The organism is Pseudomonas sp. LBUM1672 (genome assembly GCF_059695655.1).
Window position 1 is genome coordinate 339,560 of record NZ_CP166781.1, and the last position, 57,671, is coordinate 397,230.

Consider the following 57,671-nt stretch of genomic DNA (forward strand, 5'->3'; position numbering starts at 1 on the left):
ACGGTGTTCGACAGGTTCAGGCTGCGGCAGCCTTCACGCATCGGCAAGCGCAGGCGTTGTTCGCCGGGCAGTGCATCGAGCACTTCGGCCGGCAAACCACGGCTTTCCGGGCCGAACAGGAACGCGTCGCCCTCGGCAAAACTGGCATCGTGGAACGGCCGTGAGCCCTTGGTGGTGAAGGCGAACAGCCGAGGATGACCGAGGCTTTCCAGGCAGCTGGCGAGGTCCGCGTGGCGTTGCAGGGTGGCATACTCGTGGTAGTCGAGGCCGGCCCGGCGCAGGCGCTTGTCGTCCATCTCGAAGCCCAGCGGTTCGATCAAATGCAGGTGGCAGCCACTGTTGGCGCACAGCCTGATAACGTTGCCGGTATTCGGCGGAATTTCTGGTTGGAAAAGGATGACGTGAAACATGCACGGCTCCGAAGGTAAAGATGAGCGGCATTCTACGCCGCCCGTTGATCCGCGTTCGAAACTATTACCGCGGGTGATGGGTTCTCTGGCGATTGTCGGACTGATGGTGGGGCTGATGATCGGTCGCCTGACCACGCCTGACCCCAGCGAATTGCAACAGGTCGAGGTAACGGACGATGGGCTGGTGGTGTGGTTCAACAACGAACCCAAGTCCCACGGCGAGTTCGTCGACGGCAGCCTCGCGCTCTTGTTCGAGGCGCAAGGCAAGGCGCAGAAAGGTCAGCTCAAGCTCAACGACAAGGTCGTGAACTGGCGGACGCGCTTGAGTGATGGAGGGTTGTTGCTGACGGTAGTGGCGGCCCGGCCACTGCAGGGCGAGTGGACCGGTAGCGAGGTCGATGACCGCTGGCGGCTGGAGATCCATCTCCGGGAGCAATAAAAGAGGGAATCCCCGGCCTGCCTGTACCAAGGTCCCCAAAACGGCAGGGCTCGCGCATGGCGTCGAGCCCGGTGTAAAGAAGGAACCCCTGACCTGCCTGTATCAAGGGCCCCAAAACTGGGGGCTCGTCGCTTATGCGGTGTGAGCCCGATGTAAAGAGGGGAATCCCCGGCCTGCCTGTACCAAGGTCCCCGAAACCGGGTAGTGAACTGAATCACTGAATGGACTATTGCAGGGGGCGTGCCAGGTTTTAACAAGTTGAAACAGAAAGCTGCTTTGGAATGCTGAAAGCCCCGGGATTCGGGGCTTTCGTGTTTTTTCGGTAGAGGTTCGATTGCGAAAAATGGCGGGCTTCGAGATCAGTGTTTGTGCGCGATTGCGGTTCACGGTGCATTCAGTCGGTGCACGGAACCCTGAAATGTAGGGCGAGCCTGCTCGCGAAAGCGGTGGTTCAGCCAGCATCAACGTTGGATGTAATGGCCCCATCGCGAGCAGGCTCGCTCCCACAGGGTTCATTGGTGTTCACACGATGGTGAAAACACTGAAAATCCACTGTGGGAGCGAGCCTGCTCGCGATGGCAATGTAACTGTTAGTTAAAGAACTAAAGGCTGCTTAGCCCTCTTCCCCCTCGTCATCATCCCCACCATCAACCTTCATCCCCAATTCCTTGATCTTGCGCGTCAGGGTATTACGCCCCCAACCCAGCAAAACCGCAGCATCCCGACGCCGTCCGGCGGTGTGTTTGAGTGCGGTCTCGATCATGATCCGTTCGAACGCCGGCACGGCGCTGTCGAGCAGGCTCGACTGGCCGCGAGCCAACGCCTGGTCAGCCCACTGACGCAGCGCCTGCTCCCAGTTGGTCACCGGCGCCGAATCCTGCGGCAGGCTCAACAGCTCCGGCGGCAGGTCGCTGATGTGCACTTCGCGACCCGAAGCCATCACCGTGATCCAGCGGCAGGTGTTCTCCAACTGACGCACGTTGCCGCCCCACGGCAGGTTCTTCAGGTATTCCTCGGTTTCGCTTTTCAGCAGCTTCGGCTCCACCGCCAGTTCTTGCGCAGCGCGGCTGAGGAAGTGCTTGGCCAGGGTCGGGATGTCTTCGCGACGGTCCGACAGCCGTGGGATGTGGATGCGGATCACGTTGAGGCGGTGGAACAAGTCTTCACGGAATTTCCCGGCATGCACCAGGGTTTCCAGGTTCTGGTGAGTCGCGGCGATGATCCGTACATCGACCTTCACCGGCGTATGACCGCCGACGCGGTAGAACTCGCCGTCGGCCAGTACGCGCAGCAAACGCGTCTGGGTGTCCGCCGGCATGTCGCCGATTTCGTCGAGGAACAGCGTGCCGCCGTCCGCCTGCTCAAAGCGCCCGCGACGCAGGTTGGCCGCGCCGGTGAATGCACCTTTCTCATGGCCGAACAGCTCGGATTCCATCAGGTCTTTCGGGATCGCCGCCATGTTCAGCGCGATGAACGGCGACGCCGCCCGTGGACTGTGACGGTGCAGGGCGTGGGCTACCAATTCTTTACCGGTACCGGATTCGCCGTTGATCAGCACGGTGATGTTGGAGTGGCTCAAGCGCCCGATAGCGCGAAACACTTCCTGCATCGCTGGCGCTTCGCCGATGATTTCCGGGGTGCGGGTCAGGGCGACCGGGACTTCCAGGCCTTGTTGTTCCTGAGCATGCTGGTTCGCACGTTTGACCAGCGACACCGCTTCGTCAACGTCAAACGGTTTTGGCAGGTACTCAAACGCGCCGCCCTGATAGGACGCGACAGCGCTGTCCAGATCGGAGTGCGCAGTCATGATGATCACTGGCAACCGTGGGTGTTGCTCGCGAATCCGCGCCAGAAGGTCCAGGCCACTGGCACCCGGCATGCGGATGTCGGAGATGATCACGTCCGGCTGTTGGCGCGCCAGGCGGCTCATCACGCCATCGGCGCTGTCGAAGCTTTGCGTGGTCATGCCTTCCTGCTGCAAGGCTTTTTCCAGGACCCAACGGATAGAACGGTCGTCATCGACGATCCACACGGTTTCACTACGGCTCATGTCGATGTGGCTCCTTGTTCCAGTGGCAGAAAGATCGAGAAGGTGGTGTGGCCTGGATGGCTGTCACATTCGATCAGGCCCTGGTGCTGGCTGATGATGTTCTGGGTAATGGCCAGGCCCAGTCCGGTACCGTCCGGACGACCGCTGACCATGGGGAAGAAGATGGTTTCCTGCAGGTCTGCGGGAATGCCGGGACCGTTGTCGATGATTTCGATCTTGGTCACCAGGCGATGGCGCACGTGGCCGATGGTGAACTGGCGCATGGCGCGGGTGCGCAAACTGATGCGGCCCAGACGCAGTTCGTTCTGGCTGCTGATGGCCTGCATCGCGTTGCGCACGATGTTCAGTACGGCCTGAATCATTTGTTCGCGGTCGATCAACACGTCCGGGATGCTTGGATCGTAGTCGCGCACCAAAGTGATGCAGCCCTGACTTTCGGCCTCCACCAGATGACAGACGCGTTCGAGCACTTCATGGATGTTGCACATCGCCAGCGACGGCAGTTTGTTAGAGCCGAGCATGCGGTCGACGAGGTTTCGCAGACGGTCGGCTTCTTCAATGATGACGTTGGTGTAGTCGCGCAGGCTTTCTTCCGGCAGTTCGCGGGCGAGCAATTGTGCGGCGCCGCGAATCCCGCCCAGCGGATTCTTGATTTCGTGAGCGAGGCCGCGCACCAGCATCTTGCTGGTCTCTTGCTTCGACAACTGCGCCTCTTCCTTGGTGATCCGCAGCAAGCGGTCGCGAGGATGGACTTCCAGCAGCAGCATTGTGGCGCCGTTGGCCAGGATCGGTGTTACCGCGTAATCGACGGTCAGCGTCTGGCCGGTGAGGGCGGTAAGCATGGCTTCGCGCTTGGTGAACGGGTGTGCCTGCTCAACCGCCTGGCGCAGGGAATTCAGCGCTTCGGTGGATTCGGTGAACAACTCACTGATGAACTGCCCATGGCTGCGCTGACCGCTGATGGCCAAGAGCATCTCCGCCGCTGGGTTCATGTACTCGAGGCGCAGTTCGGCGTCGAGCAGGATGGTGGCGGTGGTCAGGTTGTCGAGAAGCAGACGATGCAGTGCGTCACTGATGGTCATTTAGGACCTCTTTTGGAGCAGGGCATGCGCGTGAATAACGCGCCGATACTAGGAAAATGCAAAAACCAAACCAAGGCTCCGAAAAGAAGCGTTTAAAGCCTGAAACGGGCGTTTGACGCTCGTTTGCGTGGCGTTCTGCCAGCTTTCGCGGGTACTTTCGAACCAAAATGGGTTGAGATGTGGGAACGGTGCAACCTATTGCACCAATATAGTGCGCAAAGCTGAACGAAGTTAGAAGAAACGCAGGAAGGGATTTTTTTCTTCTTCGGGTTTGTCTTTGAGCGGACATTCCGGCCGTTGGCCGTAATCGGCGAGGACGCAGGGCTTGACCTTGCGTTTCTGTGCGAGGGAGATGCGCAGCATCTGAAAGGGTTGATTGGCTGTTCGTTCGACCGTGCGGCCTTGTGCGTCGAGGATTTCCACGGACAGGTTGTGGCTGCCGCGGTCGATGTTGCTCAGGGCAAACACCGGGCTGAGGCCGGGCTCGGCGGTGGGTTGGCCGTCGAGCAGCAATCGGTAGCGATGGCCCCGTTGCAGGCCGGGTTCATTGGTGACACTGACGATCAATTCGCCGGCATTGCTACGGACCGTAGCGTCGGGTTCCGGGACCAGCACGCGAAGCATGTCGTAGTGGAACAGCGGCAATTCTCCGTTCTTTTTTGCAGCAACCACGGGGCTCGCGCCAGTCGGGTTGGCAGACATGCGATTGCTCGTCGCCAGCGGCACGCGCTTGGCATTGCCTGAGCCTGGCTGGTCGGTGTAGACCCGGTTGCCGTGAGCGTCGATGTAGGTGAAGACCTCGGCTGTAGCCGGCAGCGCGATCAGGCAGACGATCATCAGCCACACCCTCATGGCTTGTGCACCCGTTGCACGGTGAAGGTCACCACCGGGCTTTGCTGGACGATGTTCTCGCCGTTGATCACCTGCACCGCCAGGCTGTGTTCGCCACGGTCAATGTTGACCAGTTGCAGGATCGGCACGTTGCTCGATTGCCCGTAGGGTTGATCGTCCAGCAGCAACCTGAACAGGTGCGGCGCTTGAAGGCGCGGTTTGATCATGACGCTGACCGTGAACGTGCCGTTGTTGGCGCGCAGGGCTTCGTCGGTCGGCAGACCGGTCAACTCCAGCACCTCGTAGGCGCTGCGCGGCTGTTCGCGATTGCTGGCTTCGGCAGCCGGGACAGGAGGCGCCTGACGCTCAACGCTGTTGAGCGGTGGCAACTCGACCGGCTGCGCCTTGACGCCGTCGGGCGGTTGATTGCTGTAGGCGGTGTTGCCGGAGGCGTCGGTGTACTTATAGATCTGCGCTGCGGCGGGCAGGGCGATCAGCAGCAACATCAAAAGAAAACCACGACCCATAAAATCGACCAGAAACGAAAGCGTTGGGGTGCAGCATAGGTCAGGGGGTGGTGATTGACCCAGCTCGTTAACATTTGGGCATGAATTGCCAAAATCCCTCAAACACCACAACCCCCTCCCTGTGGGAGCGGGCTTGCTCGCGAAAGCGGAGTGTCAGTCACCATCAATGCAAGCTGACACACTGCATTCGCGAGCAAGCCCGGTCCCACATTGGTACTGAGTTGGTTTCTAAATCGCGGGCACAAAAAAGACCTCCCGAAGGAGGCCTCTTTTTTGTCACGCCGCTTGCGCAGGCGCTACCGGATCAGCAGCTGTAGTACAGCTCATATTCCAGTGGGTGTACGAAGGTGCGAACCTTGATTTCTTCTTCGCTTTTCAGAGCGATGTAAGCGTCGATGAAGTCATCGGAGAACACGCCGCCTTTGGTCAGGAACGCACGACCTTTGTCCAGCTCTTCCAGGGCTTCTTTCAGGCTGCCGCAAACTTGTGGGATCTCTTTCGCCTCTTCAGGCGGCAGGTCGTACAGGTTTTTGTCGGCGGCGTCGCCTGGGTGGATCTTGTTCTGGATGCCGTCCAGGCCAGCCATCAACAGGGCAGCGAAGCCCAGGTACGGGTTGGCTGCTGGATCCGGGAAGCGGGCTTCGATACGGCGAGCGCGAGGGCTGGACACGTAAGGAATACGGATCGAAGCGGAACGGTTGCGAGCCGAGTAGGCCAGCATTACCGGAGCTTCGAAACCTGGGACCAGACGCTTGTAGGAGTTGGTCGACGGGTTGGTGAAGCCGTTCAGGGCCTTACCGTGCTTGATGATGCCGCCGATGAAGTACAGGGCGGTATCGGACAGGCCGGCATAACCTTCGCCAGCGAAGGTGTTCTTGCCATCTTTGGCGATGGACAGGTGAACGTGCATACCCGAACCGTTATCGCCGTACAGCGGCTTAGGCATGAAGGTCGCGGTGCGGCCGTATGCATCAGCAACGTTGTGTACGCAGTACTTCAGGGTCTGAACTTCGTCAGCCTTGGCTACCAGGGTGTTGAACTTCACACCGATTTCGTTCTGGCCGGCAGTGGCCACTTCGTGGTGGTGAACTTCGATGACCAGGCCCATTTCTTCCATGGCGTTGCACATGGAGGTACGGATTTCGTGGTCGTGGTCGAACGGCGGAACCGGGAAGTAGCCGCCTTTGACGCCTGGACGGTGGCCTTTGTTGCCGCCTTCCACGTCCTGGTCGGACATCCACGAACCTTGTTCGGAGTAGATCTTGAACATCGAGCCGGAGATGTCGGACTTGAACTTCACTTCGTCGAAGATGAAGAACTCTGGCTCTGGACCTACGAATACGGTGTCACCGATACCGGTCGACTTCAGGTATTCCTCGGCACGCTTGGCGATCGCACGTGGGTCACGGTCGTAGCCTTGCATGGTCGAAGGCTCGATCACGTCGCAAACCAGGATCAGGGTTGGCTCTTCGGTGAACGGGTCGAGGACAGCGGTGCTGTCGTCCGGCATCAGGATCATGTCGGAAGCTTCGATGCCTTTCCAGCCAGCGATGGAGGAACCGTCGAACATTTTGCCTTCTTCGAAGAAAGCTTCATCCAGCGCGTCGCGAGCCGGCATGGTCACGTGGTGCTGAGTGCCTTTGGTGTCCGTGAAGCGCAGATCAATCCACTTGACGTCATGATCTTTGATGAGTTGAACCGACTTCGACATAGTGTCCTCCGGGTGGCTTCGGGCTTAGTAGTGGATGCCCTTAGAATGTGGGTGATGCCGGCGCGAATACTCTGCCAAGGCAACCTGCCTCACAAGGGAGCAAATTGCATGCCAGTGCCCCAGCATGGGTTTTTTGCCCCAATATCACGCTTATAAAGGTACAAAGCGTCTGTAAGCGGAAAATCTCGCCCTACAATGTAGCGTTAAAATCACTAAATGACCCGTTTTGGTGCGCGCAAAACCTTCTGCACATTAACTGGTTAAACCTTGAGCAATTTCCGCTATAATCCGCGCCCCCCTTTTTCGGCTGGGCCTGCGCGCGCTGTTTTCATGAAATTAATCGTAAAAGTCTTCCCCGAGATCACCATCAAGAGCCGCCCGGTACGGATGCGTTTCATCCGCCAGTTGGCCAAAAACATCCGTACCGTTCTCCGCGACCTGGACCCGGCTGTGGTGGTGAACGGTGTGTGGGACAATCTCGAGCTGGAAACCCGCGTCAGCGAGCCCAAGGCCCTGAAGGAGATGACCGAGCGCCTAAGCTGCATGCCGGGCATCGCGCATTTCCTGCAAGTCGACGAATACCCGCTGGGCGATTTCGACGACATCGTTGCCAAGTGCAAACAGCACTTCGGCGAGGCGTTGGCCGGGAAGATCTTTTCGGTGCGCTGCAAGCGTGCCGGCAAGCATGAATTCAGTTCGATGGACGTCGAGAAATACGTCGGCAGCCAACTGCGTCGTCAGTGCGGCGCTGCCGGAATCTCGCTGAAAGAGCCGGAAATCGAAGTTCGCATCGAAATTCGCGACAAACGGTTGTTCGTGATCCACAGCCAGCACAACAGCATCGGCGGATATCCGCTGGGTGCCCTGGAACAGACGCTTGTGCTGATGTCCGGCGGCTTCGATTCGACCGTTGCCTCTTACCAGATCATGCGCCGCGGCTTGATGAGCCATTTCTGCTTCTTCAATCTGGGCGGGCGGGCCCATGAACTGGGCGTCATGGAAGTCGCGCACTTCATCTGGAAGAAGTACGGCAGCTCCCAACGCGTGTTATTTGTGAGTGTGCCATTCGAGGAAGTACTGGGAGAAATTCTCGGGAAAGTCGATAACAGTCATATGGGTGTAGTTTTGAAGCGTATGATGTTGCGCGCTGCTTCCCGTATTGCCGATCGGCTGGACATCGAAGCGCTGGTTACTGGCGAGGCGATTTCCCAGGTGTCGAGCCAGACACTGCCGAACCTGTCCGTGATCGACTGCGTGACCGACAAGCTGGTCTTGCGTCCGCTGATCGCCAGTCACAAGCAGGACATCATCGACCTGGCCAACGAAATCGGCACTGCCGACTTCGCCAAGCACATGCCGGAATACTGCGGGGTCATCTCGGTGAACCCCAAGACCCACGCCAAGCGTCCGCGCGTGGAATACGAAGAACAACAGTTCGACATGGCAGTCCTTGAGCGTGCGCTCGAGAACGCCAAACTGGTGCCGATCGATCGTGTGATCGACGAATTGGGCCAGGACTTGCAGATCGAAGAAGTCAGCGAAGCGCTGGCTGGTCAGATCGTCATCGACATCCGTCATCCGGATGCCGCTGAAGACGACCCGCTGGGCCTCGATGGCATTGAGGTACAAACGATGCCGTTTTATGCATTGAACGCTCGTTTCAAGGAACTGGACCCTACTCGCCAGTACCTGCTGTATTGCGACAAAGGCGTGATGAGTCGCCTGCATGCCCACCATTTGCTCAGTGAGGGGCATGCCAATGTGCGCGTTTATCGACCGAGCTAAGAGCCCGGGGCTGTATGCCTGTGGCCTGCGTCACCGGCCCCCCGACTCTGCCGTCAAGCTGTAACGGCAAGGCCTGACTCTACTGTAAATCGCTGCCAAGACTTGTCAGCACACCGAATCCTCTGATCGAGATACACAAGTGATCGAAAATCTACGCAACATCGCCATCATTGCTCACGTTGACCATGGTAAAACCACCCTGGTAGACAAACTCTTGCGTCAATCCGGCACCCTGGAGCGCAACGAGCTCAACGACGAGCGCGTGATGGACTCCAACGACCAGGAGAAAGAGCGCGGTATTACCATTCTGGCGAAAAACACCGCCATCAACTGGAACGGCTACCACATCAACATCGTGGACACCCCGGGCCACGCCGACTTCGGCGGCGAAGTTGAACGCGTAATGTCGATGGTTGACTCCGTTCTGCTGCTGGTTGACGCTCAAGACGGCCCTATGCCGCAAACCCGTTTCGTGACCAAGAAGGCTTTCGAAGCCGGCCTGCGTCCAATCGTGGTCATCAACAAGGTTGACCGTCCAGGCGCGCGTCCGGACTGGGTTCTGGACCAGATCTTCGACCTGTTCGACAACCTCGGTGCTACCGAAGAACAGCTGGACTTCAAAGTCGTCTACGCCTCGGCCCTGAACGGCATTGCCGGTCTGGAACACACCGACATGGCTGAAGACATGACCCCGCTGTACCAGTCGATCGTCGACAACGTACCTGCGCCGAAAGTCGACCGTGAAGGTCCGTTCCAGATGCAGATCTCCGCTCTGGACTACAACAGCTTCCTGGGTGTTATCGGCGTTGGCCGTATCGCTCGTGGCCGCATCAAGCCGAACACTCCGGTTGTCGCTATCGACGCCGACGGCAAGAAGCGTAACGGTCGTATCCTGAAGCTGATGGGTCACCACGGCCTGCACCGCATCGACGTTGAAGAAGCAGCTGCCGGCGACATCGTCTGCATCAGCGGCTTCGACCAGCTGTTCATCTCCGACACTCTGTGCGACCCACTGAACGTCGAAGCGATGAAGCCGCTGACCGTTGACGAACCAACCGTTTCCATGACCTTCCAGGTAAACGACTCGCCTTTCTGCGGTAAAGAAGGCAAGTTCGTGACGTCCCGTAACATCAAGGAACGTCTGGACAAAGAACTGCTCTACAACGTTGCCCTGCGCGTTGAAGAAGGCGACACCGCCGACAAGTTCAAAGTCTCCGGCCGTGGTGAGCTGCACCTCTCGGTACTGATCGAAACCATGCGTCGCGAAGGCTTCGAAATGGGTGTTGGTCGTCCGGAAGTGATCATCCGTATGGTTGACGGCGTGAAGCACGAACCGTACGAAAACGTGACCATCGACCTGCCAGAAGAATCGCAAGGTTCGATCATGGAACAGATCGGTATCCGTAAAGGCGACCTGACCAACATGGTTCCGGATGGCAAGGGCCGTGTGCGCCTTGAGTACAACATCCCGGCACGTGGCTTGATCGGTTTCCGTAACGAGTTCCTGACCCTGACCTCCGGTGCAGGCATCCTGACCTCGATCTTCGACCGTTACGACGTGATGAAGTCCGGCGACATGTCCGGCCGTCAGAACGGCGTGCTGGTTTCGGTAGCTACCGGTAAGGCTCTGACTTACTCGCTGGAAACCCTGCAAGCTCGCGGCAAACTGTTCCTGGGTCACGGTGAAGACGTGTACGAAGGTCAAATCGTCGGCATCAACAGCCGCGACAACGACCTGGGCGTCAACCCAACCAAAGGCAAGAAGCTCGACAACATGCGTGCCTCGGGTAAAGACGAAACCATCGCTCTGGTTCCGCCTATCCGTTTCACCCTGGAACAAGCTCTGGAATTCGTTCAAGAAGACGAATTGTGCGAAGTCACTCCTAAGTCCATCCGTCTTCGCAAGAAGATCCTGGGCGAAAGCGAGCGTACCCGCGCTGCCAAGAAAGCCGGTAACTGAGTCTCGACTTAGTTAGCGCTTAAAAAAACGCCCCCGACCGCAAGGTCGGGGGCGTTTTTGTTTGTCTGGGGGGGCAATAACTGTGGCGAGCGAGCTTGCTCGCGCTGGGCTGCGCAGCGGCCCCAGAATTTTGCAGCTAATGCAGATTTTGTGAGTGCTACGCACTCAAGCGGGAGCAAGCTCCCTCGCCACAGTTCACAGGCTGAGGATCAGAACTTCTCAAGGGTCCGGCGGCTCTCGCTGGTCTCGCGCGCCACTTCTTTAGGCTTGTAAGCGCAATATCCCGGCCGTGGCCCGATTTTCGGGTGATTGCGGCAGGTGTCCGGGCGCTTTTCATAAATAGTGCACAGACGGCTCTTGCGATCCAGGTACAGGCAATCGTTATTGCTCATGCGCTGGAGGGTGAAGATCTCGGTTTTCTGGCTGTAGCGCTCGACGATCCCTTCCTTCTGCAAACGCTTGGCGATGTTCTTCGCCGGCTCGCCGCGCTCGAATTCGTCGACGATGCCGATACGGATCAGATCCTTGATCTTGACCTCGACCGGCAGGGTGCAGCAACTGGATACACACGAGCCGCACATCGGCGCAGAATATTTGGCCCAGGTATCGAGGCGATCGATCTCTGCGGCAGCGATCAGGTTGGACTTCATCATCGGTTGTTACCAGCGTGTGCATCAGGGCGCGCGATCATACCGGGACTGGTGGATTTTTGAACAACCTTTCGCCAGATTTTTTCTCATTCGCCCAAATAACACCGTTAATCCGGCACGGGCCCTGCATTCATTCAGGCACATGACAATGTAATGCCGGCCTATCTCGCACTATCAGGAAAAACTGCCGAACCAGAGTCCCCGCGGCCTGTCAGACCGTCTAGGCTCAACAACTCCACGCTCGCTCGAGGTCCTATCGATGACTCAAGAACCACTTGTTCGCGAAGCAGAGGTGGCCGCATTTCGCGATGCCGTCTTGACCAAACTCACCTACGCGGTGGGCAAAGACCCGGATCACGCCTTCGACCACGACTGGTTCGAAGCCATTGCCCTGGCAGCGCGCGATCACATGGTCGAACACTGGATGGATCACACCCGGCAGATCTACCGCAAAGGTCAGAAGCGGGTTTACTACCTCTCCCTCGAATTTCTCATCGGCCGGCTGCTCTACGACAGCCTGAGCAACCTCGGCCTGCTCGACGTCGCTCGCGAAGCCCTGACCGAACTCGGCGTCGACCTGGAACGCATTCGCCTGCTGGAGCCCGACGCGGCCCTGGGCAACGGCGGCCTCGGTCGTCTGGCGGCGTGCTTCATGGAAAGCATGTCGACCCTCGGCATCGCTGGCCACGGCTACGGCATTCGTTATGAACACGGCTTGTTCCGTCAGGCCATCGTCGACGGCTGGCAGCAGGAACAGACCGAACACTGGCTGGATTTCGGCAACCCGTGGGAATTTGAACGGCCAGAAGTCGTGTACCCGATCGGCTTCGGCGGCAGTGTCGAGACCGTGACCGATGAAGCCGGCAAGTCCAAGCAAGTCTGGTCCCCGGCGGAAACCGTGCGGGCCATTGCTTACGACACACCGGTGGTCGGCTGGCGCGGGGCGAGCGTCAATACGCTGCGCCTGTGGCGTGCCCGCGCCATGGAAGATTTGCACCTGGAACGCTTCAACGCCGGCGACCACTTGGGCGCTGTGGCCGAAGTCGCCCGGGCCGAAAGTATCTCCCGCGTGCTCTACCCGGCGGACAGCACCGAAGCCGGCCAGGAACTGCGCCTGCGCCAGGAATACTTCTTCGTCGCCGCGTCCTTGCAGGATTTGCTGCGCCGCCACCGCAACATGCATACCTCGGTCCTGACCCTGGGCGACCACGCGGCGATCCAGCTCAACGACACGCACCCGTCGATTGCCGTGGCCGAACTGATGCGTCAGCTCGTCGACGTCTACGACGTGGCGTGGGACGCCGCGTGGCAGGTCACCGTCGACACGCTCTCGTACACCAACCACACGCTGTTGCCGGAAGCGCTGGAAACCTGGCCGGTCGGTTTGATGGAGCGGATGCTGCCGCGGCACATGCAGATCATTTATCAGATCAACGCCCAGCATATCGATTCGCTGCGTGCCAAAGGCATTCACGACTTCGACGTGCTGCGTGCGGTGTCGCTGATCGAAGAAGACAACGGCCGCCGCGTGCGCATGGGCAACCTGGCGTTCCTCGGTTCCCACAGCGTCAACGGCGTGTCCGCGCTGCACACGCAGCTGATGCGCAAAACCGTGTTCTCCGAACTGCACAAACTCTATCCAGAGCGGATCAACAACAAGACCAACGGCATCACCTTCCGCCGCTGGCTCTACCAGGCCAACCCCGAGCTGACGTCGATGATGGTCGACGCCCTCGGCCCGGACCTGTTGGACAACGCTGAAGCACGCCTGAAGGAACTGGAGCCGTTTGCCGAGAAAGCTGCGTTCCGCAAAGCCTTCGCCGAACAGCGCCTGCACAGTAAAAAAGCCTTGGCGTACCTGATTCATGAACGGCTGGGAATCGCGGTCAACCCGGCGGCGATGTTCGACGTGCAGGTCAAACGGATCCACGAATACAAGCGCCAGTTGCTCAACCTGATGCACACCGTGGCGCTGTACCAAGCGATTCGCGCCGAGCCGGAAATCGACTGGGTGCCGCGGGTGAAGATCTTCGCCGGCAAGGCGGCGGCCAGTTATCACCAGGCCAAGCTGATCATCAAGTTGACCAACGACATCGCCCGCGTAGTGAACAACGACCCGACGGTGCGCGGTCTGCTCAAAGTGGTGTTCCTGCCCAACTACAACGTCAGCCTGGCGGAGAGCATCATTCCGGCGGCGGATTTGTCGGAGCAGATTTCCACCGCAGGCTTCGAAGCCTCGGGCACCAGCAACATGAAGTTCGGCCTCAACGGCGCGCTGACCATCGGCACCCTCGATGGCGCCAACGTCGAAATGTGCGAATTCATCGGCGCCGAGCACATGTTCATCTTTGGCCTCAGCGCCCAGCAGGTTGAAGCGCGCAAACAGAACCATGAGTTCAATGCGACGCCGGACATTGCCGCATCACACCGTTTGAATGACGTGCTGCAAGCGATCCGCGGCGGGGTGTTCTCACCGGATGATCCGTCCCGCTACGCAGGCTTGATCGATTCGCTGATCGACTACGACCGCTTCCTGGTCTGCGCCGATTTCGATTCCTACTGGGACGCGCAGATGCGCGTGGAAGCCCATTGGCACGATTCGCAAGCTTGGTGGCGTTCGGCGGTGTTGAACACTTCCCGGATGGGCTGGTTCTCGTCCGACCGGACCATTCGCGAGTACGCCACGGATATTTGGAAGGCATTGGAGTAACTTTTAGCAATAATTGCGAGCAAGGCCCGACGGTTGTTGGGCCTGACCGATATACTAAGCCCCAGTTTTGCCGGATGTTTCAGTGAGCACTGCGCTGACGTCTTCGCGGGCAAGCCTCGCTCCTACAGGTTATGTACCGTTCTTGCGGACTGTGCAAATCCTGTAGGAGCGAGGCTTGCCCGCGAAAGTGTCAGCGCATATGCACGAAGCTTCGGGATTCGCCCGGCAATGGGCCGCTTAGGGATATCGACCATGCAATGGATGTTCATGCTGATTGGGCTGGTGCTGGGCTGGATACTCGATGAGTCGTTCAGCGATGCGCTATTGGGTGCGCTGCTCGGGCTGGGTATTGGCCAGGCCATTCGCATCGGCCGTATGGATTCACAAGTGGCCGAGCAGCGTCGGCTGCTGGAACAGGCGCAGGTGGCGCTCAATGGGATGCAGCAACGCCTGACATTGTTGGAAGTGTCTGGCGTCACGGCGCCTGAAACCAGCGAGCCGGTTATCAGCGAAGCCATTCCGTCGCCTGAATTCACCCTCGATGAAATTCCTGTCGAAACCCCGCAGATGATCTGGGAGCTCCCGCCCGAACTTGAACCGATGGCCGCAACGGCAGCGCAAACCAGCCGTCCGCTGCCCGACGATGTCTGGAAACCCGAGCCGGTCACCCGCGAACCGCAACAACCCGCCGTCCCGCGCGGCCCGAATTTCATCGAGCGGGCCATCAGCGGCGCGCGCAACTGGCTGTTCGGTGGCAACACCGTGCTGCGGGTCGGCGTGGTCTTGTTGTTCCTCGGTCTGGCGTTCTTGCTGCGGTATGCCACCGAAGGCATGGTGGTGCCGATCGAACTGCGTTACGCCGGGGTTGCAGCCGCTGCGTTGGGCTTGCTCGGCCTAGGGTGGTGGCTCAGAACACGCAACAGCAATTACGCACTGATGCTGCAAGGCACCGGGATCGCCGTGTTGTACCTGACGGTGTTCGCCGCGATGCGCCTGCACCCGCTGCTCGATCCAAGCGCCGCGCTGGGCCTGCTGGTCGCGGTGACGGTGTTCTCGGCGATTCTCGCTATCACTCAGGATGCGTTGGGCCTGGCCGCGGCCGCTGCGCTCGGCGGCTTCGCGGCGCCGATCCTGACCTCCACAGGCGCCGGCAACCACGTCGCGCTGTTCAGCTACTTCGCGTTGCTCAACGCCGGCATCCTCGCCATCGCCTGGTTCAAGGCCTGGCGCCTGCTGAACCTGATCGGTTTCGTCGGCACCTTCGGCATCGGTTTCGCCTGGGGCCTGCGCTCCTACACGCCGGAATTGCTGTGGAGCACCGAGCCGTTCCTGATTCTGTTCTTCCTGATGTACTTGGCCATCGGTCTGCTGTTCGCCCGGCGCAAGCTGCTGGAGATGAGCGACGCACCCGAGGACGACAGCCGCGAGGCGTTGCTGCGTTGGTCGGCGCGCAAGGGCGATTACGTCGACGGCACGATGCTGTTCGGTCCACCGCTGGTGGGCTTCGGATTACAGTTCGCGCTGGTCCAGCATCTCGAGTTTGCCGCGGCGTTCAGTGCCTTGGCGTTGGGCATGATCTACATGGGCCTGGCGCGTTTCCTGATGGGCGGCCGTGCATTGCTGCTCGCGGAAACCTGCCTGGCGCTGGGCGTGATCTTCGCCAGCCTGGCGATTCCGCTGGGGCTCGACGCGCGCTGGACGGCTGCCGCTTGGGCCGTCGAAGGCGCCGGCATCTTCTGGCTCGGCCTGCGTCAGCAACGGCCACTGGCTCGCGCGTTTGCCTTGCTGCTGCAACTGGGCTCGGCTCTGGCGTTTGTCAGCGAACTGCGGATCGGCGACGGCAGCTTGCTCGACGGCGCTCCACTGGGCGCGTTGATGCTCGGCGCAGCGTTGTTGTTCAGCTTCTATCAATTGCGCAAAGCCTTGCCCGAACAAACGTCGGACTGGGAGCGCAAAGGGCTGCCGGTATTGGCCTGCCTCGGCCTGACCTTCTTCTATCTGCTGGCGCCGTTGTTCTTCCTGACCCACGGCACCGCAATCAGTTGGGCGCTGGCGGGGTTGGCGACGTTGTTTGTCGGCTTGCGCCTGCAATCGCGCACGTTCCTGTTCACCGCGTTCGCAGTGCAGTTGCTCGGCGGTGCGTTGTTCCTGCTGCGCTTGCAAGGTTCTGGCGGTGAGTCGGCTGCGGTATTCAGCGCTGGCTGGAGTGGTTTGCTCAGCGCGTCCCTGATCGGCCTGGCGTTGATCGCCGGTATGTTGCTCGCCGCCCGTGATGAGATGGTGCGCAGCGATGTTCGGCTGTTGCGCGGCTTGTCGGTGGTGTTGCTGGCCGGTCTGGTGCTGATGAATCTGGCGGTGCTGTTCGTGCTGCCATGGCAGACCGCGAGTGCGGTGTGGGCGGCCAGTGGCTTGTTCATCATTTGGCTGAGTCTGTACCTCAAGCAGCGCGTGAGTTTTGTCTTCGGTTTGCTGTTGCAGTTGATTGGCGGCGCGGCGTTCCTGTTCGCCGGTCCGGACCTGCTCGGGCCGCTGGCCAGCGAAGGTTTGAAGCCGCTTGCGCACAGCGGTTTCTGGACGCCATTGGTGTTGGGCCTGGCCGCGATGGTCGGCGCCTGGCGCTTGCAACTCGGCAACCATGCCTCGGCGTTCGATGTGCTGAGCTTGCAACGTTTGTCCGAAGTGCTGTTGGTGTGGGGCGCGGGATGGTGGGCGCTGGCGTGGATCAGTGAAGTGCTGCGTTTCGCACCAATGAATCTGCAAGCGACCTTGTTGCTGGCGGTTGCAGCCGTGAGCGTGGCGCTGTGGGCGGTGTTGGCGCTGCGGCTGAAATGGTCGTCGCTCGGCCTGCTCTGCACCTTGCTGATTCCCGCTGCCGGTCTGGTGCTGCTCGCCGCGTGGCATTCGCGTTATCACCCGATAGCGAACTTCGGTTGGCTGGTGTGGGCGGCCGTGTTCTTCGTGCATTTCATCTCCCTGCAACGTCTGGCGCCGATGTTGCCGGCGCGTGCCTTGAGCACCGCCCATGTGCTCGGCTGCTGGCTGCTGATCGGCGTGCTGGCGCTGGAGCTGCGCTACGGTTTGCTGCTGTTGTCCGAGCAGTACAACGCCTGGCGCTGGCTGGGGTGGGCGATCCTGCCGAGTCTTTATCTGGTGTTGATGGCGGCGCCGCGCACCTGGCCTTGGCCTGTTTCGGCTTATCCACGCGAATACCGTTTCTACGCGGCGGCACCGTTGGCCGTGCTGATGCTCGGCTGGTTCTGGCTGGCGAACATTGTCAGCGACGGCACCGCCGAACCTCTGCCCTATGTGCCGCTGATCAATCCGTTGGAGCTGGGGCTGCTGTTTGCGCTGTTCGGCGTCTACGTCTGGTCCCGCAGCGCTGTGACGCAACTGGCCATTCGCAAGGACTACGTTGCCCACGCCACGCAACTGATCGCCGGAGTTTCGCTGTTCGCCTTCTTCACCGCGCTGGTGATGCGCACCGCGCACCATTGGGGCGGCGTGCCGTTCGAGCTGGATGCCTTGCTTGAATCGATGCTGGTGCAGGCCGGTCTGTCCATCGTCTGGACCTTGATGGCGCTGAGTCTGATGATCGGCGGCCATCTGCGTCATCGCCGTGAGGTGTGGCTGATCGGCGCTGCGCTGATCGGCGTGGTGGTGGCCAAACTGTTCTTTGTCGAATTGAGTAACCGCGGCGGCCTTGCGCGGATCGTGTCGTTTATCGGCGTTGGCGTGTTGCTGCTGGTGGTGGGCTATTTCGCGCCGCTGCCGCCCAAGCGTGCCGAGGCTGCGCCGGATATTGAAAGGCCGGCCCCTGAAACCGAAGGAGTGTCGTCTTGAGTCAGAAGTTGAACCTGGGTTGGTTGGGCGCTGTTGCGCTGGGTGTGGCGCTGTCCGCCAGCGCTCAGGAAAAACCGGCGGACTTCGCCACGCAGGTGCCGTTGTCGGTGAGCGGCGAGGGACCTTGGTATCGCCTCGATTTACCCTTGAGCGTGCAGCTTAATGCCCGGCAAACGGACCTCAGCGATGTCCGCGTGTTCAACGCTGCCGGCGAGGCCCAGGCCTACGCCTTGGCACGCGAGGCGGCGTCAACCCGGGAAAATCGCACGTTGACCGATGTGAAGTGGTTCCCGCTGTACACCTCGGCGGACTCCACGGAGCGCGCGCCGGGCATACGCGTGCAATCCAGCGCGAACGGCACCTTGGTCGAAGTGCAACCGTCCAGTCAGCTGGAGGCGGGCGAAGAAGTGCTGCGTGGCTGGTTGCTCGACGCCAGCGGCATAAAGGCGCCGTTGCAACAGTTGATCCTCGACTGGACCAGCGAGCGCGATGGCTTTCAGCGTTTCACCATTGAGGCCAGCGACGACTTGCAGCATTGGCAGTCGTGGGGCGAGGGCCAAGTGGCACGACTGACGTTTGCCGACGAGCGGGTCGAGCAGCATGAAGTCGGCTTGCCGGGGCAATCGGCGCGTTATCTGCGCTTGTTGTGGAACTCACCGCAATCGGCGCCGGCGCTGACGTCCGCACAGCTGCAAAGCGCGAATACCCGCAGCCTGCCGCTGCCGTTGGTCTGGTCGCAACCGCTGGCGGGCAGCAGCGTGAAGTCAGGTGAGTACACATGGCAATTGCCGAAGGGGCTGAATGTCGAACGGGTGCAGGTCGAGCTGAGTCAGCCCAACAGCCTGGCGCCGGTGACATTGTCCGGTCGTCGTGAAAGCAGCCTGCCATGGCAGCCGCTGACCAGCGGTTTGCTCTTTCGCCTGACCCAGAATGGCCAGGACGTGGTGCAGAACGAATTGCAGCTGTCGGGGCAAACCGTGCAGCAGTTGAAACTTGTCGTGGATGAGCGCGGCGGCGGCTTGGGCGCTGAAGCGCCGACGGTGAAATTTGCTGTGCGCTCGACGCAACTGGTATTCCTGGCGCGCGGGGCGGGGCCTTATACGCTGGCGCTGGGGAATGCGACGGTGAAGGCAGCGAACCTGTCGTTGTCGACGCTGATCCCGGATTACAGCGCGGCGAAGTGGGCGGCGTTGGGCAAGGCTTCGGTGGAAGGTGCGGCGGTGGTGAGCAACACCTCCACGGTAACCTCAGCCGCGACAACGGACACGAACTGGAAGAAGTTCGGGTTGTGGGGGGTGTTGTTACTGAGTGTGCTGTTTCTGGCGGCGATGGCGTTCAGTTTGCTGCGCAAGCCCCCGGTAAAACCTTGAAGTCGGGTGTTTCGCACCCGATCGCCAGCAGGCTGGCTCCCACAGTTAATCGCATTCCCCTGTGGGAGCCAGCCTGCTGGCGAATGCGGTTTATCGGACGGTAAAAATGCCGGTTTAGAACTACGCTCAACCCGGCGCATGAACTCTATTGGGCGTATCACGTCTGATAGGAGGAAATGCGCCTCGACTCGCGTTAAACTGCGCGGGTTTTTAGCCCCCAATTCCACCGGAGCCTTCCATGTCCCGCGTTACCCTGAGTCGCTATTTGATTGAGCAGACCCGTAGCAACAACACCCCTGCCGATCTGCGTTTCCTGATCGAAGTGGTGGCGCGTGCTTGCAAGGAAATCAGCCACGCCGTATCCAAGGGCGCCCTCGGCGGCGTTCTGGGCAGCATGGGCACCGAAAACGTCCAAGGTGAAGTGCAGAAGAAGCTTGATGTGATGTCCAACGACATCCTGCTCGAAGCCAACGAATGGGGCGGTCACCTGGCCGGCATGGCATCCGAAGAAATGGACAATGCCTACCAGATCCCGGGCAAATACCCGAAAGGCGCGTACCTGCTGGTATTCGACCCACTGGATGGTTCGTCGAACATCGACATCAACGCGCCGGTCGGTACGATCTTCTCGGTGCTGCGTTGCCCGAACGAATACCTGACCCAGAACGAGCCTTTGAACGAAAAGGCTTTCCTGCAGCCAGGCACTCAGCAGGTTGCCGCCGGTTATGCGATTTACGGTCCACAGACCATGCTGGTGCTGACCCTGGGCAATGGCGTGAAAGGCTTTACCCTGGACCGTGAAATGGGCAGCTTCGTGCTGACCCATGAAGACATCACAATCCCTGAGTCCACGCAGGAATTCGCGATCAACGCGTCCAACCAGCGTCACTGGGAAGCCCCGGTACAACGCTACGTCGGCGAATTGCTGGCGGGCGATGAAGGCCCGCTGAAAAAGAACTACAACATGCGCTGGGTCGCCGCGATGGTTGCCGACGTGCACCGTATCCTGACCCGCGGCGGTCTGTTCATGTACCCACGCGACAGCCGCGAGCCGTCGAAGCCGGGCAAACTGCGCTTGATGTACGAAGCCAACCCGATGTCGTTCCTGGTTGAACAGGCTGGTGGCGCTTCCACCGACGGCCATCAGCGCATCCTCGACATCAAGCCTGACGGCCTGCACCAGCGCGTTGCCGTGTTCCTCGGCTCGAAAGAAGAAGTCGCCCGCGTCACGGCTTATCACAAGGAATAAACATGACCGCGCCCTGGCAGCCGTTGCTCGAATGGTGGTTCGGAAACCTCGAATCCCCCCACGACATAGCGGCTGACAAGGGCAAGTTATGGTTCGGCAAGCGCGACAGCCAGGACCTCGAAGCGCAGACGCGTTTCGGGGACTGGGTCGAGCAGGCACTGGCCGGCGGATTGACTGACTGGGCGCAACGCCCCGAAGGTTGGCTGGCCCTGGTGCTGCTGCTCGATCAACTCCCGCGAATGATCTTTCGCGACACTCCCAAATCGTTCTCTGGTGATCTCCGGGCTCAAAAGCTGGTGGCGCAAGGCATTGCTGCGGATTTCGACCGGCAGTTGCGGCCGATCCAGCGGGTGTTTATCTACCTGGTGTTCGAGCACTGCGAGAATCTGGCGGTGCAGAACGAGGCGGTTTCGCGCTACATCGATCTGGTTGCGCAGCAGCCGAAGGCGGATCGGGAGCTGTTTACCGATTATCTGAACTATGCCGAGAAGCATCAGCAGGTGATTGCACGGTTTGGGCGGTTTCCGCATCGCAATGCGGTGTTGGGGCGGGAGTCGACGGCTGAGGAACTGGCGTTTCTTTCGGGGCCTGGGTCTCGGTTCTGAATCTTCATTGCGGCTGATGTCGTCATCGCCAGCAGGCTGGCTCCCACATTTGGTTTGTGTCGTTCACAAATTCCCTGTGGGAGCCAGCCTGCTGGCGATGGGGCCAGTGAAAGCAGCTTATATCCGGAAGCTGCCCACCAACTGCTTCAACCGCGCCGCCTGCTGCTCAAGATCCGCACACGCGCGCAAGGTCGACTGCAAGTTCTCCACGCCTTCCTGGTTCAACGTGTTGATCTCGGTGATGTCGACGTTGATCGACTCCACCACAGCGGTCTGCTCTTCAGTTGCTGTCGCCACCGACTGGTTCATCCCGTCGATCTCGCCAATGCGCTGGGTCACGCTGCCCAGACGCTCACCGGCCTGGTTGGCGATGCCGACGCTGCTTTCGCTCTGGCGCTGGCTGTCGGTCATGGTGCTCACCGCTTCCCGGGCGCCGACCTGCAATTCCTCGATCATCTTCTGCACTTGCTGCGCCGAATCCTGAGTGCGGTGGGCGAGATTGCGCACCTCGTCCGCGACCACGGCAAAACCACGGCCGGCCTCACCGGCACGCGCCGCTTCGATGGCTGCGTTCAATGCCAGCAAGTTGGTCTGCTGCGAGATGCTGGTGATCACTTCCAGAATCTGTCCGATGTTCACGGTGTTGCTGTTGAGCGTTTCGATGTTGCCGCACGAGTCGCTGATCTTCGCCGAGAGCTGCTGCATCGCCGCGATGGTTTTATCCACCACTTGCTGACCGTCTTCGGCCAAGGCACGTGCGTCGCTCGAATGCTGGGAGGCGAGGGCGGCGTTCTGGGCGATTTCCTGGGCGGCGGCGCCCAGCTCGTTGATCGCGGCTGCCACGCTGCTGGTGCGCGAAGCTTGTTGGTCGGAGTTGAACATCGACGAGTTCGACGCGGCAACCACACGCAAGGCGACTTCGTTGACCTGGCCAGTGGCCGAGGACACTTCGCGAATCGACGTGTGAATACGCTCCACGAAGCGGTTGAACGAGGTGCCCAGTGCGCCGAATTCGTCCTGACCGTGGATGGTCAGGCGTTTGGTCAGGTCACCTTCACCTTCGGCGATGTCATGCATGGCGCGGCCCATGGTCAGCAGCGGCTGCATCAGAAAGCTGATCAGCATGCCCAGCAACGCGATAATGATGACCACGGCGATAACCATGGCGATGATTGCCGAGGTGCGGAATTCGCTTAGCATCGCGAATGCGGTCTCTTGGTCCAGCACCAGCGCGACGTACCAGTCGGCCGAGGGCACACCGTTGACGTGGGTGAAGGAGATGAACTGGGTCTTGCCGTCGAGCTCGACTTCTTTCAGGCCCGGGCTGACTTTCGGCGCGCCGTTCGGGTAGGCCTCGGCGAGGCTCTTGAGCACCAGTTTGCTGTCCGGGTGGATCAGAATCTTGCCGTCGGCGCTGACGATGAACGCGTGGCCGTGACCACCGAAGTTCAGCGAGTTGATGATCGCGCTGACGCTGGACAGGTCGATATCCGCACCGGCGACGCCGATCATCTGGCTCTGATGCTGCACCGGCGTGGCGACGGTGATCACCAGTTTGCCGGATGACGCGGCGATGTACGGTTCGGTGACGATGGTCTGCTGCGCGCTGTTGGCCGCCTTGTACCAGCCACGGGCGCGGGGATCGTAGTCCGCCGCGCGATTGCCGGCAGGTATCGAGAACATCACGCCGTCGGTGCCACCGAAGTAGCTCAGCTGGAAGTTGCCGGTGTAGGCCGGCAAGTCGATGGCGCGCTTGAGGCTGGCGGGTGCGCTGCCGTCCACGGCGATCTGCTGGGACAAGGATTGCAGCAACTGCATGCGGCTTTCCAGCCAGGTCTGGATGTTGCTGGTGGTCAGGCTGCCGAGTTCCTGCATCGAGGATTCGGTACTGCTGCGCAAGGTCTGGCGCTGGCGGTAGTCGTTGAACAGGATAAAGCAGGCGAACGCAACGGCGACCACGAGGGCGGCTGCCAGCAGGATCTTGTGGCTGAATTTCATGTTTCTGGTCATTAAATGCACTACCGCAGAGGGACTGGTCAGCGAGGGGCGTCAATTTGCCACAGTCGAGGGCTTTGCGCTGCTTCTATGTCGACTGGCGAGCGCCAAAGATTAGGCGCCTTTTTGCGAAAACCGACGAAATACTCAATGGCGCAAGAAAGTGGCTGATTTTTCGGAAAAAGGCAGACGAGCGGCCTGATAAATAGCCGGGCAGTCGGGGAACCAGATAGGGGTTTTCTCTTCTAAGCTTCTGCTTGGCAGCCATGCCATTCCCCTTCGCCCCAGGAGCTACACCATGTCGCTGCGATCTATCGCCTTGCTCTCGTTCTGCGTGTTGTTGGCCGCATGCAGCAAGGTCAATCAGGAAAACTACTCGAAGCTGTCGGCCGGCATGCCCAAGGCAGAGGTTGAAGCCTTGCTGGGTAAAGCCACTGATTGCTCGGGCGCGCTAGGCATGTCCAGTTGCACCTGGGGTGACAAGAACAGCTTTATCAGCGTGCAATACGCCGGTGACAAAGTACTGATGTTTTCCGGCCAAGGCCTGAAGTAATCCGGGGCAATAAGCCCACGGGAGAAAAACAATGAAGCGGTTATTGATACTCCTTTTTGCCGGCCTGGTATTGGCCGGCTGCGCCACTTCTGGCACAGATCCGTTGGCACCGAAAACCGTCAACAGCGTCAATCTCAAGAAATACCAGGGCACCTGGTACGAGTTGGCCCGTCTGCCGATGTATTTCCAGCGCAACTGCGCGCAATCCGAAGCCCATTACACGCTCAAGCCTGACGGCAACGTGTTGGTGCTGAACCGCTGCCTGACGGCGGACTGGCAATGGGAAGAGGCCAAGGGCACGGCTTATCCACAAGTGCCGGGCAAGACCGACAAGTTGTGGGTCGAGTTCGATACCTGGTTCTCGCGATTGCTGCCGGGTGTAGCGAAAGGGGAATACTGGGTGCTGTACGTCAGCGACGATTACAAGACTGCCATCGTCGGTGACCCGAGCCGAAAGTACTTGTGGCTGTTGTCGCGGACGCCGACGGTTAACGGTGTAGTGCGTGAAGAACTGCTGAGCAAGGCGCGTCAGCAGGGCTACGACACCACGCGGTTGATCTGGCGTGCGTCGGATACGCAGATGGCCAAGACCTCGAACTAGCAGTCACCGAAGATTAAAACTGTGGGAGCGAGCCTGCTCGCGATAGCGGACTGTCAGTCAACATCCTTGTTGAAGCTGATGACCCTATCGCTAGCAGGCTAGCTCCCACATTTATTTTGTGTCAGCCGAGGAGATCGCGCAGGACTTGGGTGAACGCCCGATTGCTCTCTTCTTCTGCGGCATGCCGCCCACCCCGCACCACCCACTGGCCATTGACCAGCACATCCCGAACCTGGCGATCGCCACCGGCAAACAACCAGCGATTCAGAATCCCGTCACCACTGGCCGTCGCCAGGTACGGATCGTTGCCGTCCAGCACCAGCCAATCCGCACGTTTCCCCACTTCCAACGCACCAATCGGCTGGCCCAGCGCCTGAGCGCCGCCATCCAGCGCCGCGTCATACAGTGTGCGGCCAACCATCGGCTGATCCGCGCCATACAACCGGTTACGCCGCTGATCGCGCAGGCGCTGGCCGTATTCCAGCCAACGCAATTCTTCCACCACGCTCAACGACACATGGCTGTCGGAGCCGATGCCCATCCGCCCACCCTGAGCGAGGAAGTCCACTGCCGGAAAAATCCCGTCGCCAAGGTTGGCTTCGGTGGTCAGGCATAAACCGGCGATGGCGCGACTCTTGGCCATCAGCGTGACTTCTTCCTGGTTTGCATGGGTCGCGTGGACCAGGCACCAGCGCTGATCGACTTCGGTATTTTCGTACAGCCATTGCAGCGGACGACGGCCGCTCCAGGCGATGCAGTCATCGACTTCTTTCTGCTGTTCGGCGATGTGAATGTGCACCGGGCACTGCTTGTCGCTGGCGGCCAGCACTTCGCTGATCTGCTGCGGTGTGACCGCGCGCAACGAGTGGAAGCACAAGCCCAGCGACTGCGCCGGTTGCTGCGCCAGGATCGGCTGCAAACGCGACTGAAGCGTGAGGTAGTTTTGGGTGCTGTTGATGAAGCGGCGCTGGCCGTCGTTCGGAGTCTGGCCGCCGAAACCGGAATGGCTGTAGAGCACCGGCAGCAGGGTCAGGCCGATACCGGCGGAGCTGGCCGCCTGGCTGATCCGCAGCGCCAGTTCGGCGGGATCTGCATACGGTTGGCCGTTGGTGTCGTGGTGTACGTAATGAAATTCCGCGACCGATGTGTAACCGGCCTTGAGCATTTCGATGTACAGCTGACGCGCAATGACGCCGAGTTGATCCGGGCTGATTTTTCCGACGAGCCGGTACATCAGATCGCGCCAGGTCCAGAAACTGTCGTTCGGATTACCCGCCACTTCCGCCAACCCGGCCATGGCCCGCTGGAAGGCGTGGGAGTGCAGATTCGGCATTCCCGGCAGCAACGGACCGCTTAGCCGTTCGGCGCCATCTGCGTGGGAATCGGCCTGGATATGGGTCATTACGCCATCGGCGCTGACCTCAAGACGTACATTGTTGGCCCATCCACTAGGCAGCAGCGCGCGTTCGGCAAAGAAGGCGGACATGGTTCAGCACCCCATCGTGTGTTATTTGTATATACATATACAGACGTTTGCCTGCTCGGTAAACTCCGGCAAGCTAGTAACCCTAACCAAACGAACAAGGATTAACCGTGCCGACTCCGCCTGCAGTCTCTCCGTTGGCCGCACACATGGGCGACAGTCCGGCGCCCTTGTACGCCCGCGTCAAACAAATGATCACCCAACAAATCGACAGTGGAAACTGGCCGCCGCACTACCGCGTTCCGTCGGAAAGCGAGCTGGTCAACCAACTCGGTTTCAGCCGCATGACCATCAACCGCGCCCTCCGCGAAATGACCGCCGACGGTCTGCTGGTGCGCATGCAAGGTGTCGGCACCTTCGTCGCCGAACCGAAAAGCCAGTCCGCGCTGTTTGAGGTGCATAACATCGCCGACGAAATCGCCTCCCGTGGTCATCGCCACACCTGCAAGGTGATCACCCTCGAAGAAGAGGCGGCCGGTTCCGAGCGTGCGTTGGCGCTCGATATGCGCGAAGGCCAGCGGGTTTTCCATTCGCTGATCGTGCATTTCGAAAACGACATTCCGGTGCAAATCGAAGACCGTTTCGTCAACGCGCTGGTCGCCCCGGACTATCTCAAGCAAGACTTCACCCTGCAAACGCCTTACGCCTACCTGAACCAGGTTGCGCCGTTGACCGAAGGCGAGCACGTGGTCGAGGCGATTCTGGCCGAGGCCTCCGAGTGCAAGTTGCTGCAGATTGAAAAGGGTGAACCGTGCCTGCTGATTCGTCGCCGCACCTGGTCCGGCCGTCAGCCAGTGACCGCTGCCCGCTTGATCCACCCCGGTTCCCGTCATCGTCTGGAAGGTCGGTTCCATAAATGAATGAAATGAAAGTCTTACGCGCAAAAGATTACCCGCGCATGCCGTGGAAAAACGGCGGCGGCAGCACTGAAGAAATCACCCGTGACGCGGGAACAGGCCTCGACGGTTTCGGCTGGCGCCTGTCGATTGCCGATATTGGCGAGTCGGGCGGTTTCTCGACATTCGCCGGCTATGAGCGGGTGATCACCGTATTGCAAGGCGACGGCATGACCTTGCGGGTTGATGGCCAGGACACTCGGCCATTGTTACCGCTGGACCCGTTTGCTTTCAGCGGCGAGAGTCAGGTCTCGTGCACCTTGCTCGGTGGACCGATCCGAGACTTCAACCTGATTTATGCACCGCAGCGTTATAGCGCGCGGTTGCAGTGGCTGGACGGTGAGCAGCGGTTCTTCAGTTCGGCCGGAACGGTGCTGGTGTTCAGTGTCACCGAGTCGCTGGAAGTGAAGGTCGGTAACAGCGATGTACAACTGGGTCGCCATGATTGCCTGCAACTCGACGGTAATACCGGTCTGCTGGAAGTCTCCAGCAATGGCGCCTGCTGTGTGATCGAACTGACCGCACGCTGATTAACTGCTGAAGCAATCCAATGTGGCGAGGGGATTTATCCCCGTTGGGTCGCGAAGCGGCCCCAAAAAAAGGTCTGCTGCGCAGCCCAACGGGGATAAATCCCCTCGCCACAAAAGCAATCACCTTTCCTGTTTCTGAATGCGCACCACTTTGTTACCGAACGCCCCAGCGTGGCGCAAAACCCCGCTCAAGTAACAGCTGCCTCCCCTCCGCAAAATCCCCCGCGAAAAATTTCATCTTGGTCAAAACCCTTGATCCAAAGGCCTTCCAGCATTCCCAAAACTTTTCTTGAACACCGATCCAGCAAGTTGGCCGCTTGATTGCATATGCTTGTATGTACAAGTAAAGACGTATGCGTATGAGTCGATCGAGACTCCTCGCAGCGTCCACTGATTCGCTTGTGGCGCGTTGGCGCGCACAGGCTGGCTTACCCACCGCCAGGGTTGGTTTGGATTGATCGCTGAGGAGTCTTTTTCGTGACTGACAATACCCAGAAACCTACGAAGTATCGTGACGTTGAAATCCGTGCCGCGCGCGGTAACAAGCTGACCGCCAAGAGCTGGCTGACTGAAGCGCCGCTGCGCATGTTGATGAACAACCTCGACCCGGAAGTCGCCGAGAACCCTAAAGAACTGGTGGTTTACGGTGGTATCGGTCGCGCGGCACGTAATTGGGAATGCTACGACAAGATTGTCGAGAGCCTGACCAACCTGAACGACGACGAGACCCTGCTGGTGCAATCCGGCAAGCCGGTCGGCGTGTTCAAGACTCACACCAACGCCCCGCGCGTGCTGATCGCCAACTCCAACCTGGTGCCACACTGGGCGAGCTGGGAACACTTTAACGAACTGGATGCCAAGGGCCTGGCCATGTACGGCCAGATGACCGCCGGCAGCTGGATCTACATCGGCAGCCAGGGCATCGTTCAGGGCACCTACGAAACCTTCGTCGAAGCTGGTCGCCAACACTACAACGATGACCTGAAAGGTCGTTGGGTCCTGACCGCAGGCCTCGGCGGCATGGGCGGTGCTCAACCTCTGGCCGCCACCCTGGCCGGCGCGTGCTCGCTGAACATCGAATGCCAGCAGGTCAGCATCGATTTCCGCCTGAACAGCCGTTATGTCGATGAGCAAGCCACCGACCTCGACGACGCACTGGCCCGCATCGAGAAATACACCAAAGAAGGCAAGGCGATTTCCATCGCGCTGCTGGGTAACGCGGCAGAAATTCTGCCGGAACTGGTCAAGCGCGGCGTGCGCCCGGACATGGTCACCGACCAGACCAGCGCCCACGACCCGCTCAACGGTTACCTGCCAGCCGGCTGGACTTGGGAAGAGTACCGCGCTCGCGCCAAGACCGAGCCAGCTGCCGTGGTCAAAGCCGCCAAACAATCGATGGCCGTGCACGTTAAAGCGATGCTCGAATTCCAGAAAATGGGCATCCCGACCTTCGACTATGGCAACAACATCCGTCAGATGGCGCAAGAAGAAGGCGTCGAGAACGCATTCGACTTCCCTGGCTTCGTACCTGCTTACATCCGTCCGCTGTTCTGCCGCGGTATCGGTCCGTTCCGTTGGGCTGCACTGTCGGGCAACGCCGAAGACATCTACAAAACCGACGCCAAAGTAAAAGAACTGATCCCGGACGACGCCCACCTGCACAACTGGCTGGACATGGCGCGCGAGCGCATCAGCTTCCAAGGGCTGCCGGCGCGTATCTGCTGGGTGGGCCTGGGCCTGCGCGCCAAGCTCGGCCTGGCGTTCAACGAAATGGTTCGCAGCGGTGAATTGTCCGCGCCCATCGTGATCGGTCGCGACCACCTCGACTCCGGCTCGGTCGCCAGCCCGAACCGCGAAACCGAATCGATGCAGGACGGTTCCGATGCCGTGTCCGACTGGCCACTGCTCAACGCTCTGCTGAACACCGCGAGCGGCGCGACCTGGGTTTCCCTGCACCACGGCGGCGGCGTCGGCATGGGCTTCTCCCAGCACTCGGGCATGGTGATTGTCTGCGACGGTACTGACGAAGCGGCCGAGCGTATCGCTCGCGTGCTGCACAACGACCCGGCGACCGGTGTCATGCGTCACGCCGATGCGGGTTACCAGATCGCGATCGACTGCGCCAAGGAACAGGGCCTGAACCTGCCGATGATCACCGGCAAATAAACAACCCATGTAGCAGCTGCCGAAGGCTGCGTTAAGGGCCGAAGGACCTTCGTTCCACGTTGGAATGCCGGGGTCGCTTCGCAACCCAACGCAGCCTGCGGCAGCTGCTACAGGGATTGCGCAAACCTACAATAACAATCCACAGAGGTTGAATCATGGCTGTTAACAGCGATCGTGCAGGCAGTAAACCGTTGATCGAGACGCGCTCGATCGACTACATCCCGGAAGCGGAAAGACACGGTCGTCTGTTGAGCCAGTTCACCCTGTGGATGGGTGCCAACCTGCAAATCACCGCCATTGTGACCGGCGCTCTGGCCGTTGTACTGGGCGGTGATGTGTTCTGGTCATTGATCGGTTTGCTGATCGGGCAACTGATCGGCGGTGGCGTGATGGCGCTGCATGCCGCGCAAGGGCCCAAGCTTGGCCTGCCGCAGATGATCTCCAGCCGCGTGCAGTTCGGCGTGTATGGCGCGGCCATCCCGATCGTGCTGGTGTGTCTGATGTACCTCGGATTCACCGCAACGGGAACCGTGCTTTCCGGCCAGGCGCTGGGCCAGTTGTTTGGCGTCAGCGACAGCGTCGGCATCCTGATTTTCGCCAGTGTCATCGTGCTGGTCACAGTGCTCGGTTATCGGGTGATCCACTGGATCGGCCGTGTTGCCAGTGTCATTGGCGTGATTGCCTTCGTTTATCTGTTCAGCCGTCTGATGAGTCAGGTTGATGTTGGCGCACTGTTGCAAATCCGCCATTTCAGCTGGAGCAGTTTCTTGCTCGCGGTTTCGCTCGCGGCATCCTGGCAGATCGCTTTCGGCCCTTACGTGGCGGACTACTCTCGCTACCTGCCGAGCAAGATTTCCTCGGTGAAAACTTTTTTTGCCGCAGGCGCAGGTTCGGTCATTGGTGCGCAGGTAGCGATGGTCCTCGGCGTGTTCGCTGCCGCATCGGCCAACGGCCAATTCGCCGGCCACGAAGTGGCCTATATCGTAGGTTTGGGCGGTACCGGTGCCACCGCTGCGCTGCTGTACTTCAGCATCGCGTTCGGCAAGGTCACCATTTCCACGCTCAACTCCTACGGCAGCTTCATGTGCATTGCGACCATCATCAGCGGTTTCCGTGGTGAGCTGAAGGTCACGCGCTTGCAGCGTCTGGTCTTCGTGCTGGTCATCGTCGGTGCTGCGACCCTGATGGCGTTGCTCGGTCAGCACTCGTTCCTCGGTGCGTTCAAGTCGTTCATCCTGTTCCTGCTGGCGTTCTTTACGCCATGGAGCGCGATCAACCTGGTGGACTACTACTGCATTACCCGCGAGCGCTATGACGTGCCGGCGTTGGCGGATCCGAACGGTCGCTACGGCCGTTGGAACGCCCTCGGTATCAGCGTCTATGTCTTCGGAGTACTGGTGCAGTTGCCGTTCATCGCCACCAAGTTCTATACCGGTCCGTTGGTAGAAGTTCTGGGTGGTGTGGATATTTCCTGGATCATCGGTCTGGTGCTTCCCGCAGCCCTGTATTACGTGTGCGCAAAAAAATGGCACGGCTCGGTACCCGATCACCTGATTCTGCCGGTTGAGCAGGACAGCGTTGTACAACAAAAAACAAGTGGGGCTGGTCGCGCTGCGGCGCAGGCCTGATTGGACGTGGACAGGGCTGGATGCCTCTTGACTGCCGTAAGCCAACTCATGATTAGGAGCGTCAAACAATGAAATCGAACAAGACCCTGCTGACCACATTGCTTTCCATGGGCCTGCTGGCCAGCGCCGGCGCTACTCAGGCCGCCGGTTGGTGCGAGTCGGGCAAACCGGTGAAGTTTGCCGGCCTGAACTGGGAAAGCGGCATGCTGCTGACCGACGTGATGCAAATCGTGTTGGAGAAAGGTTACGACTGCAAGACCGACAGCCTGCCGGGCAACTCCATCACCATGGAAAACGCCCTGAGCAGCAACGACATTCAAGTGTTTGCCGAAGAGTGGGTCGGCCGCAGCGAAGTCTGGAACAAGGCCGAGAAGGCCGGCAAGGTTGTCGGTGTTGGCGCTCCGGTCGTTGGTGCAATCGAAGGCTGGTACGTGCCGCGCTACGTGATCGAAGGCGACGCCAAGCGCAAGCTGGAGCCAAAAGCCCCGGACCTGAAAGCGATTGCCGATCTGGGCAAATACGCTGCCGTGTTCAAGGACCAGGAAGAGCCATCCAAAGGCCGTTTCTACAACTGTCCGGCCGGCTGGACCTGTGAACTCGACAACAGCGAAATGCTGAAAAGCTACGGCCTGGAAAGCACCTACACCAACTTCCGTCCGGGCACCGGCCCGGCGCTGGATGCCGCGGTGCTGTCGAGCTACAAGCGTGGCGAGCCGATCCTGTTCTACTACTGGTCGCCAACTCCGCTGATGGGCCAGGTCGACCTGGTCAAGCTTGAAGAAAAGCCAGGCGTGGACAAAAGCGTGAGCATCAAGGTCGGCCTGTCCAAGACCTTCCACGAGCAAGCCCCGGAACTGGTGGCCGTGCTGGAAAAGGTCAACCTGCCAATCGACCTGCTCAACCAGAACCTCGGGCGTATGGCCAAAGAGCGGATCGAGTCGCCAAAACTGGCCAAGATCTTCTTGAAGGAACATCCTGAAGTCTGGCACGCATGGGTGAGCGAAGACGCAGCCAAGAAAATCGACGCGGCCTTGTAGGTTGAGCCTCTCCGACTGCCGGCGACAGCAGTCGGACGCTTGATCGCAACCCCTTGATTGAGAGTCTCTTATGTTTCCCGAAAGCTTTACCTTTTCCATCGCCGACTGGGTCAACAGTTGGGTCGATTCGCTGGTCACCAACTACGGCGACGTGTTCCGGCACATCTCCGACACCCTGTTGTGGGCCATCGTCAATCTTGAAGGGCTGCTGCGAGCAGCGCCGTGGTGGCTGATGCTGGCGATCGTGGCGGGCGTTGCCTGGCACGCGACCCGCAAAGTCGTGACCACTTCCGTGATCGTCGGCTTGCTGTTCCTGGTGGGCGCGGTCGGCCTCTGGGACAAGCTGATGCAGACCCTGGCGCTGATGATGGTCGCGACGGTCATTTCGGTGCTGATCGGCATTCCGCTGGGCATCCTCTCGGCCCGCAGCAATCGCCTGCGTTCGGTGCTGATGCCGTTGCTGGACATCATGCAGACCATGCCGAGTTTCGTGTACCTGATCCCGGTGCTGATGCTGTTCGGCCTGGGCAAGGTCCCGGCGATTTTCGCCACCGTGATCTACGCCGCGCCACCGCTGATCCGCCTGACTGACTTGGGCATCCGCCAGGTTGACGGTGAAGTGATGGAAGCGATCAACGCCTTCGGTGCCAACCGCTGGCAGCAACTGTTTGGCGTGCAACTGCCGCTGGCCCTGCCGAGCATCATGGCCGGGATCAACCAGACCACCATGATGGCCCTGTCGATGGTGGTAATTGCCTCGATGATCGGTGCCCGTGGCCTGGGTGAAGATGTGTTGGTGGGGATTCAGACCCTCAACGTTGGACGTGGCCTTGAGGCCGGTCTGGCGATCGTGATTCTGGCAGTGGTGATCGACCGCATTACTCAGGCGTATGGTCGGCCACGGCATGAGGTGAGCAAATGAACAACGAAGCCATCAGCAAAATCGAAGTCAAAAACGTCTTCAAGATTTTCGGCAACCGCTCCAAGGAAGCGCTGGGCATGATTGGCCAGGGCAAGACCAAGGATCAGGTGCTGGCCGAGACCGGCTGCGTGGTCGGCGTGAACGACCTGTCGTTGAGCATCGGCACCGGCGAGATCTTCGTGATCATGGGCCTGTCGGGTTCCGGCAAATCGACCCTGGTGCGCCACTTCAACCGCCTGATCGACCCGACCAGCGGCGCGATCCTGGTGGACGGCGTGGACATCCTGCAATACGACATGGAAGCCCTGCGCGAATTTCGCCGGCACAAGATCAGCATGGTGTTCCAGAGCTTTGGCCTGCTGCCGCACAAGACCGTGGTGGACAACGTCGCCTACGGCCTGAAAGTGCGTGGCGAGAGCAAGCAGATGTGCTCCGAGCGCGCGCTGCACTGGATCAACACCGTGGGCCTGAAGGGCTACGAAAACAAATACCCGCACCAGCTCTCGGGCGGCATGCGTCAGCGAGTGGGGCTGGCCCGCGCCTTGGCGGCGGACACCGACATCATCCTGATGGACGAAGCCTTCAGTGCGCTCGACCCGCTGATCCGCGCGGAGATGCAGGACCAGTTGCTGGAACTGCAAAAGACCCTGCACAAGACCATCGTCTTCATCACCCACGACCTCGACGAGGCGGTGCGGATTGGTAACCGCATTGCGATCCTCAAGGACGGGCGCCTGATTCAGGTCGGTACGCCAAGAGAGATCCTGCATTCGCCGGCGGATGAGTATGTCGACCGGTTCGTGCAGCGGCGCGCGGCGGTGGTCTGAGCTTGACCGCTTTTGTGGCGAGGGGATTTATCCCCGTTCGGCTGCGTAGCAGTCGTAAAACTATTACACGCGTTATGCCTGAGAAACTGTGGTGGTAGGTTTTGGGGCCGCTTCGCTGCCCAACGGGGATAAATCCCCTCGCCACAGGGTTTCAGTAGTCAACAGAATTTGTATGAGGCTCCAGATGTCCCAGGCTGAAAAAATCGTTATCGCCGACGCTCCGTTGCGTTGGCAGGATGTGGTCGCGGTAGCCCGCTTTGGCGCCGAGCTTGAGCTGTCGCCACAGATTTGGGCACGCATCGAAAACGCCCAGGCCATCGTCCAGCGCATCGTCGCCAGCGGCGAGCGCGCCTATGGCGTCAACACAGGCCTGGGTGCCTTGTGCAACGTCTCGCTCAAAGACGAACAACTCAGCCAACTGTCGCGCAACACATTGCTCAGTCACGCCTGTGGCGTTGGCGCGCCGCTGGCCGACGAGCAGACTCGCGCGATCATGTGCGCGGCGATCCGCAATTACAGCCACGGCAAATCCGGCATTCATCGCCGTGTGGTCGAAGCCCTGCTGGCGCTGCTCAATCGCGGTATCACCCCGCAAGTGCCGTCCCAGGGTTCGGTCGGTTACCTGACCCACATGGCCCACATCGGCATCGCGCTGTTGGGTGTCGGCAATGTCAGCTATCGCGGGCAGATCGTTTCTGCGCAGCAAGCCCTGGCCGAAGAAGGTCTGCAACCGGTCCAGCTCGGTGCCAAAGATGGCCTGTGCCTGGTCAACGGCACGCCGTGCATGACCGGCCTCAGCTGCCTGGCGATTGCCGACGCGACGCGTTTGGTGCAATGGGCCGACGTGATCGGCGCCATGAGTTTTGAAGCCCTGCGTGGCCAGATCGCGGCGTTCGATGCCGAGATCATCGCGCTCAAACCGCACCCCGGCATGCAGCAAGTCGGGATCAACCTGCGGGCATTGCTGGATGGCAGTGAAGTAATTGCGTCGAGCAAAGGCATTCGTACGCAGGATGCGCTGAGCATCCGTTCGATTCCGCAGGTTCACGGCGCTGCACGGGATCAACTGACGCATGCGATCAGCCAGATCGAAACCGAACTCAACTCGGTCACTGACAACCCGATGCTGCTGGGCACGCCGGATGATTTCCGCATCATGTCCCAGGCCAATCCGCACGGTCAGTCCGTGGCATTGGCGGCCGATTTGCTGGCCATCGCCATGGCCGAAATCGGCTCTATTGCCGAGCGTCGCCTGGACCGCTTGATCAACCCGCACGTCAGCGGCCTGCCAGCCTTTTTGGTGGCCAATCCCGGGGTGAACTCCGGGATGATGATCGTCCAGTACGTCGCCGCTTCGCTGTGCGCAGAAAACCGCCAGTTGGCGCAACCGGCCGTGCTCGACAACTACGTCACTTCGGGCCTGCAGGAAGACCACTTGAGCATGGGCACCAACGCGGCGTTGAAGCTGCATCGTGCGCTGGAAAACTGCACGCAGATCCTCGCCATCGAGTACCTGCTGGCGGCCCAGGCGTTTGAATTTCTCAAGGAACAACGTTTTGGCGCAGGCACCGACGCCGCGTGGCGACTGCTGCGTGAACGCGTCCCGGCTTACGATCAGGACCGTTGGCTGGCACCGGACATTGCCGCCGCTGCCAGCGTGTTGAAAGACTCGAATTTGCTGCACAAGGCGTTACCGAACCTCAACTGATTCCACATCAAACCAGCGTGCCAAGGCGCCAGCCCCCCACAAGGCGGGAAGCGACGGACAACGGACATCTCCGGAGCGTCTGGTTAGTTAACAAGAAGACTCTCAAAAGGAGATAAAAGTGACTGCGCTAAATTTGATTCCCGGCCAACTGAGCCTTGCCCAACTGCGTGATATCTATCAGCAGCCGGTCAAAATCACCCTCGACAACAGCGCCTCGGCCCAGATCGAAGCCAGCGTTGCCTGCGTGGAACAGATCCTCGCCGAGAACCGCACCGCCTACGGCATCAACACCGGTTTCGGCCTGCTGGCCTCGACCCGCATCGCCAGCGAAGACCTGGAAAACCTGCAGCGCTCGCTGGTGCTGTCCCACGCAGCCGGTGTCGGCGAGCCGATCAGCGATGCGCTGGTGCGGTTGGTCATGGTGCTCAAGGTCAACAGCCTGAGCCGTGGTTTCTCCGGCATTCGTCGCGTTGTGATTGACGCGCTGATCGCGCTGATCAACGCCGAGGTTTACCCGCACATTCCATTGAAAGGTTCGGTCGGTGCCTCCGGCGATTTGGCGCCTCTGGCCCACATGTCGCTGGTGTTGCTGGGCGAAGGCAAGGCTCGCCACAAAGGCGAATGGATGGAAGCGACCGAAGCGCTGAAAATCGCCGGCCTGACGCCGTTGACCCTGGCTGCCAAAGAAGGTCTGGCGCTGCTCAACGGCACACAGGTTTCGACCGCTTACGCGCTGCGTGGCCTGTTCGAAGGCGAAGATCTGTTCGCTGGCGCCGTGGCGATTGGTGCCCTGACGGTCGAAGCGGTACTGGGCTCGCGCTCGCCGTTCGATGCGCGCATCCACGCTGCCCGTGGCCAGAAAGGCCAGATCGACGCTGCCGCCGCTTACCGCGATTTGCTGGGCGAGCGCAGTGAAGTGTCCGACTCGCACCAGAACTGCGAAAAGGTCCAGGACCCGTACTCTCTGCGCTGCCAGCCACAAGTCATGGGCGCCTGCCTGACCCAGTTCCGTCAGGCCGCCGAAGTGCTGGCCGTCGAAGCCAACGCCGTTTCCGACAACCCGCTGGTGTTCGCCGCTGAAGGCGACGTGATTTCCGGCGGCAACTTCCACGCCGAACCGGTGGCCATGGCCGCTGACAACATGGCCCTGGCCATCGCTGAAATCGGTTCCCTGAGCGAACGCCGCATCTCGCTGATGATGGACAAACACATGTCGCAACTGCCGCCGTTCCTGGTGGCCAATGGCGGCGTGAACTCCGGTTTCATGATCGCCCAGGTGACCGCTGCGGCACTGGCCAGCGAGAACAAGGCGCTGTCCCATCCGCATTCGGTGGACAGCCTGCCGACTTCCGCGAACCAGGAAGACCACGTGTCCATGGCGCCGGCTGCGGGCAAGCGTCTTTGGGAAATGGCCGAAAACACTCGCGGTGTTCTGGCGGTGGAGTGGTTGGCGGCCGTTCAGGGGCTGGATTTGCGCGAAGGTCTGAAGACCTCGGCGAAGCTGGAAAAGGCTCGCGGGATTCTGCGTAACGAAGTGCCGTTCTATGAGAAGGATCGCTTCTTTGCGCCGGACATCAATGCGGCGACCGAGTTGTTGGCGACGCGTTGCCTGAATGAACTGGTGTCGGCCAAGCTTTTGCCGAGCCTGTGATGTACTCATCGCCAGCAGGCTGGCTCCCACAGTTGTAATGCGCATCCCTGTGGGAGCCAGCCTGCTGGCGATTCGATTTTGAATAATGTGGAGACTACGGGATGAAAACTCTCTGGCAACACTGCCACGTCGCAACCATGGCGCAAGGCGTCTACTCGATCATCGAGGACGCGGCCATCGTGACGTCCGGTGCGCACATTGAGTGGGTCGGCCCGCGCAGTGAACTTCCGGCTGGGGAATACCCGGCCGTCAACGATTTGAAAGGGGCCTGGGTTACGCCGGGCCTGATCGACTGCCACACCCACACGGTGTTCGGCGGTAACCGCAGCGGTGAATTCGAACAGCGCCTGCAAGGTGTCAGCTATGCGGAAATCGCAGCCGCCGGTGGCGGCATCGCCAGCACCGTGCGCGCCACCCGCGCAGCGACCGAAGACGAGCTGTTCGCCAGCGCCGCCAAGCGTCTGAAAAGTCTGATGCGCGACGGCGTGACCACGGTCGAAATGAAATCTGGCTACGGCCTCGACCTGGCCAGTGAACGCAAGATCCTGCGAGTGATCCGTCGCCTCGGTGCCGAGCTGCCGGTGAGCGTGCGCAGCACCTGCCTCGCCGCTCATGCCTTGCCACCGGAATATGCGGATCGCGCCGACGACTACATCGATCACATCTGCGCGGAAATGCTCCCGGCCCTGGCCGCCGAAGGGTTAGTGGATGCAGTGGACGCGTTCTGTGAATACCTGGCGTTTTCGCCGGCGCAGGTCGAGCGCGTGTTCATCACCGCACAAGAACTGGGGCTGCCGGTGAAGCTGCATGCCGAGCAATTGTCGTCCCTGCACGGATCGAGCCTGGCCGCGCGTTACCACGCACTGTCCGCCGATCACTTGGAATTCATGACCGAAGACGACGCCATCGCCATGGCCAAATCCGGCACTGTCGCGGTGCTGCTGCCTGGCGCGTTCTACTTCCTGCGCGAAACCCAGTTGCCGCCGATGGAGGCCCTGCGCAAACACGGCGTGAAAATCGCCATCGCCAGCGACCTCAACCCCGGCACTTCGCCGGCGCTGTCGCTGCGCTTGATGCTGAACATGGCCTGCACCTGTTTCCGCATGACCCCGGAAGAAGCCCTCGCCGGTGCAACCATCCATGCCGCCACCGCATTGGGCATGGCTGACACTCACGGTTCGCTGGAAGCCGGCAAGGTCGCGGACTTCGTCGCCTGGCACATCGATCGTCCCGCCGATCTGTCGTACTGGCTGGGCGGTGACCTGGAAAAACGCGTCGTGCGTCACGGCGTCGAAACGAGCGTTTAGGAGAACAGTTGTGGATAAGGTTCTGAACTTCAAACAAGGCCGCGTGCCGCTGCTGATCAGCATGCCCCACGCCGGCCTGCGCCTCACCCCGGCGGTCGAGGCCGGGTTGATCCCCGATGCGCGCAGCCTGCCTGACACGGACTGGCACATTCCGAAGCTGTATGAATTTGCTGCCGAGCTGGGCGCCAGCACCTTGGCTGCCGAATATTCACGGTTTGTCATCGACCTGAACCGGCCGTCCGACGACAAGCCTTTGTATGTCGGCGCGACCACCGGTCTGTATCCGGCAACGCTGTTCGACGGCATTCCCTTGTTTCGCGAAGGGATGGAACCGACGGCGGCCGAGCGGGCAACCTATCTGGAACAGGTGTGGACCCCTTATCACACCACCTTGCAGAACGAACTGGCACGACTCAAAGCCGAGTTCGGCTACGCGTTGCTGTTCGATGCGCATTCGATCCGCTCGATCATCCCGCACCTGTTCGAAGGCAAACTGCCGGACTTCAACCTGGGCACCTTCAACGGCGCCAGTTGCGATCCACAGTTGGCCACTCAGCTGGAAGCGATCTGCGCGAAGCACACCGATTACAGCCATGTGCTGAACGGTCGCTTCAAGGGCGGACACATCACCCGGCATTACGGCAACCCGGCCGAAAATATCCACGCGGTGCAACTGGAGCTGGGGCAGTGCACGTACATGGAAGAGTTCGAGCCGTTCCGCTACCGCCCGGATCTGGCTGGGCCGACGCAAGTGGTGCTCAAGGAATTGCTGCAAGGCTTGCTGGCCTGGGGCAAAAACCACTACAAGCACTAGAACCTGTCGCATAACCCTGTGGGAGCGAGCTTGCTCGCGATGGCGGACTGACAGGCAACAATAATGTTGAATGTAGTGGCCTCATCGCGAGCAAGCTCGCTCCCACAGGTTATGTGTTTACTTCATAGCGCATCACGACGGTCGCCACCGTGCAAATCTCGGTCGCTACAGTTCGCTTTTCCCCTCTCGACGCTGCGTAATGTTTGGGCCACGGTGCACAAAGACACCGGCCCTCACAATAATCTGCCGCACGAGAACGCTCTCTATGACAAGCACCAAAGGTTTGTTCACTCGCTGTCTCTCAATCCTCTGCGGCACTGCTCTGCTGAGCACCAGCGTCCTGGCCAGTGACGACGCGTCCTGCAAGGCTGTGCGCATGGGTGTGGTCAACTGGACCGACGTGATCGCCACCAGCGGCATGGCTGACGTGTTGCTCAACGGCCTCGGCTACGAAAGCAAGCAAACCAGCGCCGTGCAGCAAATCATCTTCGCCGGCATCCGCGACAAGCGCCTCGATATCTTCCTGGGTTACTGGAAACCGGCAATGGACAAGAACATCGCGCCGTTCGTGGCCGCCAACCAGGTGAAGGTCATGGACAAGCCGAGCCTGGCGGATGCCCAGGCTACCCTTGCCGTACCGCAGTACGTCGCCGAAGCGGGCCTGAAAACCTTCGCCGACATCGCCAAATTCAAAGACAAGCTTGGCGGCAAGATCTACGGCATCGAACCGGGCAGCGGCGCCAACACCACGATCAAAACCATGATCGAGACCAATCACTTTGGCTTGAAGGACTTCAAACTGATCGAGTCCGGTGAAGCAGGCATGCTCGCGGCCGTTCAGCGGGCGGTGAATCGCAAGGAGTTCGTGGTGTTCGTCGGCTGGACCCCGCACCCGATGAACATCAACATGAAGATCGCCTACCTGACTGGCAGCGAAGACGTCTATGGCCCGAACGAAGGCGCGGCGACGGTCTCGACCGTGACGTCCCCGGACTATGCCGAACGTTGCCCGAACGTGAATCGCCTGCTGCAAAACCTGACCTTCACCGCCGCTCAGGAAAGCCAGCTGATGGTGCCGATCATGGAGCGCAAAACGCCTCAGGACGTTGCCCGGCAATGGTTGCGTGATCATCCGGAGGATTTGCAGCGCTGGCTGGCCGGTGTCAGCAGTTTTGATGGCAAGGATGGCGTAGCCACCGTACAAGCCAGCCTGAAAAACTGATCACCTTTACTTCGGCAAGTGCTGTCCTGTGGCGAGGGAGCTTGCTCCCGCTCGGCGGCGAAGCCGTCGTAAACCCGGCTAGTCGGGTGTATCTGATAAAACCCGATTGAATGGTTTGGGGGCTGCGGTGCAGCCCAGCGGGAGCAAGCTCCCTCGCCACAGAACCGGGTTCCCATTCCAAATCGCTGAACTAACTGGCACCAGACTTATGGCCTCTTATCCCTTATCTGAACAGATGACGGCGTTCGTCGAAAAAACTGTCAGCTTCAACAGCACCGACAGCAGCCTCAATGGGTTGCGTCGGGCTTACAGCGAGATGTGCCGGGCGTTCACCCTGCCGCGTCCCGCCGGGCTGTACGTGGTCGATTTCGAGTTGGCCGGGGTGACGGTGCGGTCCTATCAGCCGCCGGTTTCACCACCGACCGGCGGTGCCCCGTGCATCGTGTATCTGCATGGCGGCGGTTGGGTGGTGGGGGATCTGGATTCCCACGACTTCATCTGCGCCGAGCTGGCGTCTGCACTCGGCGTGCTGGTGATCGCGGTCGATTACCGATTGGCGCCAGAACATCCGTTTCCGGCGGCGTTCGATGATTGCCTGGGTGTCTGGCGCGCGCTGCGAACCGGACCTTTTAAGCTTGACCCCAAGCGCACGTTGGTAGCTGGGGACAGCGCCGGGGGCAATCTCGCAGCCGCGCTGTGTCTGGCGCTGCGGGATGCGGGCGAGCCATTGCCGGCGGCGCAGGTCCTGATCTATCCGGGGTTGGGCGGCGATCAGCAGTTGCCGTCGCGCAGCGAATGCATCGACGCGCCGTTGCTTGCCAGCAGCGATGTGGATTGTTATCACGCCTTGTACTTGCGCGGCACCCGACAGCCGGGCGCCTATGCCATGCCGTTGCTCACCGAAGACTTTGGCGGTCTGCCGTCGGCATTGATCGCCGTGGCGCAATTCGACCCGCTGCGCGATGACGGCGTGCTCTACGCCGAACAGCTGCAGGCCGCCGGCGTACCCACCACGCTTTACTACGGTGAAGGTCTGGTTCACGGCTGTTTGCGGGCCCGGGGCCAGGTCGCCGAGGTCGACTTGCTCTATGAAACGCTGCTCGGGTATTTGGCTGACAAACTATGACGCTGCAAGGGGCATGCTCATTCGCGTAATTCGGGTTTATGATGCCGGACGGCAGAATAATAGAAGTCCCCCCAGGGATGACCTCGACCCCTTACGGAGCGCGCAATGCAGACTTTGTACCCGCAGATCAAACCCCACGCCCGGCACGATCTGGCCGTCGATGAAACGCACACCCTGTATGTCGACGAAAGCGGTTCACCGGAAGGTTTGCCGGTGGTGTTCATCCACGGCGGCCCCGGCGCCGGGTGCGATGCCCAGAGCCGCCGGTACTTCGATCCGAACCTGTACCGCATCGTGACCTTCGACCAGCGCGGTTGCGGTCGCTCCACGCCCCACGCCAGTCTTGAAAACAACACCACCTGGGATCTGGTCGCCGACCTTGAGCGAATTCGCAAACACCTGGGCATCGATAAATGGGTGCTGTTCGGCGGTTCCTGGGGCTCGACGCTGGCGCTGGCTTACGCGCAAACCCATCCGGAGCGTGTACACGGTCTGATTCTGCGCGGGATTTTTCTCTGTCGTCCGCAGGAAATCGAATGGTTCTACCAGTGTGGCGCCAGCCGTCTGTTCCCCGATTACTGGCAGGACTACGTCGCACCCATTCCGCTGGACGAGCGCGACGACCTGCTCAGCGCTTTCCACAAGCGCCTGACCGGCAACGATCAGATCGCCCAGATGCACGCGGCCAAGGCCTGGTCCACCTGGGAAGGCCGGACCGCGACTTTGCGTCCGAACCCGCTGGTGGTCGATCGCTTCTCTGAGCCTCAGCGCGCGTTATCCATCGCACGCATCGAATGCCACTACTTCACCAACAATGCCTTCCTTGAGCCGAACCAGCTGATTCGCGACATGGGCAAGATCGCCCATTTGCCAGGCGTGATCGTCCACGGTCGATATGACGTGATCTGTCCGCTGGACAATGCCTGGGAACTGCATCAGGCCTGGCCGAACAGCGAACTCCAGGTGATCCGCGATGCGGGCCACGCCGCGTCCGAACCGGGCATCACCGATGCGCTGGTACGTGCCGCCGGACAGATGGCTCGCCGCTTGCTTGACCTGCCGCCCGAAGAAGCATGAAGGGCCTGCTGCAACGCGTGCGTGGCGCGCGTGTCGAGGTAGCGGGGGAGGTGGTGGGAGCGGTGGATCAGGGGTTGTTGGTGCTGGTGGCGGTCGAACCCGAGGATACTCGTGCCAGCGCCGACAAACTTCTGCATAAACTGCTTAACTATCGAGTATTCAGTGACGCCGAGGGCAAGATGAATCTGTCGTTGGCGGATGTAAGCGGCGGGTTGCTGCTGGTCTCGCAGTTCACCCTGGCCGCTGATACCAAGAGCGGGTTGCGCCCGAGTTTTTCGACCGCGGCCCCTCCGGCCCTGGGCGAGGAACTTTTCGACTATCTATTAAGCAAAGCGAAACAGGTGCATGGCACTGTGGCATCAGGTAGATTCGGCGCGGATATGCAGGTGCACCTGGTCAACGATGGCCCGGTCACCTTCCTGTTACAGACGTGAAAGCCCTTGAAACATGTTTTTCAGGGCTTTTCGACTGAAAACAGGGGTTTTTCGCGATAAATACTTTGTTACCCCTGATGCGTTGTAACGCGGCCTACTAGATAATCGCGCGCTACGGGGATCAGCGTTCGTTGGTCCATTTTGACTTAGGTAGAGACTTGTCCGTGACCTGTTGGGGAATCATTTAGCCCCATGGGAGTCGGAACAATGCTCGCCAACCTGGCATATAGATAGCTGGCCGTTGGTTTTTTGATCTGTTTTCGGCGAGGGTTGCTCGTGATTGTTAGTCCCTGTAATGCACCAAATATGACTGCCAAACGGTTCCGAAGCGCTCTGGTAGCGGGCTCTGCACTGCTCTGCCTGCTCAGCGCCGGCCAGCTTTGGGCATTCAATCTGGAGGATGTATCGGTCAAGGCGAAAGAGCTGGCCGGACAAAAATACGAAGCCCCGCGCAGTAACCTGCCGAACGAATTCCGCGAAATGAAATTCGCGGACTATCAAAAAATTCGTTTCCGCACTGAAAAAGCCGAATGGGCCGATCAGAAAACCCCGTTCAAGCTTTCGTTCTATCACCAGGGCATGCACTTCGATACGCCGGTGAAAATTAACGAAATCACGGCCAACACCGTCGAAGAGATCAAATACGACCCGAGTCGTTTCGATTTCGGCGATGTGAAGTTCGATCCTAAAGCCACCGAGCAACTGGGTTATGCCGGTTTCCGCGTGCTTTACCCGATCAACAAGGCCGACAAGCAAGACGAAATCATGACCATGCTCGGCGCGAGCTACTTCCGCGTTGTCGGCAAGGGTCACACCTATGGCTTGTCCGCGCGCGGCATGGCCATCGATACCGCCTTGCCGTCCGGCGAAGAATTCCCGCGTTTCACCGAATTCTGGATTCAACAGCCGAAACCGGGTGACAAGCACCTGGTGATCTTCGCGCTGCTGGATTCGCCACGCGCCACCGGTGCTTACCGTCTGACCCTGCGTCCAGGCAGCGACACTATTGTCGACGTCAAGGCCCGCATGTTCCTGCGTGACAAGGTCACCAAGCTCGGCGTTGCGCCGCTGACCAGCATGTTCCTGTTCGGCGCCAACCAGCCGTCGAAAGTGCTGAACTACCGTCGTGAACTGCACGACTCCAGCGGTCTGTCGATCCATGCCGGCAACGGCGAGTGGATCTGGCGTCCACTGAACAATCCAAAACACCTGGCCGTGAGCAACTTCTCGATCGAGAACCCGCGTGGTTTCGGCTTGCTGCAACGTGGCCGCGACTTCAGCCACTACGAAGACCTCGACGACCGCTACGACAAGCGCCCAAGTGCCTGGATCGAACCAAAAGGCGATTGGGGCAAGGGCTCCGTCGATCTGGTAGAGATTCCGACTGCCGACGAAACCAACGACAATATCGTTGCCTTCTGGAGCCCGGAAAAACTGCCTGAGCCTGGCCAGCCGCTGGACGTCGCTTATCGCATGCACTGGACCATCGACGAAGCCGCTCTTCACGCACCGGACAGCGCCTGGGTCCAGCAGACCCTGCGTTCCACGGGTGACGTGAAACAGTCCAACCTGATCCGTCAGCCGGATGGCAGCGTTGCCTATCTGGTGGACTTCGAAGGTCCGTCCCTGGCAGCACTGCCGGAAACCGCGGACGTTCGCAGCCAGGTCAGCGTTGGCGACAATGCCGAGCTGGTCGAGAACAGCGTGCGTTACAACCCTGAAACCAAGGGCTGGCGCTTGACCCTGCGGATGAAAATCAAGGATCCGGGCAAGCCTACCGAGATGCGTGCGGCACTGGTCGAGAACATCGTACCGGGTGACCTCTCCAAGAACTCGCTGCCAGTCTCCAACTCTTCGGTTGCCAAGGCCGACAAAGTGGCCGCCAAGCAACAAGAGAAGGCGGACAAGGAAGCCAAGGACGCCAAGCAAGCCGAAGCCAAGCAGGCTGACGCCAAGCCAGTTGCCGATACCAAGGACAAGGACAAGGACAACAAAGACGCCAAGCAGCCTGTTGCTGCGGACGCGGCCCCAGCCACACCGGAATCGGTCTCGACTGAAGAAGTCCTGACCGAGACCTGGAGCTACCAGTTGCCTGCCGATGAGTAATTCTCAAGTACAGCCAGAGACTCTTGCCGAGTATCTGGCGCATTTACCGATGACCGACCAGCAGCGCGCGGAACTCGCGGGCTGCCAGTCCTTCAGCGAACTGCACCAACGTCTGTCGTCTTCGACATTTGACGCACCGGCCGAGGCTGCTCAAGCCTCGGTGGGCCGTCGCCTGACCCTGAACACCGCTGAAGAGCTGGAAGAAGCGGAAATGCTGGCGGTCGACGCCAGTGGTCGGGTGTGCCTCAAGGCCACTCCGCCGATCCGTCGAACCAAAGTCGTGCCGGAGCCGTGGCGCACCAATATTCTGGTGCGTGGCTGGCGTCGTCTGACCGGTCGCACCAATCCGCCGGCCCCGCCGAAGGACGAGAACGTGCTGCCGGCGGCTCGCTGGCGCACGGTCGGTTCCATTCGGCGTTACATCCTGCTGGTCCTGATGCTCGGTCAGACCATCGTCGCCGGCTGGTACATGAAAGGCATCATGCCGTATCAGGGCTGGTCGTTCGTCGACCTGAACGAAGTCCTGCATCAACCGATCCTGAAAACCGTCACGCAAGTGCTGCCGTATGCGCTGCAAACCAGCATCCTGATTCTGTTCGGGATTCTGTTCTGCTGGGTCTCGGCCGGTTTCTGGACCGCGCTAATGGGCTTCCTTGAGTTGCTCACCGGGCACGACAAATACCGCATCTCCGGTAAAAGTGCTGGCAACGAGCCGATCGCCAAGGACGCGCGCACCGCACTGGTGATGCCGATCTGCAACGAAGACGTGCCGCGGGTGTTTGCCGGTTTGCGGGCGACTTTCGAGTCGGTTGCAGCCACGGGTGACCTGGATCGCTTCGACTTCTTCGTCCTCAGCGACAGTAACGACGCAGACATTTGCGTAGCCGAGCAACAGGCCTGGCTGGACGTCTGCCGTGAAGCCAAGGGTTTCGGCAAGATTTTCTATCGCCGTCGTCGCCGTCGTGTGAAACGTAAAAGCGGCAACCTCGACGACTTCTGTCGTCGCTGGGGCGGTGATTACAAGTACATGGTCGTGCTCGACGCGGACTCCGTGATGAGTGGTGACTGCCTGACCAGTCTGGTGCGCTTGATGGAAGCCACGCCGGACGCCGGGATCATCCAGACCGCGCCGCGTGCCTCGGGCATGGACACCCTTTATGCGCGTATGCAGCAGTTTGCGACCCGTGTATACGGTCCGCTGTTTACCGCCGGCCTGCACTTCTGGCAGTTGGGTGAATCCCACTACTGGGGCCACAACGCGATCATCCGCATGAAGCCGTTCATCGAGCACTGCGCCCTGGCGCCGTTGCCGGGTAAAGGTGCTTTTGCCGGTGCGATTCTGTCTCACGACTTCGTCGAAGCGGCGCTGATGCGCCGTGCCGGCTGGGGCGTGTGGATTGCCTACGATTTGCCGGGCAGCTACGAAGAACTGCCGCCGAACCTGCTGGACGAACTCAAGCGTGACCGTCGCTGGTGCCACGGTAACCTGATGAACTTCCGCCTGTTCCTGGTCAAGGGCATGCACCCGGTTCACCGTGCGGTGTTCCTGACCGGCGTGATGTCTTACCTGTCGGCGCCGTTGTGGTTCTTCTTCCTGGTGTTGTCGACGGCGCTGCTGGCGGTCAACACCTTGATGGAACCGCAGTACTTCCTTGAGCCGCGCCAGCTCTATCCGCTGTGGCCGCAATGGCACCCGGACAAGGCGATTGCGCTGTTCTCGACGACGATCGTGCTGTTGTTCCTGCCGAAGCTGTTGAGCATCATCCTGATCTGGGCCAAGGGCGCGAAAGAGTTCGGTGGCAAGTTCAAGGTGACCTTGTCGATGCTGCTGGAGATGCTGTTCTCCATGTTGCTGGCGCCGGTGCGGATGATTTTCCACACCCGTTTCGTACTCGCCGCGTTCCTCGGCTGGGCCGCGACCTGGAACTCGCCACAACGTGATGACGACTCCACGCCATGGAGCGAAGCGGTCAAGCGCCACGGTCCGCAAACCCTGCTGGGCTTCTTCTGGGCCCTGCTGGTGGTCTGGCTGAACCCGAGCTTCCTGTGGTGGCTGGTGCCGATCGTCGGTTCGTTGATGCTGTCGATCCCGGTGTCGGTGATCTCCAGCCGTGTCGGTCTGGGGCTCAAGTCCCGTGACGAGAGCCTGTTCCTGATCCCTGAGGAATACAATCCGCCACAGGCGCTGCTGGCAACCGATCAGTACACCCACGAAAACCGTTGGCATGCACTGAACGACGGTTTCATCCGTGCGGTGGTCGATCCGCAGCAGAACGCCTTGGCGTGCTCGCTGGCGACCTCGCGTCACGGTCAGGCCGAGCCGATCGAATGGTTGCGCATCGAGCGGGTACGTCACGCCTTGAAAGTCGGGCCTGACGGCCTGAACAACAATGAGCGTGTGCAACTGCTGAGCGACCCGGTGGCACTGGCTCGCTTGCACGAGCAGATCTGGAATGAAGGCCATCCCGAGTGGCTGGCAGCCTGGCGCAAATCGGTGAAAGCCGATCCCCATGCGCCGCTACTACCGCTTAAACCACTGAGTGCGCAGCCTCAGTTGGCGTAACAAACAGCCCCGCTAACCAGCGGGGCTTTTTTTTGCCTGAACGTTGCCAAACCCTTGTGCAAACAAACGAGTACGTTAGCATCCGTCCCCGAATGGGTGCGCCCGGACAATTTTCTGTTCGTATCTGCCGGTTTCCTAAAGGAAATCTGCCGTTTGCGCGCCTCACAACGCAATGGTTTTGGGGACTTGATGATGAAGAAGTATCTGTCGATGCTGCTGGTCGGCGTCACGGCATTGGTTGCAGTCAACGCGGCGCAGGCCGGTGCCATTGATGACGCGGTCAAGCGCGGCACGCTGAAAGTCGGCATGGACCCGACCTACATGCCGTTCGAAATGACCAACAAGCGCGGCGAGATCATCGGTTTCGAAGTCGACATCCTCAAAGCCATGACCAAGGCGATGGGCGTCAAACTGGAATTGGTATCCACCGGTTATGACGGCATCATCCCGGCCCTGCTGACCGACAAGTTCGACATGATCGGCAGCGGCATGACCCTGACCCAGGAACGCAACCTGCGCCTGAACTTCAGCGAACCGTTCATCGTGGTCGGCCAGACCCTGCTGATCCGCAAGGAGCTGGAAGGCACCATCAAGTCCTATAAAGACCTGAACACCGCCGACTACCGCATCACCTCCAAGCTCGGCACCACCGGTGAGATGGTCGCCAAGAAGCTGATCTCCAAAGCCAAGTACCACGGCTACGACAACGAGCAGGAGGCCGTGCTCGACGTGGTCAACGGCAAGGCCGACGCCTTCATCTACGACGCGCCGTACAACGTCGTGGCCGTGAACAAGGTCGGCGCCGGCAAACTGGTGTTCCTTGACAAGCCGTTCACCTACGAGCCGCTGGCTTTCGGTCTGAAGAAGGGTGATTACGACAGCATCAACTTCATCAACAACTTCCTGCACCAGATTCACGAAGACGGCACCTACGATCGCATCCATGACAAGTGGTTCAAAGACACTGCCTGGCAGAAGGACATGGAGTAACTCGGTCAGATAAACCGAGTCGCGCCCAATCGCCAGCAGGCTGGCTCCCACAATGAAATGCATTCCCCTGTGGGAGCCAGCCTGCTGGCGATGACGGCCTCCAAGGCAACACAAATCCCGGAACCTGCAATGAAACAGAAAAAAGCCCAATGGCCCTGGCACGTCTTGACCGTGCTCGTGCTGATCGGCCTGGCCGGCGCGTTGTATTACGCCACCTCGCTGATGTCCTACGAATGGCGCTGGAACCGCGTGCCGCAATACTTCGCCTACCACGCCGAAGAGTCCCAGCGCGCCGCCGACATCTCCACTGTCAGCGAACTGGTGCGCAAGGGCGATAAAGCCGAAGTCACCCTGCGCAATGACGCAGGCGACGAGCAACACGTGACCGTAGACGACAACAGCCTGCAAGTCGCCCGGGGCGATGACGTCGCGGAGGGCGACGTGATCGGCGTGACTCGCCATTGGGCCGCCGGACCGCTGATGTGGGGCCTGTGGACCACCTTGTGGTTGTCCGTGGTGTCTGGCGTGCTTGGCCTGCTGATCGGCCTCGCCACGGGCTTGTGCCGTCTGTCGAACAACCCGACTTTGCGCGATCTCTCGACCATTTACGTCGAACTGGTGCGCGGCACGCCGTTGCTGGTGCAGATCTTCATTTTCTACTTCTTCATCGGCACCGTGATGAACCTGTCCCGGGAGTTCGCCGGGATCGCCGCACTGTCGCTGTTCACCGGTGCCTATGTCGCTGAGATCATCCGTTCCGGCGTGCAGTCCATCGCCCGTGGCCAGAACGAAGCCGCCCGTTCTCTGGGCTTGAGCGCTGGCCAGTCGATGCGCCATGTCGTGCTGCCGCAAGCCTTGAAGCGCGTGCTGCCGCCGCTGGCCGGGCAGTTCATCAGTCTGGTCAAGGACACTTCACTGGTGTCGGTGATCGCGATTACCGAACTGCTCAAAAGCGGCCGTGAAGTCATCACCACCTCGTTCTCGCCGTTCGAAATCCTGTTCTGCGTGGCCGGGCTGTACCTGTTGATCAACCTGCCGCTGTCGAAAATCGCCAGCCGGCTTGAGCGGAGGCTCGCGCAAAGTGATTGAAGTCCGCGATCTGGTAAAAGTCTTCGACACCCGTGGCCAGGTGGTTCGCGCGGTGGATAACGTCACCACGCACGTGGCCAAGGGCGAAGTGCTGGTGGTGATCGGCCCGTCCGGTTCCGGCAAGTCCACTTTCCTGCGCTGCCTCAACGGCCTGGAAGAGTTTGACTCGGGTTCGGTGAGCATCGACGGCCTGCAACTGGCCGATCCGAAAACCGACGTGAACGCCTACCGCCGCGAAGTCGGCATGGTGTTCCAGCATTTCAATCTGTTCCCGCACATGACCGTGCTGGAAAACCTCTGCCTGGCCCAGAAAGTCGTGCGCAAACGCGGTAAGAAGGAGCGCGAGGCCAAGGCCTTGGCGTTGCTGGAAAAGGTCGGCATTGCGCAGAAGGCCAACGAGTTTCCATCGCGCCTGTCCGGCGGTCAGCAACAGCGCGTTGCCATCGCCCGGGCGTTGGCGATGGAGCCAAAGGTCATGCTGTTCGATGAGCCGACTTCGGCGCTTGATCCGGAAATGGTCGGCGAAGTGCTGGACGTGATGAAAACCCTGGCCGTGGAAGGCATGACCATGGTCTGCGTCACCCACGAAATGGGCTTTGCGCGGGAAGTGGCGGATCGGGTGCTGTTCTTCGATCACGGTAAATTGCTGGAAGATGCCTCACCGGCGGAGTTCTTCGATGCACCGAAGGATCCGCGGGCGCAGGCTTTCTTGCGGCAGGTCCTCTGACAGTAGCGCCTTGCGGGCCGCTAATCGCTAGCAGGCTAGCTCCCACAGTGGATTTGTGGTGTTCACACCAAACCCTGTGGGAGCCAGCCTGCTGGCGATAGCATCACCTCGGTCCCAAGCGAACCGAGGTATTTACATCGCCTTATACCTTGAACCGCCCCACCAGCATCTGCAGATGCGTCCCCAACCGCGCCAGCTCTACGCTGGAGGCCGCCGTCTCTTCACTGGCTGCCGAGGTCTGGTCCGACACGTCGCGCACGTTCAGCACGCTACGGTTGATCTCCTCGGCCACGGCGGTTTGCTGCTCGGCCGCGGCGGCGATCTGCTGATTCATCGATTGAATCGCCGACACCGTGCGGGTGATGCTTTCCAGTGAGCTGCCGGCGCGGCGGGTCAGTTCGACGCTGCTGTCGGTCAGGCTGCGGCTGTTGTCCATGATGGTCGCGACCTGCTGGGTGCCGGTTTGCAGGCCGACGATCAGCTCTTCGATTTCCTCGGTGGACTTCTGGGTGCGCTGGGCCAGGCTGCGGACTTCATCGGCGACCACCGCGAAACCGCGACCCGCTTCACCGGCACGGGCGGCTTCGATCGCCGCGTTGAGCGCCAACAGGTTGGTTTGCTGGGCGACGGATTTGATCACGTCGAGCACGCTGCCGATCTTGTCGCTTTCGCGTTTCAGATCGCCCATGGCCGCTGTGGAGTTGCCGACTTCAAGGGCCAGGCGCTCGATCTGGGCGATGGCTTCGCCGACCACTTTGTCGCCCTCGCGGGCTTGTTGGTCGGCGGCGACGGCCGCTTCGGAGGCTTCTTCGGCGTTACGCGCGACTTCCTGCACGGTGGCGGTCATTTCGTTCATCGCGGTGGCCACCTGGTCGGTCTCGACCTTCTGGCTATTGACCCCGGCACTGGTCTGTTCGGTGACGGCGGACAGCTCTTCCGCAGCATTGGCGATTTGCGTAACGCCATCGCTGATGCCGCCGATCAGTTCGCGCAGGCCCAGGGTCATGCTCTGCATGGCGCGCTGGAGCTGGCCCAATTCGTCGCGACGCTCGGAAACGAGGTTTTGCGTCAGATCGCCAGCGGCCACGCGCTCGGCGACTTTGAGGGTCTGGTTCAGCGGAATCACGATCTGGCGAGTGATCGCCCATGCCGCCAGCAAACCAAACGCCAGGGCCAGAACGGTGGCCATCAGCAACAGGTTCTTGGCGTGCGCGGCGTCGGTGTCACGGACGATGGTTTGCGACACGGTGAGTTTTTTGCTGACGTTGAGCAGGATCTCGCCTTGCTCGGCCATGCGCTTGAGGGAGGCGGCGCTGGCAACCTGCGAGTCGCGGAACTGGCTGATAGCGGCACGGTAGGCTTTAAGCGAATCACTGGCCTGTTGCAGGTTGGCGATGTGCTGCTCAGGCAGTTTCGATGGCAGGCTTTCTAGATTTTTCAGGGCGTTATCGATGGCGTCCAGCGCAGGCTGTTCGGCCTCGGTCTTGCCGCTGTAGGTGTAGCCGCGAACTTGGAAGCGGGCCTGCTGAATCAGTTTGCTCAGGTCGATCACGCTGTTGAAGTCGGCGACGCTCTCGCCTTGCAGCATGGATTTTTCGACCTCGGCGACGCGGGCTACCGCATTGTCGGCGGTCGCGCCCAGCTTGCTGCGGGCGTCTTCGCGGTTGGCGCCGGCCTGGGTCATCGCGATGAAGGCTTGCTTGTACTGACTGACGGCAGCCAGTTGCTGATCGATCATCGTCACGTCGGAAGGCTGTTCGATCAATTTACGCGCGGTTTGCAAACCGGCGTCGAGTTGGCTCAGCAGGTCGTTGACGGCGGCCGGGCCTTGTTCACCTCGGCGCATGTCGTAATCCATGCGGGCCAGGCGCAGGTCTTTGGTCAGGTCATTGAGGCTGGCGATGAACCCGAGCTTGTCGCCACGGCTCATCACGCCGGTCAGGCCGGTCCAGCCGGTGAAGGTGATCAGCAACGTGAGCAGCAGCACCAGACCGAAGCCGATCCCCAATTTGCGATTGACGCTTACATTTCCCAGACTCTCGGCTAGCCAACGGTACATGCTGCTACTCCCTCGGACCACACATTGGTTTTATGGGGGCTGTATCGGCAGGCGGCCGGGAATCTGTAGGTGCAACGCGGTATTCGGGCGAGTCAACACCTGTGGTGTGGTAATGCTGTTCATCTAAGACAATTTTCAGTCAGCAAGAATCTGTGGCGAGGGGATTTATCCCCGTTCGGCTGCGAAGCAGTCGTATATCCGGACTACTTTGTTTATCTGGAAAGACGCTGGGGCCGCTTCGCTGCCCAACGGGGATAAATCCCCTCGCCACAGGGACCATGTTTGAACTTAGAAAAGCCGGGCGAGCAGCGCGGTGACGGCGGTTTCGACGCGCAGGATGCGCTCGCCGAGTTGTACCGGTTGCAGGCCGGACTTGGCCAGCAGGTCGATTTCGTAAGGGATCCAGCCGCCTTCAGGGCCGATGGCCAGGGTTACCGGCTCGTCCAGGCCGCGGGGGCAGGGCGGGTAGTTGCCGGGGTGACCCACCAGGCCAAGGGTGCCTTCGGATATGGCCGGCAGACGATCTTCGACGAAGGGTTTGAAGCGCTTCTCGATGACGATTTCCGGCAGCACGCTGTCCCGCGCCTGTTCCAATCCGAGGATCAATTGCTCACGAATCGCCTCCGGCTCCAGAAACGGCGTTTGCCAGAAGCTCTTCTCGACGCGATAGCTGTTCACCAGGATGATTCGCGGCACACCCATGGCGGCCACGGTCTGGAACACCCGACGGAGCATTTTGGGGCGCGGAAGGGCCAATACCAGGGTCAGTGGCAGCTTGGCCGGTGGCGGCTGGTCGAGGGAGACGCGTAGTTCGGCTTCATCGGCGTCCAGACGCAACACTTCGGCCGAGCCCATCAGCCCGCCGATACGTCCGACGCGCATGCTGTCACCCACTTCGCAACGATGGACTTCCTGCATGTGCGTCAACCGGCGATCGCGCAGGATCACCCGGTCGGCCGCAATGAAGTCGGCCTCTTCGAGGAGCAGCAGGTTCACGGCTGGGTCGCTGGCGGCTGGTCGTTGTGATCGTCGACCGGCTGGTCGTCCGGATGCTCGCCGCGCTTGCTGATCAGGCCGCCAAACAGGATGCCGATCTCGAACAGCAGCCACATTGGTACAGCCAACAGCGTCTGCGAAAAGATGTCCGGCGGCGTCAGGATCATGCCGACCACGAAGCAGCCGATGATCACGTACGGGCGGATTTTCTTCAGGTATTTGACGTCGACCACACCGATCCACACCAGCAGCACCACGGCCACCGGGATCTCGAACGCCACGCCGAAGGCGAAGAACAGCGTCATGACGAAATCGAGGTAGCTGCTGATGTCGGTCATCATTTCCACGCCGGCCGGGGTGGCGGCGGCGAAGAATTTGAAGATCAACGGGAACACCAGGTAATAGGCGAACGCCATACCGGCATAGAACAGCATGATGCTGGACACCAACAACGGCACGGCGATGCGCTTCTCATGCTTGTACAGGCCCGGCGCGATGAAGCCCCAGATCTGATGCAGGATCACCGGAATCGCCAGGAACAGCGACACCATCATGGTCAGCTTCAGTGGTGTCAGGAACGGCGACGACACGTCGGTGGCGATCATCGTCGCACCGACCGGCAGGTATTGGCGCAGCGGCGTCGAGACGAAGGTGTAGATCTGCTGGGTGAAGGCGAACAACCCGGCGAAGATGATGAAGATCGCCGCTACGCAACGCAGCAGGCGGGTACGCAACTCGGTGAGGTGCGAAACCAGCGGCATGTGCTGGTCGTTTTCAGGAAGATCGCTCATGGGGCTCGCGGCGGCAGTGTTGGGTCATGAGGGGCCGGCGCAACAGGCGCAGCCGCAGGCGTGGCAGGTTCAAGCGGTGGCGTTGCAACAACGGGGGCAGGTTCTACAGCTGCTGTGACAGGCGCAGGCTCGGAGGCAGGTGCATGAATCGTCTGCTCCGCCACGGGCTCAACCGGTTGGACCGGTGTGGCTTCCTGCTGGGTCGGCGTGAAGATCTTCCGCGCCTCCTGCTCCAGCGACAGAATGTGCTCGTTGTGCAGTTGCCGACGAATCTCGTCGGCACCGATTTCACGTTCAACTTCCTGTTTGATCGCGTTGAAGCTGCGCTTCAGACGACCGACCCACAGGCCGGCGGTGCGCGCAGCACCCGGCAGACGCTCGGGACCCAGCACCAGCAGGGCGATGAGGCCGACGAGCAGCAGTTCAGAGAAGCTGATACCAAACATTAGTCAGTGCTCACACGTCTTTGCGGATCGGCTCTTCGACTTTTTGCGCCTGCACGTCGATGGTGTGCGGCTGGTTCACGGACTGCGTGGTCTGTGGCTGAACCGGTGGCACCGGTTGGGCCGGAGTAACAGTCGGATCGGCCGGTTTTTCGTCGTCGTTCATGGCTTTCTTGAAGCCCTTGATCGACTCGCCCACGTCAGTGCCGAGGTTTTTCAGTTTTTTGGTGCCGAACACCAAAACGACAACAACCAGGATGACGATCCAGTGTTTCCAGTCAAAAATGCCCATCTTGCTGCTCCTCTCTAATAGTTGTTCAGGCGGACGGGCGCGAGGCTTTCTCGGCGTGTCCGGACAGACCGAAACGACGGTCCAGTTCATCGAGTACAGCCTGTGGATGCTGCCCCAGTTGGGCGAGCATGACCATGCTGTGGAACCACAAATCGGCGGTCTCGTAGATCACATCGCTGCAGTCACCGCTGATGGCGGCGTCCTTGGCGGCAATGATGGTTTCGACCGACTCTTCGCCGACTTTTTCCAGAATCTTGTTCAAGCCTTTGTGGTACAGGCTGGCGACATACGAGCTGTCGGCGGCGGCGCCTTTGCGCTCTTCCAGCACCTCGGCCAGACGGGTCAGGGTGTCACTCATGGGTGTGTCCTGCGGAATAAATGGCGTGCGGGTCTTTGAGCACCGGGTCGACGGTTTTCCAGTCGCCGTTCTCGAAGACGCGATAGAAGCAGCTCTGGCGGCCGGTATGGCAGGCGATGTCGCCGATCTGCTCGACCATCAGAATGATCACGTCGGCGTCACAGTCCAGGCGCATCTCATGCAGCGTTTGCACATGGCCGGACTCTTCGCCCTTGCGCCACAGCTTGCCACGGGAACGTGACCAGTAAATGGCACGGTTTTCGGCCGCGCTCAGTTCCAGTGCTTCGCGGTTCATCCAGGCCATCATCAGGACGCGCCCGGTCTTGTGATCCTGGGCAATCGCCGGCACCAGGCCGTCGGCGTCCCACTTGATCTCGTCCAGCCAGTTTTTCATCTTCGACTCCGACAGCGGGTTCCACACTTCATGAGCAGAACCCAAGCGTTGAAACAGTGTGCCAGCGTGCGGTGGCTCTGGCTATCGGCGAACGACCAGATACAAACCGACGGCCACCATGAGGCCGGCCGGCCAGTGGCCCAGTTCGTTCAACGGCCCACCCGCCGCGAGTATGGTGCCGCCGGCCAGGTGCGCACAGCCGAGCAGTCGCAGGAACCAGTCGTCCTTGCGCTTGTGCCACGGTGGTGGCGGGTCGTTGGCGTGGGGTTGGGACATGCGCTCAAGCAGGTCGCGGGCCATGTTGGTCAGGTGCGGAATCTGTTCGAACTGGCTCTGCACGTTGCCGAGCAAGGCTTTGGGGCTGACGCGCTCGCGCATCCAGCGTTCGAGGAACGGCTGCGCGGTGTTCCACAAATCCAGATCCGGGTACAGCTGACGGCCCAGGCCTTCGATGTTCAACAGGGTTTTTTGCAGCAGCACGAGTTGCGGTTGCACTTCCATGTTGAAGCGTCGAGCGGTCTGGAACAGGCGCATCAGCACCTGACCGAATGAAATATCTTTTAATGGTTTTTCGAAGATCGGTTCGCACACCGTACGGATCGCTGCTTCGAATTCGTTGAGTTTGGTTTCCGCCGGTACCCAGCCCGAATCGATGTGCAATTGCGCCACACGCCGGTAATCGCGCTTGAAGAACGCGAACAGGTTACGCGCCAGGTAATCCTGGTCTTCCGGGGTCAGGCTGCCGACGATGCCGCAGTCGATTGCAATGTACTGCGGGCTCCACGGATTTACGGTGCTGACAAAGATGTTGCCCGGGTGCATGTCGGCGTGGAAAAAGCTGTCGCGAAACACCTGGGTGAAGAAGATTTCCACACCGCGTTCGGCGAGCATTTTCATGTCGGTGCGCTGGTCGGCCAAGGTCGCCAGATCGGTCACCTGAACCCCGTAGATGCGCTCCATCACCAGCACTTTTGGCCGGCACCAGTCCCAATAGACTTGCGGCACATACAGCAGCGGTGACCCGTCGAAGTTGCGCTTCAATTGGCTGGCGTTGGCCGCTTCGCGCAGCAGGTCGAGTTCGTCATAGATGGTTTTTTCGTAGTCCAGGACCACGTCCACCGGGTGCAGCAGGCGCGCGTCGGCCGAGAGCTTTTCGGCGGCGCGGGCGAGGATGAACAGCCACGCCAGGTCCTGGGCGATGATCGGTTTCAAGCCCGGGCGGATGACTTTGACGACGACTTCTTCGCCGGTTTTCAGCTGCGCGGCATGCACCTGCGCTACTGAGGCCGAGGCCAGCGGTTCAACGTCGAAGCGGCTGAAGACCTCACTGATCTTCTTGCCGAGCTGCTCTTCGATCAGGTTGACCGACACTTGCGAATCAAACGGCGGCACCCGGTCCTGCAGCTTCATCAGCTCATCGGCGATGTCTTCAGGCAGCAGGTCGCGGCGCGTCGAAAGGATCTGCCCGAACTTGATGAAAATCGGCCCAAGGTCCTGCAACGCCAGGCGCAAGCGTGCGCCACGGCTCAGGTCCAGCGTCTTGCGCGGGAACCAGCGCCACGGCAACGCATAGCGCAGCGCCAGCAGAAACCAGGGCAGCGGCAGGGCGAACAACAGGTCATCGAGGCGGTAGCGAATCACAACGCGCTGGATGCGCAACAAACGGC

47 protein-coding genes and 2 pseudogenes (2 of these 49 running past the window's edge) are annotated in these 57,671 nt (G+C 60.3%); 30 read left to right on the top strand and 19 right to left on the bottom strand.

Annotated features, from left to right (window positions below):
• Positions 1 to 410, bottom strand: partial view of a tRNA (cytidine(34)-2'-O)-methyltransferase gene (locus ACA053_RS01600; protein ID WP_007949025.1) — the 5' portion only. 46 nt of this gene lie to the left of the window's left edge; 410 of the gene's 456 nt are visible here — the first part of the coding sequence; its start codon is at positions 408 to 410; its stop codon lies off the left edge, out of view.
• Here ACA053_RS01600 and ACA053_RS01605 point away from each other — a divergent pair.
• Entirely contained in the window at positions 409 to 849 is a 441-nt protein-coding gene (locus ACA053_RS01605; protein WP_497315014.1) for a hypothetical protein, read from the top strand. The two genes, ACA053_RS01600 and ACA053_RS01605, sit on opposite strands and share 2 nt — an antisense overlap.
• Before the next feature lie 613 nt (positions 850 to 1,462).
• Here the strand turns inward: ACA053_RS01605 and ntrC are convergent.
• From ntrC to glnA, 5 genes are all read right to left on the bottom strand, one after another.
• Positions 1,463 to 2,899 (bottom strand): nitrogen regulation protein NR(I), encoded by a 1,437-nt coding sequence (gene ntrC / locus ACA053_RS01610; protein ID WP_010464563.1) that lies wholly within the window; start codon positions 2,897 to 2,899, stop codon positions 1,463 to 1,465.
• The gene (gene glnL / locus ACA053_RS01615; RefSeq protein WP_109627482.1) at positions 2,896 to 3,981 is read right to left on the bottom strand and encodes a nitrogen regulation protein NR(II); all 1,086 of its coding nucleotides are present in this window, start codon (positions 3,979 to 3,981) and stop codon (positions 2,896 to 2,898) included. The genes ntrC and glnL overlap by 4 nt, the downstream gene beginning before the upstream one ends.
• A gap of 231 nt (positions 3,982 to 4,212) precedes the next feature.
• A complete protein-coding gene (locus ACA053_RS01620) occupies positions 4,213 to 4,833 on the bottom strand; it encodes a DUF4124 domain-containing protein (RefSeq protein ID WP_497394406.1) in 621 nt (206 codons plus the stop codon).
• Positions 4,830 to 5,339, bottom strand: a complete 510-nt coding sequence (locus tag ACA053_RS01625; RefSeq protein ID WP_497394407.1) for a DUF4124 domain-containing protein — start codon at positions 5,337 to 5,339, stop codon at positions 4,830 to 4,832. The genes ACA053_RS01620 and ACA053_RS01625 overlap by 4 nt, the downstream gene beginning before the upstream one ends.
• Positions 5,340 to 5,643: 304 nt before the next feature.
• Positions 5,644 to 7,050, bottom strand: coding sequence for a glutamate--ammonia ligase (gene glnA / locus ACA053_RS01630; RefSeq protein ID WP_010464555.1), 1,407 nt, complete (start codon positions 7,048 to 7,050; stop codon positions 5,644 to 5,646).
• 330 nt (positions 7,051 to 7,380) lie between these two features.
• Here glnA and thiI point away from each other — a divergent pair, with 330 nt between their 5' ends.
• The gene (gene thiI / locus ACA053_RS01635) at positions 7,381 to 8,835 is read left to right on the top strand and encodes a tRNA uracil 4-sulfurtransferase ThiI (protein WP_109627489.1); all 1,455 of its coding nucleotides are present in this window, start codon (positions 7,381 to 7,383) and stop codon (positions 8,833 to 8,835) included.
• A 139-nt stretch (positions 8,836 to 8,974) separates the two neighbouring features.
• Complete coding sequence (gene typA / locus ACA053_RS01640; protein WP_010464551.1) at positions 8,975 to 10,795, top strand: translational GTPase TypA; 1,821 nt, start codon at positions 8,975 to 8,977, stop codon at positions 10,793 to 10,795.
• Positions 10,796 to 11,004: 209 nt separating this feature from the next.
• Here the strand turns inward: typA and ACA053_RS01645 are convergent, their stop codons facing one another.
• On the bottom strand, positions 11,005 to 11,445 hold the full coding sequence (locus ACA053_RS01645) for a YkgJ family cysteine cluster protein (RefSeq protein ID WP_131061316.1): 441 nt from the start codon (positions 11,443 to 11,445) through the stop codon (positions 11,005 to 11,007).
• Between the two features lie 259 nt (positions 11,446 to 11,704).
• On the opposite strand from ACA053_RS01645, the gene ACA053_RS01650 reads away from it, so the two are divergent.
• From ACA053_RS01650 to ACA053_RS01670, 5 genes are all read left to right on the top strand, one after another.
• Positions 11,705 to 14,155: a glycogen/starch/alpha-glucan phosphorylase gene (locus ACA053_RS01650; RefSeq protein ID WP_109627493.1), complete on the top strand. Its 2,451-nt coding sequence runs from the start codon at positions 11,705 to 11,707 to the stop codon at positions 14,153 to 14,155.
• Positions 14,156 to 14,407: 252 nt separating this feature from the next.
• Complete coding sequence (locus ACA053_RS01655) at positions 14,408 to 17,995, top strand: DUF2339 domain-containing protein (protein ID WP_497394408.1); 3,588 nt, start codon at positions 14,408 to 14,410, stop codon at positions 17,993 to 17,995.
• Positions 17,992 to 19,365 (top strand): DUF3999 domain-containing protein, encoded by a 1,374-nt coding sequence (locus ACA053_RS01660; protein ID WP_497394409.1) that lies wholly within the window; start codon positions 17,992 to 17,994, stop codon positions 19,363 to 19,365. The genes ACA053_RS01655 and ACA053_RS01660 overlap by 4 nt, the downstream gene beginning before the upstream one ends.
• A gap of 238 nt (positions 19,366 to 19,603) precedes the next feature.
• The gene (locus ACA053_RS01665; RefSeq protein WP_109627498.1) at positions 19,604 to 20,614 is read left to right on the top strand and encodes a class 1 fructose-bisphosphatase; all 1,011 of its coding nucleotides are present in this window, start codon (positions 19,604 to 19,606) and stop codon (positions 20,612 to 20,614) included.
• A gap of 2 nt (positions 20,615 to 20,616) precedes the next feature.
• On the top strand, positions 20,617 to 21,219 hold the full coding sequence (locus tag ACA053_RS01670; protein WP_497394410.1) for a DUF924 family protein: 603 nt from the start codon (positions 20,617 to 20,619) through the stop codon (positions 21,217 to 21,219).
• Between the two features lie 117 nt (positions 21,220 to 21,336).
• Here the strand turns inward: ACA053_RS01670 and ACA053_RS01675 are convergent, their stop codons facing one another.
• Complete coding sequence (locus ACA053_RS01675; protein WP_370694726.1) at positions 21,337 to 22,101, bottom strand: methyl-accepting chemotaxis protein; 765 nt, start codon at positions 22,099 to 22,101, stop codon at positions 21,337 to 21,339.
• A gap of 93 nt (positions 22,102 to 22,194) precedes the next feature.
• Positions 22,195 to 23,229: pseudogene (locus tag ACA053_RS01680) on the bottom strand (HAMP domain-containing protein); the annotation flags it as partial.
• 283 nt (positions 23,230 to 23,512) lie between these two features.
• On the opposite strand from ACA053_RS01680, the gene ACA053_RS01685 reads away from it, so the two are divergent.
• Together ACA053_RS01685 and ACA053_RS01690 are read left to right on the top strand one after the other, a co-directional pair.
• Positions 23,513 to 23,767: a hypothetical protein gene (locus tag ACA053_RS01685; RefSeq protein ID WP_010464535.1), complete on the top strand. Its 255-nt coding sequence runs from the start codon at positions 23,513 to 23,515 to the stop codon at positions 23,765 to 23,767.
• A gap of 31 nt (positions 23,768 to 23,798) precedes the next feature.
• The gene (locus ACA053_RS01690; protein WP_497297025.1) at positions 23,799 to 24,368 is read left to right on the top strand and encodes a lipocalin family protein; all 570 of its coding nucleotides are present in this window, start codon (positions 23,799 to 23,801) and stop codon (positions 24,366 to 24,368) included.
• A gap of 121 nt (positions 24,369 to 24,489) precedes the next feature.
• Here ACA053_RS01690 and ACA053_RS01695 read toward each other — a convergent pair whose 3' ends face one another.
• Positions 24,490 to 25,854: a formimidoylglutamate deiminase gene (locus ACA053_RS01695; protein WP_497394411.1), complete on the bottom strand. Its 1,365-nt coding sequence runs from the start codon at positions 25,852 to 25,854 to the stop codon at positions 24,490 to 24,492.
• A gap of 146 nt (positions 25,855 to 26,000) precedes the next feature.
• Here ACA053_RS01695 and hutC point away from each other — a divergent pair, with 146 nt between their 5' ends.
• The 20 genes from hutC to ACA053_RS01795 all read left to right on the top strand — a co-directional run bounded on the left by hutC (position 26,001) and on the right by ACA053_RS01795 (position 50,671).
• A complete protein-coding gene (gene hutC, locus ACA053_RS01700) occupies positions 26,001 to 26,711 on the top strand; it encodes a histidine utilization transcriptional repressor HutC (protein ID WP_178082336.1) in 711 nt (236 codons plus the stop codon).
• Positions 26,708 to 27,277, top strand: coding sequence for a HutD/Ves family protein (locus ACA053_RS01705; protein ID WP_497315028.1), 570 nt, complete (start codon positions 26,708 to 26,710; stop codon positions 27,275 to 27,277). The genes hutC and ACA053_RS01705 overlap by 4 nt, the downstream gene beginning before the upstream one ends.
• A gap of 477 nt (positions 27,278 to 27,754) precedes the next feature.
• Entirely contained in the window at positions 27,755 to 29,443 is a 1,689-nt protein-coding gene (hutU, locus tag ACA053_RS01710) for a urocanate hydratase (protein WP_109627511.1), read from the top strand.
• A 155-nt stretch (positions 29,444 to 29,598) separates the two neighbouring features.
• Positions 29,599 to 31,071, top strand: a complete 1,473-nt coding sequence (locus tag ACA053_RS01715) for a purine-cytosine permease family protein (RefSeq protein WP_109627513.1) — start codon at positions 29,599 to 29,601, stop codon at positions 31,069 to 31,071.
• A 68-nt stretch (positions 31,072 to 31,139) separates the two neighbouring features.
• Positions 31,140 to 32,108, top strand: coding sequence for an ABC transporter substrate-binding protein (locus tag ACA053_RS01720; protein ID WP_109627514.1), 969 nt, complete (start codon positions 31,140 to 31,142; stop codon positions 32,106 to 32,108).
• A gap of 70 nt (positions 32,109 to 32,178) precedes the next feature.
• Complete coding sequence (locus tag ACA053_RS01725) at positions 32,179 to 33,030, top strand: ABC transporter permease (protein ID WP_109627516.1); 852 nt, start codon at positions 32,179 to 32,181, stop codon at positions 33,028 to 33,030.
• Positions 33,027 to 33,857, top strand: coding sequence for a quaternary amine ABC transporter ATP-binding protein (locus tag ACA053_RS01730; protein ID WP_109627517.1), 831 nt, complete (start codon positions 33,027 to 33,029; stop codon positions 33,855 to 33,857). Before ACA053_RS01725 ends, ACA053_RS01730 begins: the two co-directional genes overlap by 4 nt.
• A gap of 184 nt (positions 33,858 to 34,041) precedes the next feature.
• Positions 34,042 to 35,565, top strand: coding sequence for a histidine ammonia-lyase (gene hutH / locus ACA053_RS01735; protein ID WP_497394412.1), 1,524 nt, complete (start codon positions 34,042 to 34,044; stop codon positions 35,563 to 35,565).
• Between the two features lie 118 nt (positions 35,566 to 35,683).
• Positions 35,684 to 37,216 (top strand): histidine ammonia-lyase, encoded by a 1,533-nt coding sequence (hutH, locus tag ACA053_RS01740; RefSeq protein WP_497394413.1) that lies wholly within the window; start codon positions 35,684 to 35,686, stop codon positions 37,214 to 37,216.
• A gap of 101 nt (positions 37,217 to 37,317) precedes the next feature.
• The gene (gene hutI / locus ACA053_RS01745) at positions 37,318 to 38,523 is read left to right on the top strand and encodes an imidazolonepropionase (protein ID WP_497315035.1); all 1,206 of its coding nucleotides are present in this window, start codon (positions 37,318 to 37,320) and stop codon (positions 38,521 to 38,523) included.
• A gap of 10 nt (positions 38,524 to 38,533) precedes the next feature.
• Complete coding sequence (gene hutG / locus ACA053_RS01750; protein ID WP_497394414.1) at positions 38,534 to 39,337, top strand: N-formylglutamate deformylase; 804 nt, start codon at positions 38,534 to 38,536, stop codon at positions 39,335 to 39,337.
• A 265-nt stretch (positions 39,338 to 39,602) separates the two neighbouring features.
• Positions 39,603 to 40,559, top strand: coding sequence for a choline ABC transporter substrate-binding protein (locus ACA053_RS01755; RefSeq protein WP_497315038.1), 957 nt, complete (start codon positions 39,603 to 39,605; stop codon positions 40,557 to 40,559).
• Between the two features lie 208 nt (positions 40,560 to 40,767).
• Entirely contained in the window at positions 40,768 to 41,685 is a 918-nt protein-coding gene (locus ACA053_RS01760) for an alpha/beta hydrolase (RefSeq protein WP_497394415.1), read from the top strand.
• Between the two features lie 105 nt (positions 41,686 to 41,790).
• Entirely contained in the window at positions 41,791 to 42,762 is a 972-nt protein-coding gene (gene pip, locus ACA053_RS01765) for a prolyl aminopeptidase (protein ID WP_109627529.1), read from the top strand.
• Positions 42,759 to 43,196 (top strand): D-aminoacyl-tRNA deacylase, encoded by a 438-nt coding sequence (gene dtd / locus ACA053_RS01770; protein WP_109627531.1) that lies wholly within the window; start codon positions 42,759 to 42,761, stop codon positions 43,194 to 43,196. Before pip ends, dtd begins: the two co-directional genes overlap by 4 nt.
• 276 nt (positions 43,197 to 43,472) lie before the next feature.
• A complete protein-coding gene (locus tag ACA053_RS01775; RefSeq protein ID WP_497315042.1) occupies positions 43,473 to 45,302 on the top strand; it encodes a glucan biosynthesis protein G in 1,830 nt (609 codons plus the stop codon).
• On the top strand, positions 45,295 to 47,865 hold the full coding sequence (gene mdoH / locus ACA053_RS01780) for a glucans biosynthesis glucosyltransferase MdoH (protein WP_109627534.1): 2,571 nt from the start codon (positions 45,295 to 45,297) through the stop codon (positions 47,863 to 47,865). The genes ACA053_RS01775 and mdoH overlap by 8 nt, the downstream gene beginning before the upstream one ends.
• A gap of 192 nt (positions 47,866 to 48,057) precedes the next feature.
• Positions 48,058 to 48,855 carry a transporter substrate-binding domain-containing protein gene (locus ACA053_RS01785; RefSeq protein WP_497396112.1) on the top strand — a complete coding sequence of 266 codons (798 nt, stop codon included), beginning with the start codon at positions 48,058 to 48,060 and terminating at the stop codon, positions 48,853 to 48,855.
• 129 nt (positions 48,856 to 48,984) lie between these two features.
• On the top strand, positions 48,985 to 49,944 hold the full coding sequence (locus ACA053_RS01790; RefSeq protein WP_109627535.1) for an amino acid ABC transporter permease: 960 nt from the start codon (positions 48,985 to 48,987) through the stop codon (positions 49,942 to 49,944).
• Positions 49,937 to 50,671, top strand: a complete 735-nt coding sequence (locus ACA053_RS01795) for an amino acid ABC transporter ATP-binding protein (protein ID WP_109627537.1) — start codon at positions 49,937 to 49,939, stop codon at positions 50,669 to 50,671. Before ACA053_RS01790 ends, ACA053_RS01795 begins: the two co-directional genes overlap by 8 nt.
• A gap of 142 nt (positions 50,672 to 50,813) precedes the next feature.
• Here the strand turns inward: ACA053_RS01795 and ACA053_RS01800 are convergent, their stop codons facing one another.
• The 9 genes and pseudogenes from ACA053_RS01800 to ubiB all read right to left on the bottom strand — a co-directional run.
• Entirely contained in the window at positions 50,814 to 51,686 is an 873-nt protein-coding gene (locus ACA053_RS01800; protein ID WP_371922069.1) for a methyl-accepting chemotaxis protein, read from the bottom strand.
• Positions 51,672 to 52,730: pseudogene (locus ACA053_RS01805) on the bottom strand (methyl-accepting chemotaxis protein); the annotation flags it as partial. The gene ACA053_RS01800 and the pseudogene ACA053_RS01805, both read right to left, overlap by 15 nt.
• A 288-nt stretch (positions 52,731 to 53,018) precedes the next feature.
• Positions 53,019 to 53,726, bottom strand: coding sequence for a 16S rRNA (uracil(1498)-N(3))-methyltransferase (locus tag ACA053_RS01810; protein WP_109627540.1), 708 nt, complete (start codon positions 53,724 to 53,726; stop codon positions 53,019 to 53,021).
• Positions 53,723 to 54,517, bottom strand: coding sequence for a twin-arginine translocase subunit TatC (tatC, locus tag ACA053_RS01815; RefSeq protein WP_084322536.1), 795 nt, complete (start codon positions 54,515 to 54,517; stop codon positions 53,723 to 53,725). Before tatC ends, ACA053_RS01810 begins: the two co-directional genes overlap by 4 nt.
• Positions 54,514 to 54,963 carry a Sec-independent protein translocase protein TatB gene (gene tatB, locus ACA053_RS01820; RefSeq protein ID WP_497315047.1) on the bottom strand — a complete coding sequence of 150 codons (450 nt, stop codon included), beginning with the start codon at positions 54,961 to 54,963 and terminating at the stop codon, positions 54,514 to 54,516. The genes tatC and tatB overlap by 4 nt, the downstream gene beginning before the upstream one ends.
• A 10-nt stretch (positions 54,964 to 54,973) precedes the next feature.
• Positions 54,974 to 55,252, bottom strand: a complete 279-nt coding sequence (locus ACA053_RS01825; RefSeq protein WP_010464483.1) for a twin-arginine translocase TatA/TatE family subunit — start codon at positions 55,250 to 55,252, stop codon at positions 54,974 to 54,976.
• A 25-nt stretch (positions 55,253 to 55,277) separates the two neighbouring features.
• Entirely contained in the window at positions 55,278 to 55,610 is a 333-nt protein-coding gene (locus tag ACA053_RS01830; RefSeq protein ID WP_008047820.1) for a phosphoribosyl-ATP diphosphatase, read from the bottom strand.
• The gene (gene hisI / locus ACA053_RS01835) at positions 55,603 to 56,004 is read right to left on the bottom strand and encodes a phosphoribosyl-AMP cyclohydrolase (protein ID WP_054054645.1); all 402 of its coding nucleotides are present in this window, start codon (positions 56,002 to 56,004) and stop codon (positions 55,603 to 55,605) included. Before hisI ends, ACA053_RS01830 begins: the two co-directional genes overlap by 8 nt.
• Positions 56,005 to 56,085: 81 nt before the next feature.
• A protein-coding gene (gene ubiB, locus ACA053_RS01840; RefSeq protein WP_497394416.1) for a ubiquinone biosynthesis regulatory protein kinase UbiB crosses the window boundary here: on the bottom strand, positions 56,086 to 57,671 show its 3' portion. The gene runs 19 nt beyond the window's last position; the window shows 1,586 of its 1,605 coding nt (coding positions 20-1,605); the start codon falls outside the window, past its right edge; the stop codon is at positions 56,086 to 56,088.

Bases quoted from the DNA above. Each gene is read 5' to 3' on its own strand.
- ACA053_RS01625 (WP_497394407.1), bottom strand. From the start codon at position 5,339: ATGGGTCGTGGTTTTCTTTTGATGTTGCTGCTGATCGCCCTGCCCGCC.
- ACA053_RS01715 (WP_109627513.1), top strand. From the start codon at position 29,599: ATGGCTGTTAACAGCGATCGTGCAGGCAGTAAACCGTTGATCGAGACG.
- pip (WP_109627529.1), top strand. From the start codon at position 41,791: ATGCAGACTTTGTACCCGCAGATCAAACCCCACGCCCGGCACGATCTG.
- tatC (WP_084322536.1), bottom strand. From the start codon at position 54,517: ATGAGCGATCTTCCTGAAAACGACCAGCACATGCCGCTGGTTTCGCAC.
- ACA053_RS01790 (WP_109627535.1), top strand. From the start codon at position 48,985: ATGAAACAGAAAAAAGCCCAATGGCCCTGGCACGTCTTGACCGTGCTC.
- ACA053_RS01725 (WP_109627516.1), top strand. From the start codon at position 32,179: ATGTTTCCCGAAAGCTTTACCTTTTCCATCGCCGACTGGGTCAACAGT.
- hutC (WP_178082336.1), top strand. From the start codon at position 26,001: ATGGGCGACAGTCCGGCGCCCTTGTACGCCCGCGTCAAACAAATGATC.
- ACA053_RS01620 (WP_497394406.1), bottom strand. From the start codon at position 4,833: ATGAGGGTGTGGCTGATGATCGTCTGCCTGATCGCGCTGCCGGCTACA.
- ACA053_RS01665 (WP_109627498.1), top strand. From the start codon at position 19,604: ATGTCCCGCGTTACCCTGAGTCGCTATTTGATTGAGCAGACCCGTAGC.
- hutH (WP_497394412.1), top strand. From the start codon at position 34,042: ATGTCCCAGGCTGAAAAAATCGTTATCGCCGACGCTCCGTTGCGTTGG.
- ACA053_RS01705 (WP_497315028.1), top strand. From the start codon at position 26,708: ATGAATGAAATGAAAGTCTTACGCGCAAAAGATTACCCGCGCATGCCG.
- ACA053_RS01685 (WP_010464535.1), top strand. From the start codon at position 23,513: ATGTCGCTGCGATCTATCGCCTTGCTCTCGTTCTGCGTGTTGTTGGCC.
- ACA053_RS01695 (WP_497394411.1), bottom strand. From the start codon at position 25,854: ATGTCCGCCTTCTTTGCCGAACGCGCGCTGCTGCCTAGTGGATGGGCC.
- dtd (WP_109627531.1), top strand. From the start codon at position 42,759: ATGAAGGGCCTGCTGCAACGCGTGCGTGGCGCGCGTGTCGAGGTAGCG.
- ACA053_RS01760 (WP_497394415.1), top strand. From the start codon at position 40,768: ATGGCCTCTTATCCCTTATCTGAACAGATGACGGCGTTCGTCGAAAAA.
- glnA (WP_010464555.1), bottom strand. From the start codon at position 7,050: ATGTCGAAGTCGGTTCAACTCATCAAAGATCATGACGTCAAGTGGATT.
- mdoH (WP_109627534.1), top strand. From the start codon at position 45,295: ATGAGTAATTCTCAAGTACAGCCAGAGACTCTTGCCGAGTATCTGGCG.
- ACA053_RS01785 (WP_497396112.1), top strand. From the start codon at position 48,058: ATGAAGAAGTATCTGTCGATGCTGCTGGTCGGCGTCACGGCATTGGTT.
- ACA053_RS01655 (WP_497394408.1), top strand. From the start codon at position 14,408: ATGCAATGGATGTTCATGCTGATTGGGCTGGTGCTGGGCTGGATACTC.
- ACA053_RS01605 (WP_497315014.1), top strand. From the start codon at position 409: ATGCACGGCTCCGAAGGTAAAGATGAGCGGCATTCTACGCCGCCCGTT.
- ACA053_RS01650 (WP_109627493.1), top strand. From the start codon at position 11,705: ATGACTCAAGAACCACTTGTTCGCGAAGCAGAGGTGGCCGCATTTCGC.
- tatB (WP_497315047.1), bottom strand. From the start codon at position 54,963: ATGTTTGGTATCAGCTTCTCTGAACTGCTGCTCGTCGGCCTCATCGCC.
- ACA053_RS01645 (WP_131061316.1), bottom strand. From the start codon at position 11,445: ATGAAGTCCAACCTGATCGCTGCCGCAGAGATCGATCGCCTCGATACC.
- ACA053_RS01800 (WP_371922069.1), bottom strand. From the start codon at position 51,686: ATGCAGAGCATGACCCTGGGCCTGCGCGAACTGATCGGCGGCATCAGC.
- thiI (WP_109627489.1), top strand. From the start codon at position 7,381: ATGAAATTAATCGTAAAAGTCTTCCCCGAGATCACCATCAAGAGCCGC.
- glnL (WP_109627482.1), bottom strand. From the start codon at position 3,981: ATGACCATCAGTGACGCACTGCATCGTCTGCTTCTCGACAACCTGACC.
- ACA053_RS01690 (WP_497297025.1), top strand. From the start codon at position 23,799: ATGAAGCGGTTATTGATACTCCTTTTTGCCGGCCTGGTATTGGCCGGC.
- ACA053_RS01730 (WP_109627517.1), top strand. From the start codon at position 33,027: ATGAACAACGAAGCCATCAGCAAAATCGAAGTCAAAAACGTCTTCAAG.
- ACA053_RS01825 (WP_010464483.1), bottom strand. From the start codon at position 55,252: ATGGGCATTTTTGACTGGAAACACTGGATCGTCATCCTGGTTGTTGTC.
- hisI (WP_054054645.1), bottom strand. From the start codon at position 56,004: ATGAAAAACTGGCTGGACGAGATCAAGTGGGACGCCGACGGCCTGGTG.
- ACA053_RS01830 (WP_008047820.1), bottom strand. From the start codon at position 55,610: ATGAGTGACACCCTGACCCGTCTGGCCGAGGTGCTGGAAGAGCGCAAA.
- hutI (WP_497315035.1), top strand. From the start codon at position 37,318: ATGAAAACTCTCTGGCAACACTGCCACGTCGCAACCATGGCGCAAGGC.
- ACA053_RS01720 (WP_109627514.1), top strand. From the start codon at position 31,140: ATGAAATCGAACAAGACCCTGCTGACCACATTGCTTTCCATGGGCCTG.
- ACA053_RS01670 (WP_497394410.1), top strand. From the start codon at position 20,617: ATGACCGCGCCCTGGCAGCCGTTGCTCGAATGGTGGTTCGGAAACCTC.
- ntrC (WP_010464563.1), bottom strand. From the start codon at position 2,899: ATGAGCCGTAGTGAAACCGTGTGGATCGTCGATGACGACCGTTCTATC.
- ACA053_RS01755 (WP_497315038.1), top strand. From the start codon at position 39,603: ATGACAAGCACCAAAGGTTTGTTCACTCGCTGTCTCTCAATCCTCTGC.
- ACA053_RS01675 (WP_370694726.1), bottom strand. From the start codon at position 22,101: ATGTTCAACTCCGACCAACAAGCTTCGCGCACCAGCAGCGTGGCAGCC.